Here is a 57671-nt window from a genome sequence, read left to right on the forward strand (position 1 = left end):
CTGGCATGCCAACGCTTTTGTACCTGAGTTTTCTTTGGATACGGATTGGGGTAAAGCAAGAAGTGCTGGGTAACATTCCAATTCGATTGCTTAACTAAACGCCACAGGTCGTTCACATCAGCGCGGATCACTTTGTAGTTATCCTGCGCTGCGCTGTAGTGTTCATGTTTATCAACGCGAAGCGCTGATTTATCCACACCAATCACGCGGGCATCGGGGTTTGCCCGCGCTATATGGGCCGTGCTTTCACCCACGCCGCAGCAAGAGTCCAAAATCACCTCACCGTCAAAGCCGTCAAGCCACCTACTCACCTCGTCAAACGCCGCTTGGGTATGAGCACTGATAGGCCGCTTATTTTCGCTAACCTGATACTTTTTCACCAAGTCGTCCAGCTTGTCGTGAACGCCTACCTGCGAGGTAGTGATTTCTCTTGAGTTGCCGCTAGCCATTAACTGCGAATACCTTTTCCAGTTTTAAGTAAGTAGTAAGCTACGCTAAATAGCAGCGCATTAAAGCCCACCAGCAAGCTTAAAGACAGGGTGATATCCACGTCGGATACACCCAAAAAGCCATAGCGGAAGCCATTCACCATATACACAACAGGGTTCGCTTTACTTACCCACTGCCAAAATTCGGGTAACAAAGTAAGAGAATAAAATACCCCGCCTAAATAAGTTAACGGTGTTAAAACAAACGTAGGCACAACGCTAATATCATCGAAGGTTTTCGCAAACACGGCGTTAATTAAACCTGCTGTAGCGAACAAGGTAGAGGTAAGCAATAAGGTTATCGCAATAATGCCAAGATGGTGAATTTGCACGTCGACAAAGAAAAGCGATACCAAGGTCACAATAATGCCAATGAGTATAGCCCGAGCGACACCGCCACCGACGTACCCTAAAATAATGACCGATGTTGGCACCGGAGAGACTAATAGCTCCTCAATATTGCGCTGAAACTTAGCGCTAAAAAACGATGAAGACACGTTCGCATATGAGTTTGTGATAACAGACATCATTATCAGCCCAGGAACAATAAACTTCATGTAGGTAAAGCCGCCCATTTCGCCTATACGGTTACCAATAAGGCTTCCAAATATGACGAAGTACAAGCTCATCGTAATGGCCGGCGGTACAAGGGTTTGTACCCATATGCGCAAAAAGCGCGTGCATTCTTTTATCCAGATAGTGGTTAGGGCCACGTAGTTTTGCTTAAACCACCCTACGTTTTGTTCTGTATTCATTTGTGTACTTTCAGTTTTCATTAATTCTCACCTTTCCCGTTTTTCGCTTAGCCGGCTTGCTTTGCCGATTCAACTAAACGTACAAACAACTCTTCAAGGCGATTTGATTTGTTGCGCATGCTCATAACCTGAACGCCTTTTTCACTTAACTGGGTGAACACTGGGTTTAGGCCTTCGGTTTTCTCTACGTCTACTTCAAGGGTGTGGTCGTCAATAAGCCGGTGTTCAAAACCGGCCAGTAAGCCACTGGCCTTTGCGGCGGTTTCAGGTATTTTGATGTCCAGCACAAAGGTTTCTACGTTCAGCTTCGAAAGCAGCGCTTTCATACTGGTATTTTCTACGATGGTGCCTTTGTTAATAATAGCGATGTTACGGCACAGCATTTCTGCTTCTTCAAGGTAGTGGGTAGTGAGGATAATAGTGATGCCTTGACGATTGATCTCTTCTAAAAAGCCCCACATAGAGCGGCGAATTTCAATATCAACACCCGCGGTTGGCTCGTCGAGAATAAGCAATTTAGGTTCATGCATAAGCGCGCGAGCTATCATTAGCCTGCGCTTCATACCGCCAGATAATTCGCGAGCCCGTGCATCGCGCTTTTCCCATAAGTCTAGTTGGGCCAAGTACTTTTTAGCGCGCTCCTTGGCTACGCTACGCGGAACGCCATAATAGCCCGCTTGGTTGAGCACAATTTGCAATACGGTTTCAAACTGATTGAAATTGAACTCTTGCGGCACTAACCCTATACAGGCTTTAGCTTGTTCTTTCTGCGTTGTGAGGTCGTAACCAAACACAGAAACGCTTCCGTTTGTTTGGTTAACCAATGAACTGATGATACCAATAGTGGTAGATTTACCCGCCCCATTCGGACCAAGTAGTGCGAAGAAGTCCCCTTCTTGCACGGTGAGATCTACGCCTTTTAGCGCTTGCACACCGCCTTTATAGGTTTTCGTTAACCCCTGAATATCCAACGCTTTCATGATTTACCTGTGTTGAGAGTGTGACATCTAACCCGCGTAGGTAAGATTTGGTTATCTTAATTGACAAAGTGTAACCTAGTTCATGCTATTAAATGAATACACTCGCGCTTAGTGGTTGCTTTAAACGGTTTAAGGAGTAGTAAGTGATAGCAAAAGCGCCAATTTCAACCTTAACTGTAGATACAGTTTTAAAAGCGAAGCGACACTTTTTTAAAGGTGAGGCTTAAACAAAAACGCGCTGTGTACCGTTGGGGTAGCACACAGTGCAAAGGGTAGTTTTTTAGCGTAGAAGTTCAGCCTTACCGCTTCTACGGTAGAATCAGTTAGCTTATTGACTACAGGGCTTTGCGGCCATGATGTCTAGCGAGCTAACCTTCATCAGGCACAAGATATTTAACCCCACATTCATGGCATAAAAAGCCGTCAATTATGGAAATGTTGTGTTGCTTTTTAAAGGCCGCTAATCTGTGGCGGGGTCTAGCCTAGCACGCCGTACAGCCTACAACGCTTAGGGGGAGACTGGGGTGAGGGCGTCTAAATACGTATCTCAAATATGGCATAAATGAGGCGGGCTTATGGATTTTATGTCGAACTTAAGCAAACCGCCGTTTTCACAGGTATAGTGTGCGCTCTATAACATTTTAAATTGCGGATTAATGTATGCCAAAGACAATCGCATTAGTAGAAGATGACGCAGCCATTCGAGAAAACTACATTATGGCGCTAAAAGCGCAGGGCTATAGCGTTAACGCATATGAAGATAGGCCATCTGCTGCTGAGGCGTTTAACCATACGCTGCCTGATTTGGCCATTATAGATATTGGCTTAAAAGATGAAATAGAAGGTGGTTTCATGCTGTGTCAGCAGCTTAGAGGGCTATCGCAAACGCTGCCTATTATCTTTTTTACCGCCCGAGATAACGATGTGGATACTATAAGTGGCCTTAGAATGGGTGCAGACGACTACCTGACTAAAGACATTAGTATGGCCCACTTATTGGCGCGTATCGCTGCGTTATTTAGAAGAACAGACTTACTTGCTGCCCCCTCTGAGCAAAAAGATGAGCTTAAAGTAGGCGATTTGAAAGTGGATGTGTCGCGAATGACCGTAAGTTGGCAGAACCAAGCGGTTTTGCTTACTGTTACCGAGTTTTGGATGTTGCACGCCCTTATTAAGCGACCGGGGCATGTAAAAAGCCGCCAACAGTTAATGGACGAGTCTCGCATGGTGGTAGACGACACCACCATTACTTCCCATATAAAGCGTATGCGTAAAAAGTTTGTGCAGTTAGACCCTAACTTTGATCACATCGATACGGTGTACGGCATGGGTTATCGCTGGCAGCTTTAAGGGGCTAGTGGCACAGCGTAATACAAAATAACGGTATCTAGGGGGCAATATGATAGGGCGAGTAAACGAGTTTGTGTACCAGGGCTAAATAACAAGGCTGTGTATTAAAATCATGGGATTTCGCTTTTCTATTCGCCTTCAGCTTATGGTGCTGTCGCTGTTTTTGTTCACCATCCCCTACCTGGGTTACAACTACGTGTGGGAGCTTGAGCAGTACCTGCGTAACGGCCAAGAACAAACCATGATTGGCACCGCCCGCGCTGTTGCCACCGCACTTCATGAACGTCCTGCGCTTTTTGATAGCCAATCGGCATACCTTCAAGACGTACGCCCCGGCACTGATCTTTACGCCCTGCCTATTCCGTCGCCCATTCGCCTTGATGGCGAACTCAACGACTGGCAGCAAGTCAGTGAGTTAATAAGTGAATATGATGGTGATGAGGTTATCGAGTATTACAACGGGTACGACGGCAAGCCGACCAGCTTGTCTTTTACACACATGGTAGGCCGCTATGGGCAGTTTCTTTATGCCATGTTTGAAGTTAGCGATGACACTCTGTTATGGCGTCAGCCCAATAGTTTAAGCGTCGAAACCGGCGACCACCTGCTGATTGGCATGGAAACGCCACAAGGTGAATTGGCAAGATATGTTGTTGCGCCGTATGAAAGCGGTTGGGTTAACGCCTATAAGTTAGCGAAAAACACTACAACGACGCGAGCGGTAGAGAACGCGCTATCGATACAAGGCCGCTGGCAAGAAACCGCGACAGGTTACAACATTGAGCTACGCTTTCCGCTGTCGATGACCACTGGCGGTTTAGCTTTTACCCTCGTCGATGTAGATAATAGTACGAACCGGCTTAAGCAGTACGCGTTAGGTAGCGCTAACACTAAGGTGCTTAGTGAGCTTGGCACGGTTATCACCCCCTCCCCCGAAATAGAGCGCATACTGGCTGGGCTAAAATATGCCGACTCTCGCGTATGGGTGGTAGATAAACACAAGCGAGTACTCGCCCGCGCTGGCGATATTCAGTCAGCAACGGGTATTGAAGTGGATAAAAAAGAATCACCGTCTAACCCCGTTTGGCACTGGGTTGAAAGTAAGTGGTTACTTCCTCTTTATTACCAAATTCTTACACGCCCACCGGCTGACTTTATTGACGAGCTTGACGACGCATACGCCCTTGTAGGGCAAGACTTAGGCACCGTACTGAACGGTCAGCCCGAGTCATTATGGCGCTTGTCACCTGATAACAAAGCCATAGTACTTTCCGCCGCCTACCCTATTTTTATTGAAGGTAACGTAATGGGCGCGGTTATCGTTGAGCAAACGACAAACGGCATACGCACGTTAAGAAACCGTGCATTAGAACAGTTATTTCACGTGATATTAGCGGTGATGAGTATAGGTACCTTAGGCCTGCTGCTGTTTGCTACGCGCATTTCCAATCGCATTCGCTCGCTGAGAGATGATACTGAAGCCGTTATTGACGATAACGGAAAAATTATTGGCACCTTGCCGGCATCTAATCAGCGAGATGAAATTGGCGACCTATCCCGCTCTTTCGCCGATGTTCTTTCACGCTTGCAGCAATATAACTCCTATTTGGAAAATATGGCGTCACGTTTATCTCACGAGCTAAGAACGCCTATTGCAGTGGTAAAATCGTCACTAGATATGCTTTCTCATGTTAACGACACGTCGCAACAAGCGGTATTCGTAGAGCGCGCTCAGTCTGGTGTGAATCGCTTAAGCACTATCTTAAACAGCATGAGTGAAGCGACCCGCCTTGAACAAGCCATTGCTCAAGAAGATATGGCCCAGTTTAATATTGTTGAAGTAATACAGGGGTGCGTTGAAGGTTATAAACACGCTTATGCGCAAAGGATTTGGCGCTTTTCAACGTCAGATAATACGCTACCCGTTTATGGCTCTGCTGAGTTAGTGGCTCAACTCTTTGATAAGGTTATTTCAAACGCGGTAGATTTCAGCCAAGACAACGACGAAATTGTGATTTCTCTTGAAAAAAAAGACAAGCAGGTGTTTTTGAGCGTAAGCAACCCTGGTCCGTTATTGCCACAAGGTATGAAAAGCCAGCTAACCCAGTCTATGGTATCGGTTAGAAAAGAAAACGAGATGCAAAATACCACTCACTCCCCCCATTTAGGTCTCGGCCTGTACATCGCTAATATGATTGCAAATTTTCATAAGGGCCAGCTTTTACTGAACGACAAGACAGATGGCACTGGGGTTATTGTCACTATTACTTTCCCATTATGATCATTGATGCTTGGCACGAGACCAACCACAGTGACTTGCAAATAGCATCCCTTTTGTTAGTTAGCCCCCTTATTAAAGCCTTTAAAAAAACTGGAAAATCAGCAACTTGTGTTATAGCACCCGAGTCTACTAACCCTTCAGTTTAGCAATATTAAAATCTCCTTTTAAAATGCAATAATGAGAATGTTTATCATTTATATTTACATTAGCCGTCTGATTACATAAACTTCGTCGTCCTTACACACACTCAAGGGAAACAGAATGAAAAACACTAAATTAACGATGGGTGCACAAACCATCGCCGCGGCGCTGGCATTTGGCGGCGGTGCAGTTATGGCACAGGAAAGTGTAGAGAAGTGCGAAGATGCGACATCTGCTGAATGTAAAGCAGCATCTGATGAAGCCATAGAGCTCATTCGCATTCATGGCGTTCAGCAATCTATCTACCGCTACAACAAGTCTGGCGATCCTCGACGCTTAGCGGACTTAGTCGATACACCACAAACCATTAGTGTTCTTACTCAAGACCAAATTCAAGAAAGCGGAAGAACCGACCTTAAAGACATTTTACAAGCGCAAGCTGGTGTAACGTTAGGTACTGGTGAGAATGGTAATGCTTTTGGTGACCGCTACATCATTCGTGGCCACGAAGCGCGCAGTGACGTATTTGTTGATGGTCTGCGCGACCCGGGTATGACAACACGTGAAAGTTTCGCAACCGAGCGTGTTGAAATTACTAAAGGCCCGAGCTCTACTTTCGCAGGCCGTGGCTCTTCAGGTGGTGCGGTTAACTCTATCACCAAAAAGGCGTCTACCGCTTATAACTTCGGCCGTGTTGATGCCGCAGTTGGTACCGATGAGCACATGCGTTTAACCGTTGATTTAAACAAAACGCTTAGTGAAACCAGCGCAGTGCGATTAAATGGCCTTTATTCTTCTGAAGATAAGCCAGGACGTGAAGGCATTGAGCGTGACCGTGAAGGTGTGCAGCTTTCTTATGTGAATCAGCCTACTGACCGCTTGTCGTTCACTGGCGACTTGTATTACCTCAATGCAGAAGACATTCCTGACCTAGGTAGCTATTACGATCGTGATGCAGGCTACCCGCTTGAAGATATACCTGTGTATGCACAAGACGAGGACTTCCAGAACTCGGAAGTGACCACATTCACCTTGCGTACTGAGTATGACATTAGCGATAACGTGCGTTTTTATAACGCAACCCGTGTAGGTAAAACGGAAAACGAATATATTACGACAGGTATGCGCGGCACGAACCGTGACGCAACAGACCCTACTGCACCAGGGGCGTATACGCTTTCATTGAGCAACCACCAAGGTTGGCAGGAAGTTGACTATGTAACTACACAGTTTAACCTTTTTTGGGATACGGCTTTCGCAGGCGTTGACCACCGCTTTGTATTCGGTTTTGAATATACCGATGAGTCGGTAGACAACGGCGTGTTCAATATGGATTACACCAATCCATCAAACTGTTTAACCAGCGGCCGCCGCGGTGTATCTGAAAGCTATTGCTTGTTAGATGGCAGTGGCAACGAAGTTGAAAACATCAGTGGATTAATGGGCAAAGCCTTCACACGTGGTGATGCAGATGCGCTGTTTGATATTGAAACCTACTCACTCTATGTTATGGACACCTTTGAACTTACCGATGACCTTAACGTTTTCGCCGGTCTTCGTGTAGATAGCTACGATTACACCAATGCAACGTCAGGACGCAGTGGTGATCAGCTTTATGCCTTCGAGGATGAACTGTACAACGGTCATTTAGGCTTAGTTTACGACGTAACTGAAAACGGCAATATCTACGCCTCGTATAGCACGGCAACCAACATAAACGGCGGTGAGTCAGATCTTGGTGCTAACTGTGGTTATGGCGGTATTTGTGGTACACCAGAACAAGCATCTCAAGCAGACCCAGAACAAGTAGAAAACATTGAGTTAGGTACCAAATGGTCACTGTTCGATGAAAAGCTAGTCGCCAATGCAGCACTTTTCCGTATCACCAAAAGTGATGTACATGAAAGTGTAGGTGATGCCTACTCAACGCTTGGCACATTGAATACCGGTGAAAACCGCGTAGAAGGTATTGAGTTTGGTTTAAGCGGTGACATTACCGATAAGCTTAGCATTCAGGCGTCTGCTGCGTTCATGGACTCAGAAGTGCTTAAATCATACAGTGAAGATAACCTTGGCTTAGCACTAAGTAACTTTGCTGATGAGAGTTTCTATATTCAAATGCGTTATCAGCCTAACGAGAAATTTGCCTTTGGTGGAGACTACAGCTATCAGTCAGAAATGTATGGTGGTCAACCAGATACTGCAGCTGGCTATAGCGCTGAAACCGGAGAGTACTCTATCGTAGTTCCTGATTATCAAGTGGTTAATCTATTTGCTAACTACTATCACTCAGAGTCACTAACTTTCCGTGTTAACATTGGAAACTTGTTTGACGAAGAATACTGGACGGCAGCCTACCGTTCTGGCGCCTTCATGTATATCGGTGATGGTCGCAACATTACAGGTACCGTTAGCTACGAATTTTAATGCTAGTATGACCTAGGCAGGCAACTGCCTAGGTCTTTTTATATTAAAAACACCCTTAAAAGCGTTGAAAACATGATTATTATTGATGACCTACTGACAAAAGACGAAGTGACTCAGTTTCGCCAGCAGTTAGCGAGTGTTCCCTTTAATGACGGGAAGAGCACGGCAATGGGTATGGCGGCAGGTGTTAAAAATAATGGTCAGGCAGACGCCCAAGACAGTCGCGTTCAGCAGCTTGCTAACGCGTTACTAAGTAAGCTGGGCAATAACCCTACCGTCATCTCAGGCGCGTTGCCTCAACGTATATTTCCACCTTGCTTTAACCGCTACAGCGAGTCGCAAACCTACGGCTATCACGTAGACGCCGCCATTATGCGTATTCCGAACACGCCAGATGTATTAAGAAGCGATATGTCGATGACCGTTTTCTTAACGCCTAAAGAAGACTATGAAGGCGGAGAATTAGTTATTCAAACCGGGTTCGGGGAACAAAAAGTTAAGTGCGATGCCGGAAGCGCCATTTTATATCCCTCATCGAGCCTCCATAAAGTCACGCCCGTCACGAAAGGCGAGCGCATCGCGGCCATTACATGGATACAAAGCATGGTGAGCGACCAGCAAATGCGTGAAACCCTTTTCCAGCTTGATCAAAGCATTCAATCATTGGTTAACGTAGGCACCGCAGAGCGAGAGCAGCTTGATGGACTTCATCATGTTTACCATAACTTGGTCAGAAAGTTTTCTCAGGTTTAACCGCGATTAAACTCAAGCACAATCTGACACAAGTACTATCGCAAAAGTTTTCTTGAGAGCGAACGAAATAAACACCTAGTCAACAAGGTCTTATACTAAAGGTGTAGCGAGTTGTATATTACTGAGTTTATTCTATGACTAATACCAATCCGCATAGATAAGTGCCCACTCAGAAGGCGCTGGCAAGTTTCCTAGCAAAGCGTGGGAATGCAGGAATGGCTGCTCCCTTTCAAATTCCCAGAATGAAGCTAGGAAGCTTGCCAGACCTTCCCGAAGGGCGAGTTTAAAATGTCCGTACTCTTTGTTGTGTCACCTTGATGTAGAGCCACTATACCTGCGGTAACACGCCGCGATTACGAACATTTTAACTCTCGCTGAGTGGGTAATTATCTATACGGACTGGTATAATTCAATCGATGCTCTCTTTTAACCCTAACCTTTGTGGTACTTGGATGAAATATAAGACACTTTTTACCGCCCTTCTTCTTATGGCTTGTTCAGGTATGGCCTTAGGACAAAATGCCCAAACCGCTAGCTTTTCTATCACGCTGAATGATAGCGATGGTGAGCCTGTCGATAACGGCGTATTTCTATTTGAGCCGCAGTTTGAGGTGGATGAGCATCAAATGCCACACCAAAAGCCAGCCGTAATGAATCAAATAGATAAACAGTTTGAACCTCACGTGCTTGTGGTAAAAGCGGGTACTGAAGTGACTTTCCCTAATGCGGATAATTTGTTTCACCACGTCTATTCATTTTCACCTACGAAACAATTCGAACTAAAGCTTTATAAAGAGTTTACGGCAGAGCCTTTACGCTTTGAAAATGCAGGTATTGTGGATATTGGCTGTAATATTCATGATTGGATGTTAGGGTACATTGTTGTATCCGACTCGCCGTATTTTGGAAAAACCAATACAGAGGGGCAATCTTTAGTCTCGCTACCCCACGGTGAATACACCGTCCGTTTTTGGCATCCCGAAGTGGAAGGTGAAAAAGCGCTCCCTCCACAGTCCATTTCTGTGTCTACCGATACTCAAGTAACATGGGCGCTTAATACAACCATAAGCCTTGACGATGAGTTTGATTCAGCTTTCGGCGACTATTAAATGCGACTTGCCACTGGCGCATTCACATCACTTTAAGCTAAAAAAGCCGAAGCTTAACCTTTGGCAACCTCGACTAGATCAAATTTTGTTTCACTGTCACCTTTAACCATAACCTGGCATTGCCCCCAGCTCTGTGGAATATGCCAAACATGAGCCTCGGCTACGGTGAACTTTTCTCGGTGAGAGTCACAGCGCACTTCTACAGTATCAAGTTCGCCCTGTATGTTATTAAAAGCAAACTTGTTTCTTACCAGCGTGTGAAACCAACGTCCATTGTCCCCTATGCTCACAGGTACCTTTAGGTTATTTTCAGAGGCAATTGATGTTTCGATCTTTTTTATAATTGCAGCGATCTCGTCAACGCGCGCTTGTTGCTCTTCCATTTCTTGAAGTGTGCTGTACGACTTTAACGCCTCCGCATAGTGCCCGCGCTGAGCATCCAGAAGGATTTTTCTTTGAAGCGCGTAAGCCACGTAGTCGTCATCAAACACGGCATTGTTAAAGCGCTTTTGTCCATTGCTAGCAAGCAACCGCGATAAGCTTTTCGCTTCCCTTTCGATGTCGCCTTTAGCACCTGCAATCTGTGATTCCAAGCTCAGCAACCAAGCATTCTCGTAACGATTTAACGTATCCCAACTTGATAGCTCTTTAAAAGCTTCGTCTGCCGCTTCAACATTACCCGCTTTAAATATCTCATCTACGTTTTTATACGCTTTAATAAATTTACGTGTGGCGCCCGTTTTTCCGACTAAGGCGAAATCCATTTGAACAGCTTGGTGACATTGCTGAGTAGGTTCACCGTCCTTTATTGCTGGATTATACTGCCACTTCTTAACGGCTGATAGCGCACTGCGCTTAAAAGAGGGGCTTCCGAAAAAGTCTTCTACCACAGGGTCTTTCACTCTGCCTTCCTCATCAATAACGTAGCTCAGCCTAACCCAGCCTTCACGGCCTTTTCTCGCTGCAGAAGAAGGATATCTAGGGTCAACGCGCTCTAACGGGGTCGCAGGTTTAAATGCACTTATCCGCTCCACTTCGTTAGTCTTGGCTTCTGCTAGTGCTTTTTCTTCAACTTCATCACAGGGAATGCTGAGTTCTTGGGCTACTGCGCTGGTTGCTAAAAGCGACGTAAACAGTGTTGCCAAAACGAAAACCCGCTTGTTTTGCTTAGCAGTATATATTTGCGTATGAGAGAAGGAATTGCGTTTACTTTTCCATTGTACTGCTTTCATATAAATCATCCTTAATCATGGGTTTGTACATCATTACGCCTATTCCACTAGCTTAGTTTTTTTTCGATGAGTTCTCAAGAGACGCATCGGGCACATTTTTAATCATCATCTGCTCTTTGCGTTTCGTCATCATCTTGGCCAGCCGGCGCATGCTTACTGTGGTGTCTTTCTCGTCAATAATATCTACGCCTAACAAACGCTCAAGCAAATCTTCAAGGGTTAGCACCCCTTCCAAGCCGCCGTACTCATCCACTACCAGCAGCATGTGTACGTGCTTATTGATAAAGTGTTCGAACGTTACCGACAAGGGCATAGTGTTAAGTACCGTGACCATATCTTTAGCATATTCAGAAAGCGGCTTCTCGGTATTGCCCCGCGCCTGTGCCACCAGTAAATCTGAGCGCATAACAAAGCCCGTAATGTTCTCTGAATCTTTGTCTTCAAAAACGGGAATACGGGAAAACTCTATATTGGCGTGCTTATGAAAAAACTCCTCTACTGTCATGGTCTCGCAGACTTTGAACAAGGCGGTTCGGTGGGTGATTGCATCCTTTATTTTAAGCTCATGCAGGCTCAGCAAGCTTTGTAAGAACGCCGCTTCATGGTTAGCAAGTTGGCCTTCTTGCCCTGATAATTCAGCCATAGCATGTAGCTCGCTGCGACTTAAGCCTCGAAATGGGCTGTCTTCCTTAAACCCTTTAGTCATAAGCTCTGACATTTTCACAAACGGCATGAGAATAAGCGAAAGGTACTTAAGAAAATAAGCCGTAACCGGAGCCAACGTACGCCAGTATGTTGCCCCTAGTGTTTTAGGAATAATTTCCGAGAAAATAAGGATAAGCAGCGTCAGTACAGCTGAGATCACGCCTAAATATGCATCGCCGAACACCGCTGCTGCCTGGGCGCCAGCCCCCGCCGCACCCATGGTATGAGCGATAGTGTTCAGCGTTAATATAGCCGATAGCGGCGTATTTATATTATCAGTTTGACTGCGCAATAGCGCGCCGCTTGGTTTGCCGTCTTTCTCCAATACCGAGATATACGCTGACGAAACACTCAGAATTACAGCCTCTGCAATGGAGCACAAAAAAGAAAAGCCCAGTGCAATGAAGACGTACACAATAAGTAAAAGCATGTAGTTGTTCCAAGCGTCCTTGTAGGTTAAAACGCATTTTAGTTTTAATAAGTTGAGCGACTATTATGGATAATAGAGCGGGATATACAAGCGCTCTGTTCACGACAAGTGAGCGCCTGTATCGAAAATGGGAAAGCGCACAGTATAGCCTAGCTGCAACACGCCGAGTGATGCGAGTGATTTTGGCGATAATTCTGCAGTTTTTTAACTCCTAGTCTTAGCATTAAACCAGCGAGTAAAACGGCACAAATGCCGTAAATAACTTGCACATTAGCACCGTGCTCGTGCATGTGACTTTGGGTTTTTATCATCGATGCTAAAGAGAATGACGAAACAAGCTGGTTTAGGGCGTAGCCAAACCCAATGCTGGCAGACATAACGCTAAACAAATAAAGTATTAAGGTTCGTGCGCCCATTTCCTGCTTTATCATGCCCATTGTCGATACGTTTGTTGCTGGGCCTGCCATTAAAAATACCAACACGGCGCCTGGCGATAGCCCTGCGGCAAGAAAGCCAACCGCGAGCGGTGTTGAAGCCGTCGCGCATATGTACATTGGAATACCTATCAGCGCCATTACCAACATGGCAACAAGTCCATCTCCCCATTGCGTTAAGAAGTCGGTAGGTACCCAAGTTTTAATGGCTGCCGCTAGCGCTAAGCCAATTAACAACCAAACGACGATGTCTTCGAGTAGCTTTCCACTTGCGTACGAGAGCACCTTTGTCACTTTTGAACTATTTGTACCCAGAGCCCCTTGCGTGGTGTTTACATCATTGTGGCTATGCCCTTTGTCACTCGCACAGCAACTCGCTTCAAGCTGAGGCTCTGGTTCTCGCGCTGTTTTTGAAGAACAACATGATGAGGTTTCATTCGTCGACAGCGGTTTCGTTACTTGCTGTGCGGTTACATCGCGCTCTGCAAAAAAACGTACCATCAAGCCTGCGTAGATTGCGCTGATAATAGCCGCGATTGGCCTTACGATGGCGTAAAGCGGGCCGAGTAACGCATAAGACACTGAAACACTGTCTACGCCAGTTTCTGGTGTAGACACAAGAAATGAAATGGTAGAGGACTTTGATGCGCCACTGCGGCGCAAACCGAGGGCAGCAGGAATAACGCCACATGAACATAGCGGTAAAGGCGCACCGATCACCGCCGCCTTACTAATAGAGCTAAACGAGGCGCTTCCCATGTGCTTTTCTAAAAAAGAGACAGGCACAAGTTCGTGCATAACCCCGGCCACCAACAAACCTAAAAGCAGCCATGGCGCAGATTCAACGAAAAGCGCTAGGAAATTTTGCCCAAGTAAAATGATATCTGACACTGTGCCTCGCTTGCTATTTTAACCTAAGGTAGCTTTACCCCTACGACAAAATAACGATGTTTAAATTCATAGTGAATAATAACAGATATGACGTATGACAGAAAATCAACTAAACCGATTAGTCTGATTAAACGTGCGTAAAAATGGCCAGTACAAATGTACTGGCCGAATGTTGACTGTCTCGTGAGTGTGCTTTTAAACCCCGAGGTCAACCATGAAAAATAATATCGGTGCCCATTTAATTATTGGGCTTGTTATTCTTGTGTGGCCTTGTTCTGCGACTCCTTTTTAAGCTTAGAGACTACAGAGAACGCTTCTAGCATTACAAGTACTGAGACAACGAGCACAACTGCGTCTAAGAACACCAACAAGTAGTTACCTTCTACGTAGTACTCTTTAAGCTTTATCAGTCCAGCGAAGAAAGCCATGATCAACACAAATACCATGGGTATAAGCGTATACCTTGCAGGACGTCCTAACTTAATCAACATCACTGATATAACCAATAGGGTAAGACTAGCTAGAATCTGGTTGGTCGAACCGAAAAGAGGCCAGATGATCATACCGCCGCTTCCTGAAGCACCGCCTGCACCAAATGCGAGTAACAAACAGCATCCCACTGCAAGTAGCGTTGCTACCACACCGTTTCTAAGCGCTTTGATTGAGTAGATATCGCCCCACTCTTGTATAATGTAACGCTGAAGACGTACACCAGAGTCCATGGTGGTACCGGCAAATAGCACGACCATTACCGCAAGTATCGTTGAAGAGAAATCTACCGGTAGCCCCCAGCCTTGCTGTATAAGGTTCGCGCCACCTGTGATAAACGCGCCAACGCTGCCAGCGCCTAAGTGACTGTATACTTCATGCCACTCTTCTGGTGAAGCAGCAAAGGCGACGCCACTTACCGCAACAATAGTAATAAGCGCAAGTGAGCCTTCGCCTACTGCGCCTAAATACCCGACAAAACGTGCGTCTGTTTCTTTATCAAGCTGCTTCGAGCTGGTACCTGATGACACTATGCCGTGGAAGCCAGACACAGCACCACAGGCAATGGTAACGAACAACAAGGGAATAATACTTGGTGAGTCAACTGCAGTTTGCATGTTAAACGCAGGGGCCGTGATATCCGGCATAGCAAAAAATACGGCGCCGTAAAGTAAGAATAAGCCAACAAGCAATTGCATACCGTTAATGAAATCACGAGGCTGCAGTAGCATCCAAACAGGAAGCAAAGATGCAATGGCCGCATAAACAAAGAGAATAATTATCCAGTTTGCTTTATCGGCTAAGCCAAACATGGTTTCCGGCAAGCTGAGTGGAATATAACTCCCTGCATACACAGAAGCGTATAAAACAAAGATTCCCACAATACACAGTGGAATGAGGCTGAAGTTACGCTTAAGTAACTGACCTATAATGAGTGCTACAACAATTGCGGTCCAAGCTGGAAACACCGCGTTTGGTTGGGAAACAAAAGAGTTAGCAATAACAACACCGAAAACGGCATTTACCATTAAAAGAACAAGGAAAATCACTATCATAAACAGTGCCCGAGAGCGTTTTCCTATGACACTTTCAGACAGCGCCCCCATGGACTTTCCTTTGTGCCGGGCACTTGCCCATAAGGCGCCCATATCGTGAACACCCGCGAACAAGATAGTACCGAAGACCACCCAAAGCACTGCGGGAACCCAGCCCCAATAAACGGCGATGGCAGGCCCAACAATGGGGGCCGCTCCAGCAACAGAAGTGAAATGGTGCCCCCACAGCACCACTTTGTTAGTGGGCACAAAGTCCACCCCATCTTGCATTGTGTGGGCAGGTGTTACAAAACTATCATCCAGCTTGAATATACGGTTCGCTATGAATTTCGAATAGACGAACCAACCAAACATCATTCCAATGATGCCCAGTATTACAATGGCAATAGACTGCATCTTATTATCCTACTGTCGTTTTTCGTTATTTAGTCTGTCGTTCTTAATTAAACCATTTGTCGCTATGGCTTGCCTTCATTGTAAGACTAAAGTCTAAGCAAGGAGCAGTGTTTTATTACTCTTCCTACCACTTTGCGCTTTTCGATTAGAGATTGAGGTTTTAACAAGTGTGAAAATTGCTCTTCATCTCAATTTTTGATCAATTAAGAACACAACTCTTTAAATAAGATGCATTCTCGTTTATAAATACGCTTCCTTTTTTCTAGTAGACAAAACAATGGCATCACCTAAATTTCACATGGCTTTTCGTAAATATCACCGTTGGCTGGGCTTTTTTCTTGCCGGTATTATGGGTGTGTATGCAGTAAGCGGCATTCTTCTTATTTTTCGACCTACTGATATTTTGAAGTATGAACAAACGCAAACACGGCAATACGAAGCCAATCTTTCAGGTGTAGAGTTACTGCCCTTACTCAAGATGCGAGGCAGTAAAGTCACCAGTGAAAATGCCGATAAAGTTGTGCTTAATTATGGGGAGTATGACAAAGATACGGGACTGGCGGTAATAACTAAGAAAGACTACCCCATAGTGCTTTCAAAAATGGTGAAGCTTCACAAAGCCACTAACAACAGCCCTTTGTTTTGGCTAAATATTAGCTTCGGCTTGGGCTTGCTGTTTTTTGTGATTTCAGCTTTTCTCATGTTCATACCTAAGCTTCCAATGTATAAAAACGGGCTTAAAATTGCCGGTATTGGCGCTGTCGTTACCGTATTAACCGTGATCTTTGGCTCTTAATTGAAAAATGTATAGCGTACGCATATCTACATATATGCGTACTTAGCTAGTCACAAGTAGGAAAGAAAAAACGACTTCATTAAATGATAGGTCGTTTCCGACTCAGGTGTCTTATAAAAAATCAGATATTCAGCGTGAGACAAACCTTCGAAAACTTCTAGCTGCGTAACGCCTTTACTATCCCTTATAGCGCGATTAACCCTAACCGTATCACTTAAAAACAGGTCTCTGGTGCCGGTAACCAGGAAAGTGGGAGGGAAATGTCCGAATGAACCGTAAAGTGGCGATATAGCAGGGTCAGTCAATGCTTTTTTGCCCGCGTATAACTTAGCGGCAGCTTCTAACTGCCCATCATAAGTCACCAGCACATTGTCTATACCCTCGTTTGTGTAAAGAGAATCGCTGGTTTTGGTAAGATCGGCCCAAGGGGTACCTGCATAAACCGCGTTCGGTAAAGGTGTTTCACTTTTAATGAGCGACTGTACCAGTGACAGCACCAAGCCACCTCCAGCAGAGGTTCCCCCTACGAATATATTCCCCTCACCAGCTTGGTCGAGTAAAGCATTGTAAACTGCCACTACGTCATTCAGTGCAGCTGGAAAAGGAAACGTTGGAGGCATTCTATAATCAACGCTGTACACCACGATGCCTAACCTTTCAGCAACGAGCAGCCCTTCTTCGATACTAGGCAAACCGCCAAACAGGACAAAAGCACCGCCATGAATATCTAAATAAACTTTATCTTTAAACTCCGGCGTAATCACTTTAGGCGTCAGCTTGCGCACGACTACATCATTTAAGTTCATAAGCTCAATATCTACATTAAGCGCTTTCTTCATCTTTTTGATTTTTTTCTTTTGCTCGCTATTTCTAGCGTGAACATAGTTTCTCCACGCTTCATTAGTACCAGGCGTACTTGCTTTTACCTCTTCTTTCGTGAAGTGCGAGAACGCTGAGATGCTGTTTATCAGTGCCTCACTGGCTGCTTGGGGTAATGGCGGCTTGTTATCGTGCATAGGGTCTGTAGTCGCTAATGTAATAGGAGCAAAAGAGAATGTAAGTACGTACATTAGCATGTGTATATACTTCATAATGCACTAGCTCCTAAGATTGGTGAGTAATTATCTATGAGACGTTAAGGTACGTGAAGAGTGCTGTAGGCGCAAAGCTTAGTATAAGTAGCAACTTCAATTACTCGCATTCATCCGCTTTTCGAAGGTAGATTCATCTTATCTGGTGTTTTTGAAAGTTCCCGCATTAAGTACAGGTTATATCTAGATTGCATTTTGCTATGCTAGATTATAATTTAGTCACTACCGCTCGAATTATTACGATTTTTTTCACAAGCGAAGGGATACTACATCGCTTGCGTTAACTAATAATAAGTACATAACCTTAGGGATTAAGATGAAAAACTTTTCTATACACAAACTCCTGTTCTCATTAGGACTCGCTGTATCTTCGGTAACCACTGTTGTTGCCGACACTGATAGCCAAACGTCCGTTTGGAAAGTGTCTAATGGTGAAGATGCCGTATATGTAGGCGGCACTATCCATATTTTACCTATTTCTGAATTCCCCCTGCCGAGTGAATTTACCGATATTTATGAGCAAGCAGACACATTAGTTTTCGAAGCCAAAATGCCAGACCCATCAGATATCGAAGGTCAGAAGAAAATGATGGCCGGGCTCGCGTACGCAGAAGGCAAGTCTCTCAAGGATGATGTTTCAGAAGAAACCTATCAGGCGCTTAATGCTTATTTAAGTAACTTCGGCGCTACTGCGGATCAGTTAGCTCGATTTAAGCCAGGTATGGTTGCATCAATGCTAGTTGCTATGGAAGCACAACGCTCACAGATGGCAGGGCAAGGTGTAGATGCCTATTTTATGCAGTTAGCTGCACGTGATGGTAAGGCAAGCGAATACCTAGAGTCACTAGATTTTCAAATCAACATGCTCGCGAACATGGGTGCCGGTGAGGAAGATCGCCTTATATCTGAAACATTGGAAACCTTACCAGAGCTAGAAGACATGCTTAAAAGTACCATAAAAGCTTGGAGAGAAGGCGACACTGAACAAATTGATGAGTTGGTGGTAGATACATTCAAACGTGAATCTCCTACCTCTTATGATGATGTGTTTACCAAGCGTAACCAAAATTGGCTTCCTCAAATCGAAGCGATGTTCGGCGATGAAGACCAAGAGTTTGTTTTAGTAGGCGCTGGACATTTAGTGGGTGATGACAGCGTAATTGCCCTATTAGAAGCTAAAGGTTACAAAGTAGAGCAAATGTAACTCGACCTTGGCTCAGAAACAATAAAACTAAAGCTAGGCAAATGCCTAGCTTTTTTATGGCGAGTAAAGGGAGTGAGTGTATGCCCTCTGAATCCCTACACCGCAGGGATGCGGAGTAGGAGCTCTTACTTAAAAGCTGGGATGGCTTTACGGCGTGTTATTCCCTTCCCCTAAAACTTCTTGCTATGCCGATTAAGGAGGGAGTGAAGCCCCATCAAAAACTGATCGCTGCATGGATGCAGCTGCGAAGCCCCCATTGATGGCTTTACGGCGTGTTCCTTCCTTCTCCGTATAGGCTCAATAGATGCAAAAGGGGGCGCTTGTTCACTCTAGAACTCTCAGCTGCATGGAAGCAGCTGCGAAGCCGCTAATACAAAAGCACGGATGGGTCCACGGCGTGTTACTTCTTCTCCCCCTCAAATGTTTTGATATGCTTCGAGAAGGGAGTGATTGTTGTGCCCTCTGAAACCCTACACCGCAGGGACGCGGTNTCGGAGCCCCCATGGATGGGTTTACGGCGTGTTTCAGAGGGCACAACAATCACGAACTAAATCGCAGGCATAAAAAAAGCGCACCTGAGTGCGCTTTTTTTGGCTTATGTTGCTAAGTCTAGATTAGTCTAGGATCTTAGATACAACACCAGCACCTACTGTACGACCACCTTCACGGATTGCGAAACGAAGACCTTCTTCCATCGCGATCGGAGCAATTAGCTCAACTTTGAATTTAAGGTTGTCACCAGGCATTACCATTTCTACGCCTTCTGGAAGCTCTACAGCACCAGTTACGTCAGTTGTACGGAAGTAGAACTGTGGACGGTAGCCTTTGAAGAATGGAGTATGACGACCACCTTCATCTTTAGACAGTACGTATACTTCTGCTTCGAAGTTAACGTGTGGAGTGATTGAACCAGGCTTAGCTAGTACTTGACCACGTTCAACTTCATCACGCTTAGTACCACGTAGAAGAACACCAACGTTCTCACCTGCACGGCCTTCGTCAAGAAGCTTACGGAACATCTCAACACCAGTACAAGTAGTCTTAGTCGTATCTTTGATACCTACGATTTCTACTTCTTCACCAACCTTGATGATACCTTGCTCAACACGACCCGTTACAACAGTACCACGGCCTGAGATTGAGAATACGTCTTCAATTGGAAGGATGAACGGCTTGTCGATTGCACGCTCTGGCTCTGGGATGTATGAATCAAGCGCTTCACCAAGCTCGATGATTTTCTTTTCCCACTCTGCGTCGCCTTCAAGCGCTTTAAGAGCTGAACCTTGGATAACTGGTAGGTCATCACCTGGGAATTCGTATTCGTTAAGAAGTTCACGAACTTCCATTTCTACTAGCTCTAGAAGCTCTTCATCATCAACCATGTCACACTTGTTCATGAATACAATGATGTAAGGGATACCAACCTGACGACCAAGTAGGATGTGCTCACGAGTCTGTGGCATAGGGCCATCAGTCGCAGCTACTACTAGGATACCACCGTCCATCTGAGCAGCACCAGTGATCATGTTTTTAACGTAATCAGCGTGTCCTGGGCAGTCTACGTGTGCGTAGTGACGAGTAGGAGTATCGTACTCTACGTGTGAAGTAGAGATGGTGATACCACGCGCTTTCTCTTCAGGTGCGTTATCGATTTGATCGAACGCCTGAGCAGAACCGCCGTAAGTTTTAGATAGAACTGTAGTGATAGCTGCAGTTAGCGTAGTTTTACCATGGTCAACGTGGCCGATTGTACCCACGTTTACGTGGGGTTTCGTACGTTCAAACTTTTCTTTTGCCATTTTTCTCGTTTCCTAAGTTAAAAGTCCGACCCACCAATAGACCGGACCGAACCTTCATTTAGATTAAATTCTAGATTCAATAATAGCCTGCGCCACATTGTTAGGCGCCTCAGAATAATTGAAGAACTCCATTGAGTATGAAGCACGACCTTGTGTTTGTGAACGCAAATCAGTTGCGTAGCCAAACATTTCTGAAAGCGGCACTTTTGCACGTATTATTTTAACACCTGCTACGCCATCTTCCATACCTTCGATCATGCCGCGACGACGATTTAAGTCACCGACTACATCACCCATCCAGTCTTCTGGAGTAGTCACTTCAACTTTCATTGTGGGTTCAAGTAACACCGGATTTGCTTCTGCGGCGCCTTTTTTGAAACCCATAGAGCCGGCGATCTTAAACGCCATTTCAGAAGAGTCAACATCGTGGTATGAACCATCAAACAAAGTAACCTTCACGTCAAGTACCGGATACCCTGCAAGAACACCACTTCGCATCTGCTCCTGAATTCCTTTATCGACCGCTGGGATGAACTCTTTTGGTACAACTCCACCGACGATTTCGTTCACAAATTCGTAGCCTGAACCTTCTTCCTGAGGCTCAATGCGCAACCATACATGACCAAATTGGCCACGGCCGCCTGACTGACGAACGAACTTCCCTTCAACTTCAACAGATTTACGAAGGGTTTCGCGATAAGCAACCTGTGGGTTACCTACGTTACATTCAACTTTGAATTCACGCTTCATGCGGTCGACAATGATATCTAGGTGAAGTTCACCCATACCTGAGATTATCGTCTGCCCTGTCTCATCGTCAGTTTTCACTTTGAACGACGGGTCTTCCGCTGCAAGTTTACCTAGGGCAATGCCCATTTTTTCTTGGTCAGCCTGAGACTTTGGCTCTACCGCAATTGAAATAACTGGGTCAGGAAACTCCATGCGCTCCAACGTAATAACGTTATTAGGGTCGCAAAGGGTATCACCCGTGGTTACATCTTTAAGGCCGATGGCCGCTGCAATATCACCTGCGCGTACTTCTTTAAGCTCTTCACGGTCTTTTGCGTGCATCTGCACGATACGACCGAAGCGCTCGCGTTTACCTTTCACCGGGTTGTATACAGTATCACCCGTATTTACGACACCTGAATAGCAACGGAAGAAGGTTAACGTACCTACAAATGGGTCAGTCGCTATTTTAAATGCTAGTGCTGAGAATGGCTCGTCGTCGCTTGAATGACGCTCTGCTTCTGTCTCGTCTTTATCGTCAAGTACACCGGTAATGGCCTTAACTTCAGTAGGAGACGGAAGATATTGAATAACAGAGTCGAGTACTGCCTGAACACCTTTGTTTTTGAAGGCGCTGCCACAAGTGGCAAGAACAATTTCGTTGTTCAGTGTACGCGTACGAAGGCCTAAACGGATTTCTTCTTCGGTCAGTTCTTCACCTTCCAAGTACTTATCCATCAGCTCATCAGATGCTTCTGCTGCCGCTTCGATCATCTCGGTGCGGTACTGCTCAGCCGTATCTAAATATTCAGCCGGAATGTCTTCATAGGTAAATGTCATACCCATGTCTTCTTCATTCCAGTTTATGGCTTTCATCTTCACAAGGTCGATGACGCCATGGAAATTCTCTTCAGCGCCCATGTTGATTTGAATCGGAACACAGTTTGCGCCTAAACGTTTGCGGATTTGACCCACAACACGTTCAAAATCAGCGCCAGCCCGATCCATTTTATTAACGAACACAAGGCGTGGCACTTCATATTTGTCAGCCTGTCGCCAGACTGTCTCTGATTGAGGTTCTACCCCAGAAGACCCACAGAAAACTACAACTGCACCGTCTAGCACACGCAATGAACGCTCTACTTCGATAGTAAAGTCTACGTGCCCAGGGGTGTCGATGATGTTAATTCTGTGCTGATCGAACTGTTGCTCCATACCAGACCAGAAACAAGTTGTCGCAGCAGACGTGATAGTAATACCACGCTCCTGCTCTTGCTCCATCCAGTCCATGGTAGCAGCACCATCGTGCACTTCACCGATTTTGTGAGACAGTCCTGTATAAAACAGAACACGCTCTGTGGTCGTGGTTTTACCCGCGTCCACGTGAGCCACAATACCAATATTGCGATAACGCTCAATCGAGGTCTTACGAGGCATAAATCTCTCTCAGTTAAATAACGTTGATTACCAACGGTAGTGAGCAAACGCTTTGTTTGCTTCGGCCATGCGGTGAACGTCTTCACGTTTCTTAACCGCTGAACCTTTGTTGTCTGCTGCGTCTAACATCTCAGCCGCTAGGCGTTGTGCCATAGACTTTTCGCCACGTTTACGTGCAGCTTCTACCATCCAACGCATACCTAGCGCGTTACGACGAACTGGACGTACTTCAACTGGAACCTGATAAGTTGAACCACCAACACGACGAGACTTAACCTCTACTGTTGGGCGGATGTTATCAAGCGCTTCCTCGAAGATATCTAGGTGTGCTTTGCCGGTTTTTTCAGCAACAATATCAAGCGCACCGTAAACGATTCTTTCAGCGACTGACTTTTTGCCGTCGAGCATTACGACATTCATGAATTTCGCAAGCAGTTGTGAACCAAATTTTGGCTCTGGTAGGATTTTACGTTGACCTACGACTCTTCTTCTTGGCATTTTCTATTCTCCGTATGAATTCAGGGAAAACCCAAAACTCTTAAACTTCAGTTTGGCCTTACTAACGGAGAACCGTTATGACTTAGGCTTCTTCGCGCCGTACTTAGAACGGGCTTGTTTACGATCGTTTACACCTGCGCAGTCAAGAGTACCGCGAACTGTGTGATAACGAACACCTGGTAGATCTTTAACACGACCACCACGGATAAGTACTACACTGTGCTCTTGTAGGTTGTGACCTTCACCACCGATGTATGAAGAAACTTCAAAACCGTTAGTTAGACGTACACGACATACTTTACGTAGTGCAGAGTTTGGTTTCTTAGGCGTAGTAGTATATACACGAGTACATACACCACGTCTTTGTGGACAAGCTTGTAGAGCAGCTACGTTGCTTTTTTCAACGGGCTTTCTACGCGGCTTGCGCACTAACTGGTTAACTGTTGCCATTAACTAGCTCCTGATTAAAAACTACGAAAACCCAATCACTGCGACTGGGTCCATATTAATGCGATTAATCTATTAATCGCTCTTCTTTGTGAACATTGTGCTCGTCAATATTCACTGAGCGCTGATACGAAAAACCGCGACCGTTTATCGAGCCATTTGATGGCTATCCAAAATCGGGTCGCGGAATATTAAAGATCATCGCTCTGACTGTCAAGGTGTACAAAGCTTAAGCAGTTAATTTATCTGCAATCTGTCAGCCTGACATGCCAATTTGTTAGGAGTACGTTAACGTACTCCTATGATCTTGCCTTATTCGGCAGTATCTTCGTCTGCACCGGCATTAAGCGCTTCGGTTAGTGCCTGTTCTGCATCAGCGGCAGATACCGACATTTCTTCGATTTGCTCTTTGCGACGTTGTGCGCGGCGTTCGTGGTAAGCGAAACCGGTACCCGCTGGAATGAGTCGACCAACGATTACGTTTTCTTTCAGACCGCGTAGGTCATCTTCTTTACCTTGAACCGCAGCTTCAGTTAGCACACGGGTTGTTTCTTGGAACGATGCTGCTGAGATAAATGACTCAGTAGACAGTGACGCTTTAGTGATACCAAGCAGCTGTGTTTCGTACTGCGCTGGAATCTTACCGAGTTTTTCAATTTCACGGTTCGCCACTTTAACGTTCGATACTTCAACCTGTTCGCCTTCAAGGAACTGCGTATCGCCAGGACTAGTGATAACACACTTACGTAGCATCTGACGGATAACTACTTCGATGTGTTTATCGTTAATCTTAACACCCTGTAGACGGTATACTTCCTGAACTTCGTTCACGATGTAGTTTGCTACTGCTGAGATACCACGTAGACGCAGGATATCGTGTGGAGACTCTGGACCGTCGGCGATAACTTCGCCTTTTTCCACTTTCTCACCTTCGAACACGTTAAGCTGACGCCACTTAGGAATCATCTCTTCGTATGCATCACCTTCAGCTGGTGTAATTACAAGACGCTTCTTACCTTTGGTCTCTTTACCGAAGCCGATAGTACCTGAGATTTCTGCAAGAATTGCAGGCTCTTTAGGCTTACGTGCTTCAAATAGGTCCGCAACGCGCGGTAGACCACCGGTGATATCACGAGTCTTCGAGCTTTCCTGAGGAATACGTGCAAGCACGTCACCTTCGTTAGCTACTTTGCCTTCTTTCGCTTCAATCGTTGTGAAGCTTGGAAGACGAATTTCTTGAAGACCGAACTCGTCGCTTTCAAGAATTAGCTTAGGCTCTTTAGAGTTAACTTTAGCCAGGTCTTTAACTACGATACGGGTTAGACCAGTAAGCTCGTCTTGCTGCATCTCTGTGTTAGAGTCATCAATGTCTGCGAAGCTAATCTTAGCTGCACGTTCAGTGATGATTGGGTGACTATGCGGATCCCAGTTAGCAACAACGTCGCCAGCTGCAATAGTTGCACCGTCATCCACGCTAAGTACTGCACCGTAAGGTACTTTATAGCGCTCTTTCTCGCGGCCTTGCTCATCGATAACAGTAAGTTCTGTTGAGCGAGAAACGATAACCACTTTGCCGTCAGAATTACGTACGAATTTCGCGTTGTGTAGCTTAAGGCTACCCGCAGTTTTAACTTGTACGCTGTTTTCTGCTGATGCTCTTGATGCCGCACCACCGATGTGGAACGTACGCATGGTAAGCTGTGTACCTGGCTCACCGATTGATTGTGCTGCAATAACACCAACCGATTCACCGCTACCGACCATGTGACCGCGTGCAAGGTCACGACCGTAACACTTAGCACAAACACCGAAGTCGTTGTCACACGTGATAACAGAGCGTACTTGGATTTGGTCAACAGAGTTGGCTTCAAGCATGTCTACTAGCGCTTCGTCTAGTAGTACATTACGCTCTACCAATACTTCATCAGTACCAGGCTTAATAACATCTTCAGCAACTACACGACCTAGTACACGCTCGCGAAGTGGTTCAACAACGTCACCACCTTCGATTAGTGGTGTCATTTGAACACCTTCGAATGTGCCACAGTCGTCGTTAGTGATTACCAAGTCCTGTGCAACGTCTACTAGACGACGTGTTAGGTAACCCGAGTTAGCTGTCTTAAGTGCGGTATCCGCTAGACCTTTACGCGCACCGTGAGTTGAGATGAAGTACTGTAGTACGTTCAGACCTTCACGGAAGTTCGCCGTAATTGGGGTTTCGATGATTGAGCCATCTGGCTTAGCCATCAGACCACGCATACCTGCTAGCTGACGAATCTGAGCGGCACTACCACGAGCACCCGAGTCGGCCATCATGTAAACAGAGTTAAATGATTGCTGCTCTTCTTCTTCGCCATCGCGGTTAATTACGATGTCAGTCTTAAGGTTATCCATCATGGCCTTAGCAACTTTTTCGTTGGCATTTGACCAGATATCGATAACTTTGTTGTAACGCTCACCCGCGGTAACAAGACCGTTTTGGAACTGTTCCTGAATTTCGATAACTTCTGCTTCTGCCGCGTCGATGATTTCTTTCTTAGCAGCAGGGATTACCATATCGTCGATACCAACTGACGCACCCGCGATCATCGCGTAGTGGAAACCGGTATACATGATTTGGTCAGCAGCAATTACTGTATCTTTCAAGCCTAGCGTACGGTAGCAAGCATTCAATAGTCTTGAAATCTGCTTTTTACCCATGGCTTGGTTGATGATTTCAAACGGTAGACCCTTTGGAAGGATCAATGAGAAAATTGCACGACCAACAGTAGTGTCAGTAAGCGTTACTTTCTCAGTTTTGTTGCCATCTTCATCGATGTCGTACTCAGTAATACGTACTTTAACGCGTGAGTGAAGCTCCGCATTACCTGTACGGTATGCTTTTTCTGCTTCATTCGGGCTGGTAAATACCATGCCTTCGCCTAAGCCGTTTACTTTGTCACGCGTCAGGTAATAAAGACCTAATACAACGTCCTGTGAAGGTACGATGATTGGCTCACCGTTCGCTGGCGACAGGATGTTGTTCGTTGACATCATAAGTGCACGTGCTTCTAGCTGTGCTTCGATCGTCAACGGTACGTGTACCGCCATTTGGTCACCATCGAAGTCGGCGTTATACGCCGCACACACTAGCGGGTGAAGCTGAATCGCTTTACCTTCGATTAGTGTAGGTTCGAATGCTTGGATACCCAAACGGTGAAGTGTAGGTGCACGGTTAAGTAGTACCGGGTGTTCGCGGATAACGTCATCTAGTACGTCCCAAACCTCTGGTGCTTCGCGCTCTACAAGCTTCTTAGCTGCTTTAATTGTTGTCGCAAGACCACGACCTTCTAGCTTACCGTAGATAAACGGCTTAAATAGCTCAAGTGCCATCTTCTTAGGAAGACCACACTGGTGAAGACGTAGCGTTGGACCAACGGTAATTACAGAACGGCCAGAATAGTCAACACGCTTACCAAGAAGGTTTTGACGGAAACGACCTTGCTTACCCTTGATCATGTCTGCAAGCGACTTAAGTGGACGCTTGTTAGAACCAGTGATCGCACGGCCACGACGTCCGTTATCTAGAAGCGCATCAACAGACTCTTGAAGCATACGCTTTTCGTTGCGTACGATAATGTCTGGAGCAGCTAGGTCTAGAAGACGCTTAAGACGGTTGTTACGGTTAATTACACGACGGTATAGGTCGTTAAGGTCAGACGTTGCAAAACGGCCGCCATCTAGTGGAACTAGAGGACGAAGGTCCGGTGGAAGTACCGGAAGTACCGTCATAATCATCCACTCTGGCTTGTTGCCAGACTGCTGGAATGACTCAAGCAACTTAAGACGCTTAGTAATTTTCTTACGCTTCGTTTCAGAGTTGATTGAAGGCAGCTCTTCACGCATAGCCGCAACGTCTGCGTCTACGTCAAGTACTGTTAGAAGATCGAATACTGCTTCAGCACCCATCTTCGCATCAAACTCATCACCGTGCTCTTCAAGTGCATCCAAGTACTCTTCTTCGTTAAGAAGTTGGCTGCGCTCAAGGGTCGTCATACCTGGCTCTGTTACCACGTATGATTCAAAGTAAAGTACGCGTTCGATATCACGAAGTGTCATATCAAGCATTAAGCCGATACGAGACGGAAGTGATTTAAGGAACCAGATGTGTGCAACCGGGCTAGCTAGCTCGATGTGACCCATACGCTCACGACGTACTTTAGTCAGTGTAACTTCAACGCCACACTTCTCACAGATAACACCACGGTGCTTAAGGCGCTTGTACTTGCCGCAAAGACATTCATAGTCTTTTACCGGACCGAAGATACGCGCACAGAACAGACCGTCACGCTCAGGCTTGAACGTACGGTAGTTAATTGTTTCAGGCTTTTTAACTTCACCGAATGACCATGAACGAATCATGTCAGGTGAAGACAGACCGATTCGAATATTATCGAATTCTTCAGTCTTGTTTTGTTGCTTTAGAAACTTTAATAAGTCTTTCACATTACTCTCCCAGCGGAGTCAGTCTCTAGAACCCGGCGCAAGCGCCGGGCCATCTCATAACATTACGCGGCGATTGCCGTATTACTTTTCTTCAAGCTCGATGTTGATACCCAACGAGCGAATTTCTTTAAGTAGTACGTTGAATGATTCTGGCATGCCAGGTTCCATTCTGTGGTCGCCATCGACGATGTTCTTGTACATCTTGGTACGGCCGTTAACGTCATCTGACTTAACAGTAAGCATTTCCTGAAGGGTATATGCTGCACCGTATGCTTCAAGTGCCCACACTTCCATCTCACCGAAGCGCTGACCACCAAACTGTGCTTTACCACCAAGAGGCTGCTGTGTAACAAGGCTGTAAGAACCCGTAGAACGCGCGTGCATCTTGTCGTCTACTAAGTGGTTCAGTTTCAGCATGTACATGTAACCAACCGTAACTGGACGCTCAAACTCGCGACCGGTACGACCGTCGAACAATGAAATCTGACCGCTTTCTGGAATATCAGCAAGCTTCAGCATTTCTTTGATTTCAGATTCACGAGCACCATCAAATACTGGTGTTGCAATTGGAACACCCTTACGAAGGTTTTCCGCTAAGCGACGTACTTCGTGGTCTGTGAAGTTATCGATGTCAACTTCTTGGTGATTTTCACCAAGCTCGTACACCTTCTTCAAGAACTCACGCAGTTCAGCCAGCTCACGCTGCTCTTTAATCATGCGATCAATCTTCACACCAAGACCGTGTGCAGCCATACCCAAGTGCGTTTCTAGGATCTGACCGATGTTCATACGAGACGGTACACCTAGTGGGTTAAGAACGATATCTACCGGCGTACCGTTAGCATCGTATGGCATGTCTTCTACAGGCTGGATAGTCGAGATAACACCTTTGTTACCGTGACGACCGGCCATCTTGTCACCCGGTTGGATGTGACGCTTAACCGCAAGGTAAACCTTAACAATCTTAAGTACGCCAGGTGCTAGGTCATCGCCTTGTGTGATCTTACGACGCTTAGTTTCAAACTTCTTATCGAAGTCCGCTTTAATTTCAGCGTGTTGATCAGCGATTTGGTCTAGCTCTAGCTGTGCATCTTCGCTGTTAAGTGCAATTTCAAACCACTTTTCACGCGGTAGGCTGTCAAGCTTAGCTTGGTCAACACCAGCACGTAGAAGCGCAGTTTGTGCACGAGCAAAAATACCGTCTGCAAGAATTTCGAACTCGTCAGTAAGGTCTTTCTTAACCTGACGTAGCTGCATGTCTTCAATTTCAAGCGCGCGCTTATCTTTCTCTACACCGTCACGGGTAAATACTTGAACGTCAATTACGGTACCGTGAACAGAGTTAGGTACACGTAGCGACGTATCTTTAACGTCAGACGCTTTTTCACCGAAGATTGCACGTAGTAGTTTCTCTTCTGGCGTAAGCTGAGTTTCACCTTTAGGCGTTACTTTACCTACTAGGATGTCACCGCCTTTCACTTCCGCACCAATGTAAACAACACCTGATTCATCAAGCTTGCTTAGTGCAGATTCACCCACGTTCGGGATATCAGAAGAAATTTCTTCTGGCCCAAGCTTAGTATCACGAGCGATACAGCTAAGCTCTTGAATGTGGATTGTAGTGAAACGGTCTTCCTGTGCTACACGCTCAGAAATAAGGATTGAATCCTCAAAGTTGTAACCATTCCAAGGCATGAACGCAATACGCATGTTCTGACCAAGTGCAAGGTCACCTAGGTCTGTTGAAGGACCGTCAGCTAGCACGTCACCAGTAACAATCGGGTCGCCAACGCTACAGGTAGGCTTCTGATTGATACAAGTGTTCTGGTTAGAACGCGTGTATTTAGTCAGGTTGTAGATATCGATACCTGCTTCACCTGGAAGCATTTCATCTTCGTCTACTTTAATTACGATACGGCTGGCATCAACATAGTCAACCACACCACCGCGCTTAGCAACTACAGTAACACCTGAGTCAACCGCGATAGTTCTTTCCATACCGGTACCAACTAGCGGCTTATCAGCGCGTAGTGTAGGTACTGCCTGACGTTGCATGTTCGCACCCATAAGTGCACGGTTTGCGTCATCGTGCTCTAGGAACGGAATAATGCTTGCCGCAATTGAAACGATTTGCTGTGGTGAAACGTCCATGTATTTGATGTCTTCAGTCGGCATCAAAGTAGTTTCACCGCGGTGACGACAAGGAATTAGGTCGTCAACCAACTCGCCATTCTCAGTCANCGCAATGTTAGCCTGAGCGATTGCAAATTGACNTTCTTCAATTGCAGATAAATAATCGATTTCGTCTGTTACCACACCGTCAACAATACGACGGAAAGGCGTTTCTAAGAAACCGAAGTCATTGGTACGCGCGAAGCTTGCCAATGAGTTAATTAGACCGATGTTCGGGCCTTCCGGCGTTTCGATTGGACATAGACGACCATAGTGAGTCGGGTGTACGTCTCGAACCTCGAAGCCTGCACGTTCACGTGTAAGACCACCCGGGCCTAATGCAGAAATACGACGCTTGTGCGTTACTTCTGACAACGGGTTGTTTTGGTCCATGAACTGAGAAAGCTGAGATGAACCGAAGAACTCTTTAACCGCAGCCGAGATAGGCTTAGCGTTGATTAGGTCCTGTGGCATTACGTTGTCTAGATCGCCTAAGCTTAGACGCTCTTTAACTGCACGCTCTACACGTACAAGACCAACGCGGAATTGGTTCTCTGCCATTTCACCAACAGAACGGATACGACGGTTACCTAGGTGATCGATATCATCGACTTCGTCTTTACCGTCACGAATCATTATTAGCTGCTTCATTACAGAAATAATGTCTTCTTTATCTAGTGTGCCTGAACCAATAAGTTCTTCACGACCTAAACGGCGGTTGAACTTCATGCGGCCAACAGAAGATAGGTCGTAACGTTCATCTGAGAAGAACAAGTTATCGAACAAGGTTTCTGCTGCGTCTTTTGTTGGTGGCTCACCAGGACGCATCATACGGTAGATTTCAACTAGCGCTTCTAAGCGATTAGTTGAAGAGTCGATACGCAGTGTATCTGAGATATATGAACCGTGATCGAGTTCGTTAATGTAAAGCGTTTCGAACTCTTTGATGCCCGCTTGGCTAAGTGCCGCTAGGTTTTCAAGGGTAAGTTCTTCGTTCGCGCTTACAATAACTTCGCCAGTGTCTTCATTTACGTAAGTAGCGGCGTATACGCGGCCAATTAGGTAATCAGCTGGAACTTCAAGCTCATTAAGACCCGCTTTCTCTAGCGCACGTGTATGACGCGCTGAGATACGACGACCGGTTTCAACAACCACGTTGCCTTCGCCATCGATAATGTCAAATGCAGCCGTTTCACCACGTAGGCGATCTGGCACCACTTCCATCATCAACTTGTCTTTATCAATACGTACATTAACTTTGTCGAAGAAAGTATCTAGGATTTCTTCAGACGTCATTTCAAGTGCGCGTAAAATAATCGTTGCAGGCAACTTACGACGACGGTCGATACGTACAAATAGGTTATCTTTCGGGTCAAACTCAAAGTCTAACCACGAACCACGGTAAGGAATTACACGTGCGTTATATAGCACTTTACCTGACGAGTGGGTTTTACCTTTGTCGTGATCAAAGAATACACCAGGTGAACGGTGTAGCTGTGACACGATAACACGCTCAGTACCATTGATAACGAACGTACCGTTCTCTGTCATCAATGGGATCTCGCCCATGTACACTTCTTGTTCTTTAATATCTTTTACGGTACCTGGGGCAGCGTCTTTATCGAACAACACTAACCGTAGTTTTACTCTTAATGGAGCAGAGAAAGTTACGCCACGAATTTGACATTCTTTAACGTCGAAAACTGGCTCTCCCAGGCGGTAGCTTACATACTGAAGCTCTGAACTACCTGAGTAGCTTTTAATTGGAAAAACGGAACGAAATGCTGCTTCCAAACCGTATTGAGCTTCCGGATCGGTCTCAATAAACTTTTTGAAAGAATCAAGCTGAATTGAAAGAAGGTATGGAATTTCCAATACCTGTGGGCGTTTGCCAAAATCCTTACGGATACGTTTCTTTTCGCTATAAGAGTAAACCATGGGTTCCTCAGCCTGCTGATTTATGACCCAACCTGCTGCAAAATGCTTTAAAACGCGTGCTATGGGCTAAAAGCTGCGTTTCAAATGGCGCACTAAGCAACAAACTTCCACAACCCTTTTTCGGGCAGATACACCAGCATACAACAAAATTTAACCAATTATTAGTTAACTTGTTGGATTTTTATGCTTTTTATGGGTATTTCCGAATGGCGCTTTAAGTAGTGTAACCAAGGGTTAGTTTCTACACACTATACAGCGCAAAAAGGCTGGTGGTTCAAAAAACCACCAGCCTTGCCGTCTCAGGCAATAATCTGACTACGTCAGATTACTTGATTTCTACTTCTGCACCAGCTTCTTCAAGCTCTTTCTTAAGTGCTTCAGCTTCATCTTTGCTTACGCCTTCTTTGATAGCTTTAGGAGCAGACTCAACTACTTCTTTAGCTTCTTTAAGACCTAGGCCAGTCGCGCCGCGAACTGCTTTGATAACTGCAACTTTGTTGCCACCGAATGAAGTCATTACAACGTCGAATTCAGTCTTTTCTTCTGCAGCAGCAGCGTCGCCGCCAGCAGCTGGACCAGCAACAGCAACAGCAGCTGCAGCAGATACGTTGAATTTCTCTTCAGCCGCTTCAATTAGTTCTACCAGTTCCATTACCGGCATTTCAGCGATTGCGTTTAAGATATCTTCTTTAGTTAGAGCCATGTTCTCTAAACTCCTGGGTATAAAATGTTAAAAAAATCAATATGCCAAAAACGCCAATTACTTGGTGTCTTTGACCGCCGCCAATACGCGCACAAACTTGCCAGGAACTTCGTTGATTGTTTGAACGAATTTCCCAACTGGTGCTTTGAAGGTTGCAAGTAGTTTCGCAAGCGCTTCGTCGCGGGTAGGTAGAGCTGCAACTGCGTCCAANTTCTCTNGACCAAGAAGACCACTACCAATTGAAAGTGCAGTAACTTTAAGCTTATCGTTAGTCTTACCGAAGTCTTTGAAAAGACGTGCCGCACCGCCTGGTGCGTCGATAGAGAAACCATAGATAAGCGGACCAGTTAAGGCGCTGTCTAAGTCTGCAAATTGACTGTCTGCTAGAGCACGCTTCGCAAGAGTATTACGTACAACCTTTAGGTATACGCCTTGCTCACGAGCTTTAACACGTAGCTCAGTCAGATCGCTAACTTCCATCCCACGGTATTCAGCAACGGCTACGGATAGAGCGCGAGACGCAACTTCAGAAACTTCTGCTACGATCTCTTTTTTTGCTGCTAAACCTAGTGCCACTGAGTTCACCTCTTTGTATCTGACCTTGTTCGTAGTTACCTACTTACGCGGTCAGGGTTCACAGATTGATACCAACCCTCATGGTCGATACCGCTCTACGGTGTTTGTTACCCCAGAGAGTCTGAGTCAAACCACCGTCTGCGCAGGTTGTTCTATTAAGCAGTGTGTTGACTGTGAAAGTTCTCTTACCTCTTTCACCACACCGCACCTGCGGTCTAGGACGGGAGCTGCTTATTAGCACCGCTAATTTACACAGCTCCAACCCATAACCTTTAAGAGATTTCGATGAGCATTCGCTCAGCGAAATTAAAGACCTACAGAAGCCTTATCAAGAGCAACACCAGCACCCATTGTTGTGCTTAGGCTGATCTTCTTGATGTATGTACCTTTAGCAGAAGAAGGCTTAGCTTTCTTCAATGCTTCAAGTAGCGCTTCAAGGTTTTCTTGAATTTGGTTCGCTTCGAACGCAATCTTACCGATGCTAGCGTGGATGATACCGTTCTTATCGTTACGGTAGCGTACCTGACCAGCTTTAGCGTTCTTAACTGCCGTTGCAACGTCAGGCGTTACAGTGCCAGTTTTAGGGTTAGGCATAAGGCCACGTGGACCTAAGATTTGACCTAGTTGACCAACAACACGCATCGCGTCTGGGCTAGCAACTACTACGTCAAAGTTCATTTCGCCTTTCTTAACTTGCTCAGCTAAGTCGTCCATACCAACGATGTCCGCACCCGCTTCTTTCGCTGCTTCAGCATTTGCACCTTGAGTGAATACTGCAACGCGAACGTCTTTACCAGTACCGTTTGGTAGTACAGTTGCACCACGAACGTTTTGATCAGATTTCTTCGCATCGATACCAAGGTTAACAGATACGTCTACGCTTTCTGCGAACTTAGCTGTTGCTAGTTCTTTAAGAAGCGCTACTGCTTCGTTGATTTCGTATTCTTTAGTAGAGTCAACTTTGTCGCGTACTAGGCGAGCACGTTTAGTTAATTTAGCCATTCGATTAGTCCTCTACGTTCAAGCCCATTGAGCGAGCAGAACCCGCGATAGTGCGTACCGCTGCATCTAGATCAGCTGCAGTAAGGTCTGGCTCTTTAGTTTTAGCGATCTCTTCCAACTGAGCGCGAGTAACAGTACCCACTTTTTCAGTGTTAGGACGGCCAGAACCACTCTTGATGCCCGCTGCTTTCTTAAGCAGGTAAGACGCAGGAGGAGTCTTAGTTTCGAATGTGAAAGAGCGATCTTCGTATACCGTAATTTCTACTGGTACCGGAGCGCCTTTCTCAAGACTTTCTGTTTTCGCGTTGAAAGCCTTACAGAATTCCATGATGTTCACACCGTGCTGACCTAGTGCAGGACCAACCGGTGGACTCGGGTTAGCAGCGCCAGCTGCAACCTGAAGCTTAATAATACCGCTTACTTTTTTAGCCATTTTACATGCTCTCTTGTTTGGGTCTAACGCCTCGCAAATACAGAGATTATTTGCTCAATCGGCTTCCCGTTTCCGTTTAAAAGGGCGCGCATTATATAAGGTGATTAATTACTATGCAAGGGCTATTTAGAATAAAAAACCATCGAAAGGTCAGTATTTTTCATCATGAAAGTGATTCAAAGTTTGGATAGCTTCACACAGGCCGTGCGGAGTCATCTATATTTATCTAAATAAGGATTAATTAACAATGGAAAAACTAACTGAGTTAAACAAAGATGAGATCTCGCAAGTTTCTGGTGCTCTTTGGGCCAATGCTCTAGGCGCACTTGCCGGTGGAATAGGTGGATTCTACGGTGCAATTATAGGTGGTGGACGGAGCGCGACGTTTAGTAGTATCGCTACAGGAACACTTGCCGGAATGGGTGCTGGCGCTTTGAGTCCTGTTAAAGGTTTTAGCTCTCTCGCAACATCTGTAGGCGGAGGTTTGATTTCGGGGGCGATAACAAGTATGGCATCGGAAGTTGAGGATTTAATGACAACAGATGAATGAAGGTCGAGTTTATAATGGTAGATATCCAAGCTGTTTTAATTTGGACCCTATTAGTTTGTGGGACGAACCTAATATTAAAACGTGCGCTAGGTGTAGGGTTTTGGGACTCTTTTAATGAGAGCGATAAGATTTCAGAGAAGACTGCTACAGTGCTACATTTTCTGTTCATATTTCTTTCGCTCATCAGTTGTTACTTCTGGCTTATTTAATTCGAACGAGCCCCTTTGGGGCTTTTTCAAAATTATTGTTCCGGTCAAAGTGCTCTAACACTTATTATTAAATAATAGGTAAAACAAAATTGGGGAATAAATGGGTTTATCACCTTTATCAAGGCTTAACATGGCTTGTGCTATGCTAAGCCTGTTTTCCTTTAGTGCGTTTATTGCAAGTAATAGCCTTTTACTTTTAATCAATTACTCAGGGATTGCAGCGATACTTTGGATCCGGCTATTTAGTTCAAGAGCTCATATAGACCAGTTCGAGCGCTTTAAAATTGCGCGTATAATTGTTACAACTTTCCTATTCGTAACCGCTTTAACTATTGGTTTATTAGTTAGTGAAGATTATAAATGGTGGGTAGTACTGACCGCTTTCATCATATCTTCCCTAAGTTATAGCTTTCCTATCCACCTGAAAAGGCCTAATTAAAACATTAACAGTTATTAGCGAAATGTCGTTCTTAGAGGAAATGGGTTTGCCATAGCTTACACGGCCTGCCTATTTCTATTGCTTTGCTAGTAATCTTTTAAAGAAGAAACTCTATTTGGGTGTTCTGCAAATAAAAGAGCCCCTATGTAGTAGGGGCTCTTTCGAAACTCTTAGGCAGAAAAGGCTTAGCCTTTTTCTACCTGACCAAATTCTAGGTCTACTGGTGTAGAACGACCGAAGATAAGTACCGATACTTTTACGCGGCTCTTTTCGTAGTCTACTTCTTCTACCACACCATTGAAGTCGGCAAATGGACCATCGGTAACGCGAACCACTTCGCCTGGCTCGAACAATGTTTTCGGTCTTGGCTTATCAACGTTTTCTTCAAGACGATTTAGGATAGCGTCTGCTTCTTTCTGCGTAATTGGCATAGGACGGTCAGAGGTGCCGCCGATGAAACCTAGTACGCGAGGTACGCTTTTCACTAAGTGCCATGACTCTTCGGTCATCGCCATTTCTACCAATACATAACCCGGGTAGAACTTACGCTCAGATTTACGCTTTTGACCTGCACGCATTTCAACAACTTCCTCTGTTGGTACTAGTACCTGACCGAAGTAGTCTTCCATGTTGTGCATTTTAATGTATTCAAGCAACGTCTTTTTAACGCGAGCTTCGTATTGCGAATAGGCTTGAACTACGTACCATCTTTTCTTTACTGCTTCTTCTTCAGACATACGTTTATGCTCCTATTCCAGTAATAAAGCCAACTACACGAACGATGATGCCGTCTAGTCCCCATAAAATTAGTGCCATAACTAACGTCGCTGCAAGTACGATAAGGGTAGTTTGGTTCGCTTCTTGACGCGTTGGCCATACTACCTTGCGAACTTCTGTGCGAGACTCTTTAGCAAAGCTCAAGAAGGTACTACCTTTTTCAGTCGTTGCCGCGATAAAACCAGCTATACCAACAACTACAACAATCGCGATGGCACGGTATAGTACCGAAATCTCACCGTACATTGTATTAGCGGTTACTAAACCGGCAAGTAGTGCAAAAACCACTACCCATTTAAACATGTCCAACGCATTGGACTGATTTTCCGTCTTTTCGCTCATGTTACGATCCTAGCACTACAGCGTCGTTGTTTTACGCGCTTTTTGAAGGCGCAATTTAAAATTCGTAGATTAAGTAAATTTGGCAGGGGTGGAGGGACTCGAACCCCCAACCATCGGTTTTGGAGACCGCTGTTCTACCAATTCGAACTACACCCCTGTGGTGTCTAAAAGACAAAATTTACTTACACTGCCCTTGGGAGTTGTGCGTCTTTTCTAAGGAAAGTGCGGTATCGCAAGGGAGGGACGCGTATTATACTTAACCACTTTCAAGATACAAGCGGTTTATCTCTCCCATCTGCGATTGCTTTCCATTTAGAATGCCACCTATTCAACGCCAATAAAACCGCCCGTTTGATGTGCCCATAGCTTGGCATAAATACCGTTGTGTGCGATAAGCTCCGCGTGCGTCCCCTGCTCTACAATACTGCCTTTATCTAGCACCAGAAGCCTGTCCATTTGGGCTATGGTCGATAAACGGTGGGCAATGGCGAGAACCGTTTTGCCTTCCATTACTTTATCTAAGCACGCTTGAATGGCTGCCTCTACCTCTGAATCGAGCGCCGAGGTCGCCTCGTCAAGTACCAACACTGGCGCATCTTTTAACAACACGCGGGCGATAGCAATACGCTGACGTTGACCCCCTGAAAGCTTCACGCCGCGTTCCCCCACATGGGCGTCGTACCCTGTTCTTCCGTAGCTATCGGTAAGGGTAAGAATAAAGTCGTGTGCTTCAGCCTGTTTGGCTGCGCGAATCATATCCTCTTCCGTCGCATCAGTACGGCCATATAAAATATTATCTCTTACCGAACGGTGCATTAGGGAGGTGTCTTGGGTCACCATGCTAATTTTGGCGCGTAGGGTTTCTTGCCCGACGTCGGTAATGTCTTGCCCATCAATAATAATACGGCCGCTTTGGGTGTCGTAAAAACGCATAAGCAAATTAACCAAGGTCGATTTACCCGCCCCAGAGCGCCCTACTAAGCCCACTTTTTCGCCTGGCTTAATGGTCAAGTCTAAATTGGTAAAAACATCAATTGGCTTATCGTCTGCGCCCGAGTATGAGAAGTCCACATCATCAAACTTGATACCACCACCGTTGACTTGTAACGCGTCGGCCTTAGGCTTGTCTTTTACGGCGATAGGTTGTGCTAAGGTATTCATGCCGTCCTGCACTGTGCCTAAGTTTTCAAATAGCCCAGAGACTTCCCACATCACCCAATGCGACATACCGTTCAGTCGTAAACAAAGGCTAATAGCAATAGCAATGTCACCAGGGCTTGCGATATTTTCCATCCATAGATACACAGATAATGCACCTATGGTAAAAATGAGAATAGCGTTAGCCATTTCCACACAGAATTCTAATACCGTCACTAAACGCATTTGCGGGTAAACGGTTTGCAGAAAACCATCCATGCTTTCTTTGGCATAGTCGGCCTCTCGGCGGCTATGAGAAAACAGTTTGACGGTAGTGATATTGGTGTAGCTATCCACAATACGCCCTGTCATTAGCGAGCGTGCATCGGCCTGCTTTTGAGACACTTCTTTTAGTTTGGGTACCAATACCTTCAAAATACCAATATAGACAAAAAACCATACAATAAGCGGCATGGCTAAACGCCAGTCTGTACTAAAAATGAGTACCACCATCGAGATAAAGTACACGCTGATATACACCAACAGGTCGAGTACCTTGGTCACGGTTTCTCGCACCGATAGCGCGGTTTGCATGACTTTGGTGGCCACACGCCCTGCAAATTCATCGTGAAAGAAGGTTAAGCTTTGCCCCAGTAAATACCGATGGGCTTGCCATCTAATTCGCATGGGGTAGTTACCCATTAAAGACTGACGGGAAAATAGGGAGCGAAGCAATATAAACAGGGGAATAAGAACAAGTACCGTAACCCCCATCCCAATAAGCGTAAACTTTTGGTCAGCCAAAAATGTCTCGCGATTTTGCTCGGAAAACCAGTCTACCAGCTGCCCTAGAAAGCCAAACAGTGCCACTTCTAGCATGGCAACGATTGCACTGAGCACGGAAACAGTAAGGATCACGCCCCACATGCCTTGAGTATAATACTTACAAAAAGCCACTAAGCCCTTCGGCGGTTGACTAGGAGACGTATCAGGAAAAGGCTGGGTAAGCTTTTCGAAAAATGAAAACATGTAGAACTCGATTTTAATTCAATGACAGAGCACGTTTACGTATGCCCAAAAATGCTGGGGCACAATTCTACACGATATAAGAGAAGGTGTTGAACTTTGCGGCGTATTTTCACCGCAAAGCCGGTTTAAAATCGCTTAATATTTATCGATATTGCAAGAACTCCGCGATAAAAAAGTTTTGCATCGGCCCATTTTACGCTGCACGCCCCATACGGATAAAGGCGGACAACGTGGCAAAAGGCTAACTAGGGTTTAATTCAGTCTTCATAACCCAGCTTAGCAAGAATACTTTCTACTTTTTCTGAATGTTCGGCTTGCCATTGTTCAAGAGACATTGCGCTATCTTTGTCTGCGCGTTGTCTTGCTATTTCAAACGCGCCAAGTGCTTCTGCCTGCGGTATAACCGCAATCCCCTCTTCATCTGCAACAATAATATCTCCCCCTTCCACGGTTACGCCACCGCAAGATATTGTCTGATTAAGTGGCGAGATACATTTTTTCGCTCCCGGCTTAGGCACAACACCACGCGCAAAAACTGGAAACGCATTGTCCCGTGTTTCAGCAATATCGCGAATGACGCCATCGATAACAAAACCTTTTATTCCGCGAGATTGCGCAATAGCACATACATTACCACCGGCCACAGCAAACTCATCGTCGGCTTCCACCACAATAATATCACCAGGACTTGCGCGATAGATGGCCGCATGCAGCATAAGGTGATCACCGGGCTCACACTTTACAGTGAATGCCGGCCCTGCAATGCGAGGCATATCTTCCCACAAAGGTTTTATCGCGTAATGCATGAACTGATTCCTTGGCAGCGCGTCGGCGTACTCGCAAGGTGATACGCTATCAAAAGGGGTATTGTGTAACTCCATAGCCGTTCCTTGAATGTTGTGATGAGGTCAGAACAAAAACACTATAGCGAATTTAGCCTTACAAGTTGTTACAAGCTGTGTATTTTCACTATAAACACTTTTTCTATTACCACCGCCATGCTAAAAGTTAGCGAGAAAAAACAAAAAGCGTGTCCGTATCACTTTTGCTTTTCAGCAGAAGAAATAAAACGGGTTTCATCACACGCTAAGAACAATAAGCAGCGTTAATAACTGCTTAATAGAATTAAAAAAGGAAGCCCCATATGTTACGTAGCGTTTTAAGCTTAAGCGTGGCACTGGCCTTAACAGCTTGTAGCCCACAAAATTCATCAACAGAACAACAGTCACAAAGCGCGGCCACTGAAGAAGCCCAACAACAGCTTTCATCAGGTGTCATAAAAGAGAATATGGACCTGTCTGTTGACCCAGGTGATGACTTTTTCCGCTACGTAAACGGTAACTGGTTTGATAATTTTGAAATACCAGCAGATAAATCTAGCTATGGCGCGTTCGTTATTCTTCGCGACGAAGCGCAAGATCACGTTATGGATATCATTAAGTCCTCAGCCGAAGGCGACTTTAAAGCCGGAAGCGATGAGCAAAAAGTGGGTGACTTTTACCGTGCTTATATGGACATGGAAACGCGTAATGAGCTGGGTACCACGCCCCTTAAGCCAGAGCTTGCAAAAATAGACACCATTGAAGACTACACAGATTTGGCTGAATATTTTGCCTATGCGGCACGCTATGGATATGGTACACCCTTTAGCCTTACCCAGTACCCAGACCTTAAATCGCCAAAAGAATATCTAATGTATACATGGCAATCGGGCTTAGGGCTGCCCGAACGTGAGTACTATTTTGACGATGATGAATCATCACAAACTATCCGTGATGCCTACGTTAAACATATCCAAACCATGTTTGAATTAGCCGGTTTCGAAGCGCCTAAAGAAAGCGCTGATATGCTTTTCGCACTTGAGACTAAAATAGCTCAACTGCACATGAAAAAAGAGCAAGCCCGTAACTTTGCCGCCAACTACAATAAGCTAACCATTGAAGAGCTAAAAGCATTAATGCCTAAGTTCGACTGGGACGCTTATCTTGCCGAAGCTGACGTTAGCGACATTCCTTCATTAGGTATCTTGCAAAAAGACTATATGCAAAACATTGATGGTGTTATTGCAGAAACGTCGCTAAAAGATTGGAAGACCTTCCTTAAATGGGGCCTATTGAATGCTTCGGCCGGTCGCCTAAGCGCTGAATTAGATGAAGCAAACTTCAACTTTTACAGCAAAGTACTTCGCGGCGTAGAAGAACAGCAGCCACAGTGGCGCCGAGCGGTGAGTCTATCAAATGCCCACGTGGGCGAGCTTATTGGTAAGGTTTATGTGAAGCAGCATTTTCCACCAGCCGCGAAAGAACGCATGATGGAAATGGTAAATAACCTGATCTTGGCGTACAAAGAAAGTATTGAAAACCTTGACTGGATGACGGATGAAACCCGTGCCCAAGCCTTAGATAAGCTATCTAAGTTTACCGTAAAAATTGGTTACCCAGACCAGTGGAGAGATTATTCAGCCCTTACGGTTAAAGCCGGCGACTTGTTCGGAAACCTTAAGCGTTCTTCAGATGTACTTTACGAAGAAATGCTTAAGAAACAAGGCGGCCCAGTGTGGACCCATGAATGGGGAATGACACCGCAAACGGTTAATGCTTACTACAACCCGCCGCTAAACGAGATTGTATTTCCAGCCGCTATCCTTCAACCTCCGTTTTTCGATATGAACGCCGAAGATGCCGTTAACTACGGCGGTATTGGCGCGGTTATTGGTCACGAAATTGGTCACGGCTTCGACGATTCAGGCTCAACGTTCGACGGTGATGGCGTACTTAGAAACTGGTGGACTGATGAAGATCGCGGCGAGTTTGAAGCACGTACAGCAAACTTGGTTGAACAGTACAACCAATTTGAAGTTTTGCCTGATTTACACGTAAACGGTGAATATACGCTCGGTGAAAACATTGGCGACCTTGGCGGTATCAGTATCGCTTTAAAAGCTTATCATTTGTCGCTTGATGGTGAAAAAGCCCCTGAACTAGACGGCTTCACTGGCGACCAGCGTGTTTTCATTGGTTATGGACAAGTGTGGGCCAGCAAATACCGTGAGGAAGCCTTGCGCAGCCAAGTACAAACCGATACCCATTCACCTACGAAGTTCCGCACTAACGGTGCTGTTCGCAACGTACCTGAATTCTACGAAGCGTTTAACGTGACCGAAGACGATGCGTTGTATTTACCACCCGAAGAACGCGTGAAAATTTGGTAAGTCGAGCTGATTGAGTAGCGCACATAAAACACAATAGCTAAAGCCCCACGTTTGGTTCACCAAACTGGGGCTTTTTTTGTTGGGTAACGATAATAAAGTAGTAATAATTTACTGCGGCGCACGATACTGCTCAATGCCAACGCTTATTCATGCATTTTCACTGGCCAAGAGCCTGCGGCATTAATGAGACAATGAGGCTAAGACCTCAAGCGCTAAATCAACGTTTTCGAAAGGCACAAAAATGTGGTCGTGGTAATAAGCGGCTACCACATTGGCACTAATCCCCGCTTTTCCCAACGCCGAAGACATCGCTGCTGTCATCCCTACGGCTTCTAAACTTGAGTGCACTTCACAGGTTATACACCAATAACACCCTTCAAATTGCAGTTCCGCTTGCTTAGCTGCAGCTAACGGCAAGATAAGCGTAGTGCCCTCTCGTTCTTGAAACATGCCCTTCGCCGCTGAAACAAGCGTATTGGTCAACTTGTTAGCTGGTAAGGTCGTGAAAACATAATTTTCACTACTCGCTACAGGGTTTAAGTTTTTCAATAACACAGTCAAGTCTGTTTCAGCGACCATAAGCACCTTGCCTTTTTAAAGTTGTCTTGCAGTCTTTAAAGCTTTCTTGCTCTAATACGCTTTCCTTTAATTTTGCCCTCTCTGAACTGCGTCATGGCTTTTTTCACGCTTCGCGTTTTCACCGCTACAAAACTCATGCTGTTCTGAACTTTAATTTTACCTAGGTCATCGCCGGGAATACCCGCATCTTTGGTCAACGCTCCGACTAAGTCACCAGGACGAAGCTTTTCTTTTTTACCGGCACTCAATGAAATACAAGTAAACTCGGGCTGGGTAATTTTGTTTTTATGAAAGCGTAGGCTTTGCGCCCCTTTTAGCGGAATATCACTTTCCTGTAGCACTTCTATTTTTCTTAGGAAATGCTCCTCTTCCTCACTTACCAGCGTTATGGCCATGCCTTTCGCCCCAGCTCGCGCTGTACGTCCTATACGGTGAATATGGGTTTCGGGCTCTTCGCTTACAGTGTAATTGATAACACAGGCAACATCGTCGATATCTAGTCCGCGAGCGGCTACATCGGTGGCAACTAGCACTTGCAGTGAGTCGCTGGCAAACTGCATTAACACTGAGGTTCTTTGGTGCTGCTCCATATCTCCCTGAAGCCCTTTAGCGCTAAAACCGTCTTCTATCAGTTCATCAACTACGTCATTTACCTGCGTTTTACGATTACAGAAAACAATGGCATTTTTAGGCTGATATTCCGTTAACACCGCTTTTAGTGCCTGCGTGCGGGTATGAGGCAGTACGTTGTATCCCAGCTGAGTGATGGCAGGCTTATTCTCTTGAGACTCAACTTTGCAGGTTACCGGATTGTGCAGATATTGCTTAGCCACACGCTCTATTTGTTCAGTGAAAGTGGCAGAAAACAGCAGGGTTTGCACCTGCTTTGGCGTTTGACCAAAGATAATGCGTAGGTCATCCTCAAAGCCCATATCTAACATGCGATCGGCTTCATCTAACACACGCAGTTTTACATTACGCAAATCTATACGGCGTTTTTCAACGTGATCCATTACGCGACCCGGCGTACCTACAATAATATGAGGACTATGTTTGAGAGACTGAATCTGCGGCCCCATCGGCTGACCACCACACAAGGTTGTCACCTTGATGTTACCTATATCTTTCGCCGCAGAGCGACACTGCTGCGCGACTTGTTCTGCAAGCTCACGAGTTGGGCACAACATTATCGCCTGAGTTGAGAAGTCATTAACTTCAATTTTTTCAAGCGCGGGAATTACGAAACAAAGCGTTTTACCACTCCCGGTTTGCGCTTGACCAATCACATCTTTGCCCTGTAGAGCGTCGGGAAGCGATTGGGCTTGAATAGGAGAAAGCTGGTGAATGCCTTGTGAGTCCAATGCCTTTGTGATGGCGGGATTTATATCTAATTGCTTTACTGTTTCAACTGTCATTAATTTGGGTTCCAAAGGTGCACTTCATCCTGTTCGGTATGATGAACCTAGCGGTGTGGGTATAAAAGAGGGTTTATGCCCTAGTGGAGAGGTTCCCTAAGGCACGTGAAAAGACCAGAACTATGCTTGAAATGCCTTTTCTAATTTCCACTGTAGGGTTTGCCCCGCAAAAAATGGAACCATATCGGTGCCATCAGCTAAGGTTACTTGTTCAGGCACTGTCCACGATTCTTTAACTAACGTCATTGTAGTCGTATTTCGCGCTAAACCATAAAAATCTGCGCCATAATGGCTCGCAAAACCTTCTAGCTTATCTATTGCGCCTAGTTGCTCAAACACTTCGGCATAAAGCTCAATGGCCGACCATGCGCTGTAACAGCCTGCACATCCGCAAGCATTCTCTTTTTTGTGCTTCGCGTGCGGCGCTGAATCTGTACCTAAAAAGAATTTTTTATTGCCGCTTGCCACCATGTCGCGCAGCGCTTGTTGATGGGTATTGCGCTTAAGCACAGGTAAGCAGTAATTGTGCGGGCGTACGCCGCCAACTAATAAGTCGTTGCGATTTAAAAGCAAATGCTGCGGTGTAATGGTTGCCCCCACATATTCGCTCGCACCCGCCACAAAGCTTGCTGCATCAGCCGTTGTAATATGCTCAAACACCACTTTCAGCTTCGGGAATGCCTCAACAATAGGCGCTAAATGCGTATCGATAAACACTTTCTCACGGTCAAAAATATCAATGTGATGTTCGGTCACTTCACCGTGAATAAGTAACAACAAGCCTTGTTCTTGCATGGCTTGAAACACAGGGTATAAAGCCTGAATACCTTTTACAGCGGCATCTGAGTTTGTGGTGGCGCCTGCTGGATAAAGCTTACACGCGGTAACGCCTGCCTGTTTTGCATCAATAATATCCTGCGGCGTGGTTTGATTCGTAAGAAACAGCGTCATAAGTGGCTCAAAGCTGCTCCCGTTTGGACGAGCCGCTTCAATACGCGACTTATAAGCCATTGCCATTTCGGCATTGACCACCGGCGGTACAAGGTTTGGCATAACAATAGCGCGCTGAAAACAACGCGCAGTCGCAGGGACCGTCTCTGCCAGCATTTCGTTATCGCGAAAGTGAAGGTGCCAGTCATCTGGCGTAGTAATGGTGAGGGTTTGCATGCCGAGTCTCTCTTAGTACCTAATCAAACAGCGTCTATGCGCGCAATAATAACACAATTAACTTATTGCGCGCAGAACAACTCGACTGAAAAAGCGCTATGCGTCTACTTGCCCATGCTCTACCCATATCAGCTTGCTTACGTCATATCCAGCCGCCGTGGCTTTCTCTAGTAGCTGAGCGCGAACGTTCTTCGATATTGAAGGCGTGCGCGCTAAAATCCACAAGTAATCTTTGTCAGGCCCAGTTATCAGTGCGTACTGATAGTCTTCTTTGTCTAGTTCCATAATGACGTAACTGGCGTAAAAGGGGCCAAAAAACGACACTTTAAGGTGCCCCGTTGAAGCTGACTCTACAAAGTATGCTTTGCCCTCGGCTTCATCCCATGTGCCGGCTTCTTTTGAATACCCACGATTGATAACCTTAACGCCCCCGTCGTCGCGCATGCTATAGGTTGCAGTGACTTCTGTTAATCCTTCTTCAAAGCTATGGTCAAACCGGGCTATTTCATACCATTCCCCCAGATACCGAGGTAGTTCGAAGCCTTGAATGGGTTTAACTTTATCAGGTACGCCTGTGCACCCCGATAAGCCGGCAAGCAAAACGCTCATTAAGAACCCGACACCGATTTTCTTAAACATACACACTCTCCACTGCGATATAATACGGTTATAAACTGATAACGCTAAATTACCTGTTGTGATCTAAAACAATTTTACTGCACCATAAACACTTAGGTTAGCTGTCGAAGTACGAAATAAACTCATCTAATCTCGCTTCTATTATGGGATAGCCCATATTACATTGCCTAATATATTGGCAATGAGTGAATACGGGTACTAAGTGAGCTTAACGTCTTATCCATTTGCTGCCGTCTTACAAGGAGGAGAACAAATGAATGAACATTTCCCACATGCAAGCCGCTTGATTTATGGATGCATGGGCTTAGGGGGCGGTTGGAATAATTCGCCAGTTACTGAAGCCGATATTACACAAGCACGCTCGGTCATAGACACGGTTTTAGACCTCAACATCAACGTTTTTGACCACGCTGACATTTATACATTTGGAAAAGCAGAAATCGCTTTTGGCGAAGCGTTAAAAGCTGCACCTAGTTTAAGAGATAACATGATTATCCAATCTAAGTGTGCAATACGTTTTGACGATGATTTGGGACCAAAGCGCTACGATTTTTCGGCCAACCATATCCATAACTCTGTAGAGGGTATTCTTACCCGGCTTGGCATTGAGCAATTAGATACGTTGCTACTTCACCGTCCAGACCCTCTTATGGAGTTAGAAGAGGTGGCGGGCACACTTCAGCTACTTCAACAACAAGGGAAGATTAAGCACGTGGGCGTTTCGAACATGCACGGACACCAGATTAACTACCTTCAGTCTGCGCTCTCTACTCCTATTGTTGCCAATCAATTAGAGATGAGCCTTGGCTTTAGAGATTGGCTTGAGGATGGCATTACTACCAACAGCGCTGCTAACCGTAATACGGGTTATGCGCCAGGGACGCTTGAGTACTGCATGCTGAACAACGTACAACTTCAAGCATGGGGTAGCTTAGCCCAAGGAAAGTACACAGGTGCAAAGACAGAAAACAGCGAAGAACGTGCAACCGCTGACCTTGTTGCTCAACTTGCAAGTGAATACCAAACGACGGCCGAAGCGATTGTCTTATCGTGGCTTATGCGACACCCTGCTAACATTGCGCCGGTTTTAGGCAGTACCAATATCGAAAGAATTAAGGCGAGTCAAAAAGCCGTAGATGTTCATCTTAGCCGCGAACACTGGTACAAATTATTTGAAGTAGCGCGCGGACAAGAGATGCCGTAAACCTAAATACGCATATTAAAGGATAAAAAATATGTTAAAAGGCTTTCACCATGTGGCCGTAATATGTAGCGACTATCCCCGCTCGAAAGCGTTTTACACCGACGTACTTGGCTTTACGGTAATTGATGAAAATTATCGAGAAGCCAGGCAGTCTTATAAGTGCGACCTTGCATTACCTGACGGTAGTCAGATTGAACTATTTTCGTTCCCTGATGCGCCTAAAAGACCATCTCGCCCTGAGGCTCAGGGCTTAAGACACCTCGCGTTTAAAGTCGATGCGCTTGATGAAGTGATTCATCAACTAACGAGTAAAGGGGTGGAATGTGAGCCCGTACGCACGGACGAATATACCCAAAAGCGCTTTACGTTTTTCCAGGACCCGGACGGTCTGCCATTAGAGCTTTACGAACTTTAAGTGGCTACAGGTAGAGGTAATAAAATGCCGAAAAACATCAACTGTTCATTCGGCACTTTATTAATGATTGAACGCGTTTAACGCGCGGTTAATACGAAACTAGTCGAGCATTCTCACTTCTCGCTGCGGGAATGGAATATCTATACCGTGCTGTTGCAGCGCATTAAAGACGGCCCGATTTAACGCATAACGGACTTCAAAATGTCTCACTGCGGGCGCCCATACCCGCACTCCGAAGTTAATACTGCTATCGCCAAAATTATCTACGCCTATTGCCGGTGACTTTTCTGCACTAATGCCTTCTACTTGTTCAACAGCGGCGCGAATTACCTTTATGACATCATCTACATTGCTTGAATATGCTACGCCAATCTCAAGCTCTATCAGCATGTTTTCTGCCGAGTTGTGAAGAATCTCTCCCACAATTAATTTGTTGGGAATTTGAATGTGCACGTTATCTTCATCGATAAGGATGGTATAGGGCAGCATGACTTGGTCGACCACGCCTGCAACACCGCGAACCCGAATGGTATCTCCAATAACGAAGGGACGGGTAATAATAATGGTAAAGCCCGCAGCGTAGTTTGCTAGCATGCCTTGAATGGCTAATCCCGCGCCTAAACCGATAGCACCTAATGCGGCGATGAGCGGCGTTACGCTGATCCCCACATTGCCAAGTGCAATTATGATAACGATACCCAATACCGCCAACTTGCACACCCCGCCGGTAAAACGGCTTAGCGTGACGTCGATATTTCTATTGACCATCAGGTTTTCAACCACATGGCCTATTTTATTAGCTACCCACCAGCCAATAAGAAAAATGATGATGGCACCCACAATTTGAAAACTGTAGGTCACGGCAAATTCTACCAGGGTGTCGTAGAGTGCCTGCGCTTGTTTTAATTCATCCATTGAGCGTTATTACGAATGTGAGATGTGAATATTTGAAGCTTAAACAACAACGTGGGGAAAAACCAGTGCCGGTAGCAAGACCGGCACGTGTGAATGTAGGGCTGATAAGCCGATTAAGAAAGGTGTTAGCTAATAGTGAATTTAATTAGCGTATTCGCTTGCTTCAATCTCAGCCAGACGCTCTTTCGTCGGGTTTTTAACATAGTTGTATACCAACCCAACAAATAGCAGCGCAGCAAAGCCTGTCGCCACCATGAATCCGTATTTAGCATCTCCGCCATTCGCGTCACTTACCAAGCCCATGATGAAGGGCCCTGCCGCTGCGCCCGCAGCAGTAAAGAACAAAATTACGCCTGCGACACTACCGTGTTGATGCTTAGGGAAACAGCTTATTCCTTTGGAATTAAAGGTGGGGTAAATAACCGACATAAAGATACCCGTTAGTGGGAATAAGAATAACGCTAGCTGTTTGCCGCCCCATAGCCCTAAACCAAAGCACAATACTATCGCCCCAGTAAATAACATAAGAACCAGTGACCAGTTAAAGTGAGACATCATCCAAATGCCCACAAATCGCCCCGCCGCTCTAAGAATAAAAAAGGCAGTGACTGAATATATTGCCAAGGTTTGTGAGAAACCTTCTGTGTAACAATCGTAAGTTGCTTTCAATGTGGTGGCATCACACACCAGATAGCTTGGCATCCACACATAAATTGCACTTTCCGCCGCAACATATAAAAACGCCCCTATCGAAAAGCCTAATGCATAGGGGTTTTTTACTAACTTAAGGCTTTGGGCAATCGATACTTTTTTCTCGCCCGACTCTGTGTGTCGAGAATAGTCGGGGTACTTAACAAGTAAAGCGCCAATAATAAGTACCGTACAAACGCCACCTGCAATCACATAAAGCCACTGCCACGCTACGCCTTGGTGGATAAGATAAGCAACGATAAGTGGACCAATAATCGCACCCACACCAAAAAATGCCTCGGCTCCATTCATTGTTGCAGTATGTTGTTTAGTGGATGAAGATATATCACCAATTAATGCAAGGGCGCCGGTTTTAAATATGCCAACGGCAACGCCAGAAAGGCTCATTAAACTAACAATCAGCATGAAATCGTTAGCAATTAGGAAGCTATAACAAGCAAGCCCAAAGAGCGCGAGGCCGATAATAATGGTCGGTTTACGTCCTAACTTGTCAGCTAGAAAGCCTAGGAACAACCCAGATAATGCTATACCCAGCATTGGTAAAGAGTGCATTAAGCTGGCCTGTGCATTGGTGACAGAAAAAGCCACTTTCACTTCTTTAATAATCTCACCTACAGAATCTGACGTCATGGCAAACATCATAAACATTAGGTAGGTCAACCATCTGATAATTCTGCTACTAGGATCATGATTGGGCATAGTCTGTCTCACAAATGCTGTGTTAGAGGTTTTACTTAACCTCGCTAAACTTCTTAAAAATACATCAGCTACCGCTAGTATTCATTAGGCTTAAGATGTAAACAGCTTGATAATTAATCTCATGGTTAATGTTGACAAGCAATCTTAAACGATTAAGATAAAAGTTAACAGAATTTAAATACCCTGTAAACCCGTTAATTTGGATAGGTTGATTTGACGTACATTTTCGTCACACTTTGGAGTTATCTATGAGCTATGCTGCTGACAGTGGTGTATGTTTAGACCGCATCTTGGCATCGACCGATTTATCTGCGCTGACAAAGAAAGATGCGGCTACGTTTACGCGACGTTTGAAGGCCCACTTCCCTCGCCTTTTCGAGAAGTATACTTTTGTTTATGGCCATCAGTACGACTGCTATTTTCATTTACAAAAGCTTGTCGAATTATTAAGAGACGGGCTAAAAAGTCGAAAGCCTGCGCTTAAGGCGCTAGACAGTCAGCGTTTAAAAACGCCCTTGTGGTATCGCGATGAAGAGCAAGTAGGCATGGCCTGTTATGTCGACTTAATGGGCCCCACGCTAAACGACCTGCATGAGAAAATTCCATACTTCAAAGCGCTCGGTGTAACCTACGTACATCTAATGCCTTTGTACGATGCGCCTAAAGGTGACAGTGATGGCGGCTATGCGGTGTCGGATTATCGCAAAGTAAACCCAAGTCTCGGTACGGTTAAAGATTTAGAGAAGCTTACCGCGGCCCTTCAAAAAGAAGGGATTAACGTGGTACTAGATTTTGTGTTTAACCACACGTCAGACGAACACGCCTGGGCGAAAGCAGCACTATCTGGCGATAAGCAGTATCAAGACTACTACTACCTGTTCGACGACAGAAGCATCCCCGACCAGTACGAACACACCTTAAGAGAAATTTTCCCTCAGGTGAGAAGAGGCAGCTTTACTTTCAATGAGGCAATGGAAAAGTGGGTGTGGACAACGTTTAACAGCTTTCAATGGGACTTAAATTACAGTAATCCTGAAGTGTTCAATGCCATCACATCGGAAATGCTTTTTCTTGCGAATTTAGGGTGTGCCGCCTTACGTTTAGATGCTTTGGCGTTTATTTGGAAAGAGATGGGCACTAACTGTGAAAACCAAGAAAAAGCGCACGTGCTTATTCAAGCGTTTAACTGCTGTTTGCAAATTGTAGCACCGGCCGTGGTATTTAAGTCGGAAGCCATTGTTCATCCCGACGAGGTACTTAAGTACATTGATAAAGACGAGTGTCAACTGTCCTATAACCCGTTATTAATGGCTTTGCTTTGGAACTCGCTGGCAACGCGTAAAACGCGTTTGCTTACAAATTCAATGAAGAAGAGTTTTGCTATTTCAGATGACTGCACCTGGGTTAACTATGTGCGTTGTCATGACGATATTGGATGGACATTCGATGACGCAGTGGCTAGCGAATTAGGTATAAACTCCTTTGACCACCGCTACTTCCTCAATCAGTTTTACACAGGCCGGTTTGAAGGCAGCTTTGCTAACGGTGTGCCTTTCGCAGAAAACCCGTCAAACGGCGACTGCCGGGTTTGTGGCTCGTTAGCATCGCTATGTGGTTTAGAAGGGGCGATAGAAGCCAACGACCCACAGGCTATTGACGAGGCAGTAAAGCGGATGCTGTTACTTTACGGTATTACGTTCAGTATTGGTGGTATTCCATTGCTTTACTCAAGTGATGAAATTGCAAAGCTTAACGATTACAGCTACCGACTCGACGAGACGAAAAGTCACGATGACAGATGGGTAAATCGCATTGCCGTTCATAGCGAAGATACAGCCTTAGCTTTAGGCACAACGACGCCTGAGAACGAAGCTCAAACTGCTAGCCTTCAAGTGTTTGAAGGGCTGAAGCAAATGATTGCTATACGCAAGCAACATGCTATTTTCGGCCAGTCAAAAACGCACATATTAGATACGGATAATCAACATTGTTTTGCGTTTTTACGAGAAAATACAGAAGGACAAAAGCTACTTGTCATCTGTAATTTCAGTGAACATCCACAATCGTTGCACCGCAGCCTTTTGGCAACACTTAAACAATCAGCAAGTAAAGACTTGCTAACTGACGAGACCGTTGATATGGAGTCTTCACCGCTCGAACTCGCACCTTATCAACAAATGTGGTTGCAGCCTGTCTAATATTCTTAATAATACGCTCAGTTGATTGCTGGCATTATCCAGTAATTGACTGAGTTATCCCATTGCAGACACATTTTATTTCCCCTTCCATCAATAACTTAACGAATACCCCTTTTTTTTCACAGGCAATAGAAGAAATTCACACTATACTTTTGGATAATAGAAGTAAGTTTTCGCACGCTGAATAGGTGATGCTTAGATTGAAACCCGCTTAAAGCAAAAGGAGCAACAAAGCAGCGAAAAAAGGAGTAATACCGTTTGCTCTGGTTTGGTTCTTGCAGTCTTCTGTTTTTGCTATTTATGACAACGAAAGACTAAGACTACCGCTAGTGGAAGACGCAACGGCGTTCGGATTATGTCATATGGATATGTTTATCATGGTAACGGATAAAACAATGGAAAGTGATCGCACTTTGGAATATATGTGCCCCTACTGTGGCGCTATTAATAGTTTTCAATTAAATTGCGTTCGAGATATGTATCACGAGCAGCATGAATCATGTAGCTGCTGCAAAAAAATGCTAAGTCTCACCCCAGCCGATGGAATTGGAGGCAGCATTAATCTTATCGTCGATGAGTCGGATATTGAGAATGTAATAAAGTGAACGTCTCTTCTTATGGGGCTTAGAAATAAAAAAACCGCTGAATCCAGCGGTTTTTTTTAATGTTAGCAACAAATGTTTGTTAACGGAAAAACTCTCGTTTAAGTTCACTTTCCGTTAAGAAGCGGCCACCTAATGCAGACGTTTTGGTATATGAATTGGTATCACGGATCCCTCTCGCTTTCACGCAATAGTGGGTCGCATTAATACTTACGGCCACATCGTCGGTATTCGTCAATGTCTGCAATGCTACTAACACTTGCTGTGTTAAGCGTTCTTGCACCTGAGGACGCTGAGCAAAGAAACCCACTAACCGATTTATTTTCGAAAGGCCAATAACCGTGTTTTTCGGAATATAAGATACCGTGGCCGTACCATCGATAGTTACAAAGTGATGCTCGCACGTGCTTGTAAGGCTAATGTCAGAGACCTGTACAGGCTGGTCGATCTGCATTTTGTTTTCAATTGCCGTGATCTTAGGAAATCTGCGATAATCCAACCCGCCAAAGATCTCATTAACGTACATTTTCGCTATGCGCGTTGGTGTATCACATAAGCTGTCGTCCGTTAAATCAAGGCCAAGCGTGTCCATTACATCACGCATAGCACTTTCTATGCGCTTACGTTTTTGCTCGTCTGAAAGGCCGTTGGCAACCATTGGGGTTTCTAAACCTTTGGCTTCTAATGCTTCTCGTACACGTTGCGCTGGCTCTGATATAGAGGGGTCTAGTGCATCGCGCACAATTACCGCTTCTTTTGCTAACATTGCTTTATCCGTTGTTACTGCTTTTTTTGAACTGATACGCCTTAATATTCGTAAAAGTTCGGTTATACGACAACATGACTTTTATTTAATGTTGTTGCTACCTTACGTGCTTCTAGCACAGAATAATAAAACTGATACCTTTTAAAAAAGAAGGACATTATCTTGAACTCACCTGTCTTAATCACAGGCGCTAGTCAACGTCTTGGCCTAGCCATGGCCGACTGTTTACTTGAACAAGGCCATCACGTTGTGGTGACGTACAGAACTCCCCGCTCAAGTATTACGATGCTTGAGGATAAAGGCGCTACAGTTTTACAGGCTGATTTTAGCACTGAGGCGGCTATTGATCGAGCAATTGATAAGATTAAGGCAATCAGTAAAACCTATCGAGGCGTTATACACAACGCGTCAGATTGGGCCCAAGAAAAAGACAGTTGCGATAAACACAGTTTAATAGAGCGTATGATGATGGTTCATGCTATTGCGCCCTATCGAATAAATCTGGCTTTAGAAGCCGCATTATGTTCATGCGAAGGCCAAGCCGACATTATTCATATGACCGACTATGTGCAAGAAACCGGCAGCGAAAAGCATATGGCCTATGCCGCTAGCAAAGCCGCACTGCATAACCTTACCCTTTCATTTGCGAAAAAATTAGCACCGCAGGTGAAAGTTAACAGTATCGCTCCCGCTCTGCTCATGTTCAATGAAGGCGATGACGACGCCTACAAGGAAAAAGCGCTGAAAAAATCACTGCTTGAAATAGTACCCGGCGCGAAAGAGGCGGTGAAAGCCATGAACTACTTGTTCGACAGTGACTATATAACGGGGCAGACGCTACACCTAAACGGTGGCAGGCATTTAAAATAAAATTGTCGATGCCCTTACGCGCAACAAGCGCTATCACTAATCGTCACCGCCAATTAATTTCATCACCATTTGCCTTGGTCTCGTGCTTGCCCATAGCTATAATCCGCACTCTATTTTGACGTGAATTGGAATTTTACTATGCAGGGTAACCGCACTATGGCGCCTGAATGGCATGATATCGACGCTGTTATGTTGGCATGGCCACATGCGCACACCGACTGGGCGCCGTGGTTAGAAGAAGCACGGGCTACCTACCTTAACGTGATTGCGGCGGTAAATCGCAGTAGCGCTGGCGTGATATTGTTGTGTGCACCTGATGATGTAGACAGCCTTGTATCTCGTTTACCTGAAAATGCACAAGTGCTTATTGTTCCTGCGTCGTACAACGACACGTGGATGCGCGACTACGGCTTTATTACTTGCAAAGACCGTGATGGTAATGGCTCGCCAGTAGAGTTTCGCTTTAATGGCTGGGGTAATAAGTTCAATGCATCAGAAGATAACCTAGCCAATCAACGTTATTTGGCCGCCATGTGTAAATCTGTGCTTCGCAGCAGCCCTGTCGTGGCCGAAGGTGGCGCTTTGGAAATTGACGAAGATGGCCATTTGCTGAGTACCGCACAGTGCTTACTTAACCCTGAACGAAATGGCGATATGTCGTTAGGTGCCTATGAAGATGCGTTTAAAGATATGCTAGGCTGCAGCAAAGTAACTGTTTTACAAAATGGACATTTAGAAGGGGATGACACCGACGGCCATATAGACACCATCGTGCGTTTTACCCCTAACAAAGGCTTAGTCATTCAGGCGTGTAACAATCGCCCTAACGATAGTCACTTTGAAGGGTTAAAGGCTTTATGTGATGAGTGTGCGCTTGAACTGCCTGAGCATAAGCAGTTTCATTTACCGCTGCCTTATATCGTAAATGATGAAGGTGATCGCCTGCCGGCATCGTATGCTAATTACTTAATTTGCAATAAATCTATTTTGTTACCGGTATACGGTGAAGAAGAAGACGCCGAAGCGATTGAAACGGTGCAGCAAGCGCACCCTGACCATATTGTTGAACCAATTGATTGCAGCGTACTCGTAAGACAATACGGTAGCTTGCATTGTATTTCCATGCAGGTACCCACAAATACGTTAAAAGATTCGATTATCACTACCCTAAAGAAAGGAGTGTCATTACATGCGCCCAGCTAAGCTAAAAGTTGGACTGGTACAACAGTCTGTTGCTGATAACGACAAAGCAACGAACTGGAATAAAAGTGCCGAGCAAATTGCCAAATTAGCGGCTGAAGGCTGCGAGTGTATTCTTCTTCAAGAGCTGCACAGCACCCTGTATTTTTGCCAACAAGAAGATACCGACGCCTTTGATTTGGCTGAGCCAATTCCAGGCCCAGCGACAGATTTTTTCGGTGAACTAGCTGAAAAACACAATATTGTGTTGGTGACGTCGCTTTTTGAAAAACGCGGTTCTGGTTTGTATCACAATACCGCTGTGGTGTTCGACCGCAGCAAAGAAATTGCGGGCAAATACCGTAAAATGCATATTCCTGATGACCCGGGCTTTTACGAGAAGTTTTACTTCACACCGGGCGATATGGGCTTCACGCCTATTGAGACCAGCGTAGGTAAACTTGGCGTATTGGTGTGTTGGGACCAGTGGTATCCAGAAGCGGCACGCCTGATGGCGATGGCAGGCGCAGATTTATTGTTCTACCCTACCGCTATTGGCTGGGATTTAACTGACACAGAAGAAGAGCGTACCCGTCAACACGGTGCATGGGAAACCATTCAGCGTTCTCACGCTGTGGCAAACTCAGTGCCGGTTATCGTGGCAAACCGCACTGGTTTTGAAGCATCGCCTGTTGAAGGTGACCCGGGCATTCAATTCTGGGGGCAAAGCTTTGTCGCAGGTCCACAAGGCGAGATTTTGGCAAAAGCCGAAGCTGAAGGTGAAACCACGCTAACCGTAGAGCTTGATATGGAACGTACCGAGCAAGTTAAGCGCATTTGGCCTTACTTCCGCGACCGCCGTATAGACGCCTACGACGAACTAACCAAGCGCTGGCGCGACTAACCTAAATTCTGGGGGGCAGAGTACTTTTTAGGCTCAATCTAGACAGTACGCTCTCCCCCGCAAGCGCGCCCGGACTGTTGCAGAAGGTGTCGGTTCATTTTCTTGAACTCAAGCTGTCGTGGCTGAAATGTACTCTGACCCCGTAATTTGCGGTGGGCTTACACTTTGAAGATGATGTTGTCGTAAAGCATAAAAACGTGACGCAAACGCTTGGGCAATAGCGTTAGCATGACGTCTTCGTCGATGTCTAAGCCCCCAGTGAATTGACCGAAGGCTGGCATCACAAATAAGCTCTCACTATTGGTAAAGCATTTGCCTGAATAACGACGGCGAGCAATGGTTGTTCGTTTTTTGGGGTGGTAGTGGCCGATTACCTGTGCGCGCTGTTCACCCTCGTCCGGTTCGTGCCTAAACACCATGCCATCTAGCACTATTTCAAAACATGACGTCCCCGGAATGCCCTCTGGCAAATCCGGGTCGTGATTACC

45 protein-coding genes and 1 tRNA gene (2 of these 46 running past the window's edge) are annotated in these 57671 nt (G+C 45.5%); 15 read left to right on the plus strand and 31 right to left on the minus strand.

Features of this window, described 5'->3' with window-relative positions; translation table 11 throughout:
* The 3 genes in view from trmB to MADE_RS17900 are tightly spaced (at most 26 nt apart) and all read right to left on the minus strand, a layout consistent with a single transcriptional unit that may run on beyond the window.
* Window positions 1–449, minus strand: partial view of a tRNA (guanine(46)-N(7))-methyltransferase TrmB gene (gene trmB, locus MADE_RS17890; protein ID WP_012519841.1) — the 5' portion only. 220 nt of this gene lie to the left of the window's left edge; only the first 449 of its 669 coding nucleotides appear in the window; its start codon is at window positions 447–449; its stop codon lies beyond the left edge, outside the window.
* Window positions 449–1264 carry an ABC transporter permease gene (locus MADE_RS17895; protein ID WP_012519840.1) on the minus strand — a complete coding sequence of 272 codons (816 nt, stop codon included), beginning with the start codon at window positions 1262–1264 and terminating at the stop codon, window positions 449–451. Before MADE_RS17895 ends, trmB begins: the two co-directional genes overlap by 1 nt.
* A gap of 26 nt (window positions 1265–1290) precedes the next feature.
* Window positions 1291–2223 carry an ABC transporter ATP-binding protein gene (locus tag MADE_RS17900; RefSeq protein WP_012519839.1) on the minus strand — a complete coding sequence of 311 codons (933 nt, stop codon included), beginning with the start codon at window positions 2221–2223 and terminating at the stop codon, window positions 1291–1293.
* Between the two features lie 660 nt (window positions 2224–2883).
* On the opposite strand from MADE_RS17900, the gene pdsR reads away from it, so the two are divergent.
* The 5 genes from pdsR to MADE_RS17925 all read left to right on the plus strand — a co-directional run bounded on the left by pdsR (window position 2884) and on the right by MADE_RS17925 (window position 10284).
* Window positions 2884–3573: a proteobacterial dedicated sortase system response regulator gene (gene pdsR, locus MADE_RS17905; protein WP_012519838.1), complete on the plus strand. Its 690-nt coding sequence runs from the start codon at window positions 2884–2886 to the stop codon at window positions 3571–3573.
* Between the two features lie 112 nt (window positions 3574–3685).
* A complete protein-coding gene (gene pdsS / locus MADE_RS17910; RefSeq protein WP_012519837.1) occupies window positions 3686–5854 on the plus strand; it encodes a proteobacterial dedicated sortase system histidine kinase in 2169 nt (722 codons plus the stop codon).
* A gap of 261 nt (window positions 5855–6115) precedes the next feature.
* Window positions 6116–8422 (plus strand): TonB-dependent receptor, encoded by a 2307-nt coding sequence (locus tag MADE_RS17915; protein ID WP_012519836.1) that lies wholly within the window; start codon window positions 6116–6118, stop codon window positions 8420–8422.
* Between the two features lie 72 nt (window positions 8423–8494).
* A complete protein-coding gene (locus tag MADE_RS17920; RefSeq protein WP_012519835.1) occupies window positions 8495–9175 on the plus strand; it encodes a Fe2+-dependent dioxygenase in 681 nt (226 codons plus the stop codon).
* A gap of 452 nt (window positions 9176–9627) precedes the next feature.
* Window positions 9628–10284, plus strand: a complete 657-nt coding sequence (locus MADE_RS17925) for a methylamine utilization protein (protein ID WP_012519834.1) — start codon at window positions 9628–9630, stop codon at window positions 10282–10284.
* A gap of 53 nt (window positions 10285–10337) precedes the next feature.
* Here the strand turns inward: MADE_RS17925 and MADE_RS17930 are convergent, their stop codons facing one another.
* The 4 genes from MADE_RS17930 to MADE_RS17945 all read right to left on the minus strand — a co-directional run bounded on the left by MADE_RS17930 (window position 10338) and on the right by MADE_RS17945 (window position 15916).
* Window positions 10338–11516: an energy transducer TonB gene (locus MADE_RS17930; protein WP_012519833.1), complete on the minus strand. Its 1179-nt coding sequence runs from the start codon at window positions 11514–11516 to the stop codon at window positions 10338–10340.
* Between the two features lie 52 nt (window positions 11517–11568).
* Window positions 11569–12651 (minus strand): CNNM domain-containing protein, encoded by a 1083-nt coding sequence (locus MADE_RS17935; RefSeq protein ID WP_012519832.1) that lies wholly within the window; start codon window positions 12649–12651, stop codon window positions 11569–11571.
* A 149-nt stretch (window positions 12652–12800) separates the two neighbouring features.
* The gene (locus tag MADE_RS17940) at window positions 12801–13976 is read right to left on the minus strand and encodes an SO_0444 family Cu/Zn efflux transporter (protein ID WP_012519831.1); all 1176 of its coding nucleotides are present in this window, start codon (window positions 13974–13976) and stop codon (window positions 12801–12803) included.
* Window positions 13977–14230: 254 nt separating this feature from the next.
* Window positions 14231–15916, minus strand: a complete 1686-nt coding sequence (locus MADE_RS17945) for a carbon starvation CstA family protein (protein WP_012519830.1) — start codon at window positions 15914–15916, stop codon at window positions 14231–14233.
* 277 nt (window positions 15917–16193) lie between these two features.
* Between MADE_RS17945 and MADE_RS17950 the strand changes: the two genes are divergently transcribed.
* A complete protein-coding gene (locus tag MADE_RS17950; RefSeq protein WP_012519829.1) occupies window positions 16194–16712 on the plus strand; it encodes a membrane protein in 519 nt (172 codons plus the stop codon).
* A gap of 50 nt (window positions 16713–16762) precedes the next feature.
* On the opposite strand, the gene MADE_RS17955 is transcribed toward MADE_RS17950, so the two are convergent.
* Entirely contained in the window at window positions 16763–17803 is a 1041-nt protein-coding gene (locus tag MADE_RS17955) for an alpha/beta hydrolase (RefSeq protein ID WP_012519828.1), read from the minus strand.
* Between the two features lie 316 nt (window positions 17804–18119).
* Here MADE_RS17955 and MADE_RS17960 point away from each other — a divergent pair, with 316 nt between their 5' ends.
* On the plus strand, window positions 18120–19007 hold the full coding sequence (locus MADE_RS17960; protein ID WP_012519827.1) for a TraB/GumN family protein: 888 nt from the start codon (window positions 18120–18122) through the stop codon (window positions 19005–19007).
* A 614-nt stretch (window positions 19008–19621) separates the two neighbouring features.
* On the opposite strand, the gene tuf is transcribed toward MADE_RS17960, so the two are convergent.
* From tuf to rplK, 10 genes are all read right to left on the minus strand, one after another.
* Complete coding sequence (gene tuf, locus MADE_RS17965) at window positions 19622–20806, minus strand: elongation factor Tu (RefSeq protein WP_012519826.1); 1185 nt, start codon at window positions 20804–20806, stop codon at window positions 19622–19624.
* Between the two features lie 63 nt (window positions 20807–20869).
* Window positions 20870–22972, minus strand: a complete 2103-nt coding sequence (gene fusA / locus MADE_RS17970; RefSeq protein WP_015068300.1) for an elongation factor G — start codon at window positions 22970–22972, stop codon at window positions 20870–20872.
* Between the two features lie 27 nt (window positions 22973–22999).
* On the minus strand, window positions 23000–23470 hold the full coding sequence (gene rpsG, locus MADE_RS17975; protein WP_014980519.1) for a 30S ribosomal protein S7: 471 nt from the start codon (window positions 23468–23470) through the stop codon (window positions 23000–23002).
* Window positions 23471–23545: 75 nt separating this feature from the next.
* Window positions 23546–23920 carry a 30S ribosomal protein S12 gene (rpsL, locus tag MADE_RS17980; protein ID WP_014951037.1) on the minus strand — a complete coding sequence of 125 codons (375 nt, stop codon included), beginning with the start codon at window positions 23918–23920 and terminating at the stop codon, window positions 23546–23548.
* A gap of 309 nt (window positions 23921–24229) precedes the next feature.
* Window positions 24230–28402 carry a DNA-directed RNA polymerase subunit beta' gene (gene rpoC / locus MADE_RS17985; RefSeq protein ID WP_020744432.1) on the minus strand — a complete coding sequence of 1391 codons (4173 nt, stop codon included), beginning with the start codon at window positions 28400–28402 and terminating at the stop codon, window positions 24230–24232.
* An 81-nt stretch (window positions 28403–28483) separates the two neighbouring features.
* The gene (gene rpoB / locus MADE_RS17990; RefSeq protein WP_023559944.1) at window positions 28484–32512 is read right to left on the minus strand and encodes a DNA-directed RNA polymerase subunit beta; all 4029 of its coding nucleotides are present in this window, start codon (window positions 32510–32512) and stop codon (window positions 28484–28486) included.
* 325 nt (window positions 32513–32837) lie between these two features.
* A complete protein-coding gene (gene rplL / locus MADE_RS17995; protein ID WP_015068303.1) occupies window positions 32838–33215 on the minus strand; it encodes a 50S ribosomal protein L7/L12 in 378 nt (125 codons plus the stop codon).
* A 57-nt stretch (window positions 33216–33272) separates the two neighbouring features.
* Entirely contained in the window at window positions 33273–33791 is a 519-nt protein-coding gene (rplJ, locus tag MADE_RS18000) for a 50S ribosomal protein L10 (RefSeq protein WP_023559945.1), read from the minus strand.
* 306 nt (window positions 33792–34097) lie between these two features.
* Window positions 34098–34793, minus strand: coding sequence for a 50S ribosomal protein L1 (rplA, locus tag MADE_RS18005; protein ID WP_020744434.1), 696 nt, complete (start codon window positions 34791–34793; stop codon window positions 34098–34100).
* Between the two features lie 4 nt (window positions 34794–34797).
* Complete coding sequence (gene rplK, locus MADE_RS18010) at window positions 34798–35226, minus strand: 50S ribosomal protein L11 (RefSeq protein ID WP_015068306.1); 429 nt, start codon at window positions 35224–35226, stop codon at window positions 34798–34800.
* Window positions 35227–35473: 247 nt separating this feature from the next.
* On the opposite strand from rplK, the gene MADE_RS18015 reads away from it, so the two are divergent.
* Window positions 35474–35776: a hypothetical protein gene (locus MADE_RS18015; RefSeq protein WP_020744435.1), complete on the plus strand. Its 303-nt coding sequence runs from the start codon at window positions 35474–35476 to the stop codon at window positions 35774–35776.
* An 833-nt stretch (window positions 35777–36609) separates the two neighbouring features.
* On the opposite strand, the gene nusG is transcribed toward MADE_RS18015, so the two are convergent.
* The 5 genes from nusG to MADE_RS18050 form a co-directional block, all read right to left on the minus strand.
* The gene (gene nusG / locus MADE_RS18030; protein WP_015068310.1) at window positions 36610–37161 is read right to left on the minus strand and encodes a transcription termination/antitermination protein NusG; all 552 of its coding nucleotides are present in this window, start codon (window positions 37159–37161) and stop codon (window positions 36610–36612) included.
* Between the two features lie 4 nt (window positions 37162–37165).
* Complete coding sequence (gene secE, locus MADE_RS18035; RefSeq protein ID WP_020744440.1) at window positions 37166–37543, minus strand: preprotein translocase subunit SecE; 378 nt, start codon at window positions 37541–37543, stop codon at window positions 37166–37168.
* Window positions 37544–37623: 80 nt separating this feature from the next.
* Window positions 37624–37700 (minus strand) — tRNA-Trp (locus MADE_RS18040).
* A gap of 167 nt (window positions 37701–37867) precedes the next feature.
* Window positions 37868–39709, minus strand: a complete 1842-nt coding sequence (locus tag MADE_RS18045; RefSeq protein WP_020744441.1) for an ABC transporter ATP-binding protein — start codon at window positions 39707–39709, stop codon at window positions 37868–37870.
* 257 nt (window positions 39710–39966) lie between these two features.
* Complete coding sequence (locus MADE_RS18050; protein ID WP_020746731.1) at window positions 39967–40590, minus strand: RraA family protein; 624 nt, start codon at window positions 40588–40590, stop codon at window positions 39967–39969.
* A gap of 263 nt (window positions 40591–40853) precedes the next feature.
* Here MADE_RS18050 and MADE_RS18055 point away from each other — a divergent pair, with 263 nt between their 5' ends.
* Complete coding sequence (locus MADE_RS18055; protein WP_023559947.1) at window positions 40854–42920, plus strand: M13 family metallopeptidase; 2067 nt, start codon at window positions 40854–40856, stop codon at window positions 42918–42920.
* Window positions 42921–43100: 180 nt separating this feature from the next.
* On the opposite strand, the gene MADE_RS18060 is transcribed toward MADE_RS18055, so the two are convergent.
* The 4 genes from MADE_RS18060 to MADE_RS18075 all read right to left on the minus strand — a co-directional run bounded on the left by MADE_RS18060 (window position 43101) and on the right by MADE_RS18075 (window position 46720).
* On the minus strand, window positions 43101–43499 hold the full coding sequence (locus MADE_RS18060) for an ACT domain-containing protein (protein WP_023559948.1): 399 nt from the start codon (window positions 43497–43499) through the stop codon (window positions 43101–43103).
* A gap of 35 nt (window positions 43500–43534) precedes the next feature.
* Complete coding sequence (gene dbpA / locus MADE_RS18065) at window positions 43535–44914, minus strand: ATP-dependent RNA helicase DbpA (protein WP_023559949.1); 1380 nt, start codon at window positions 44912–44914, stop codon at window positions 43535–43537.
* Window positions 44915–45034: 120 nt separating this feature from the next.
* Window positions 45035–46081, minus strand: a complete 1047-nt coding sequence (gene pyrC / locus MADE_RS18070; protein WP_020746733.1) for a dihydroorotase — start codon at window positions 46079–46081, stop codon at window positions 45035–45037.
* A gap of 96 nt (window positions 46082–46177) precedes the next feature.
* Window positions 46178–46720 carry a lipocalin family protein gene (locus tag MADE_RS18075; protein ID WP_020744445.1) on the minus strand — a complete coding sequence of 181 codons (543 nt, stop codon included), beginning with the start codon at window positions 46718–46720 and terminating at the stop codon, window positions 46178–46180.
* A 253-nt stretch (window positions 46721–46973) separates the two neighbouring features.
* On the opposite strand from MADE_RS18075, the gene MADE_RS18080 reads away from it, so the two are divergent.
* Window positions 46974–47924 carry an aldo/keto reductase gene (locus MADE_RS18080; RefSeq protein WP_020744446.1) on the plus strand — a complete coding sequence of 317 codons (951 nt, stop codon included), beginning with the start codon at window positions 46974–46976 and terminating at the stop codon, window positions 47922–47924.
* Between the two features lie 31 nt (window positions 47925–47955).
* Entirely contained in the window at window positions 47956–48339 is a 384-nt protein-coding gene (gene gloA2, locus MADE_RS18085) for an SMU1112c/YaeR family gloxylase I-like metalloprotein (protein ID WP_015068319.1), read from the plus strand.
* Between the two features lie 99 nt (window positions 48340–48438).
* Here gloA2 and MADE_RS18090 read toward each other — a convergent pair whose 3' ends face one another.
* Window positions 48439–49254: a mechanosensitive ion channel family protein gene (locus MADE_RS18090; protein WP_020744447.1), complete on the minus strand. Its 816-nt coding sequence runs from the start codon at window positions 49252–49254 to the stop codon at window positions 48439–48441.
* Between the two features lie 141 nt (window positions 49255–49395).
* Window positions 49396–50613: an MFS transporter gene (locus tag MADE_RS18095; protein ID WP_020744448.1), complete on the minus strand. Its 1218-nt coding sequence runs from the start codon at window positions 50611–50613 to the stop codon at window positions 49396–49398.
* Window positions 50614–50912: 299 nt separating this feature from the next.
* Here MADE_RS18095 and MADE_RS18100 point away from each other — a divergent pair, with 299 nt between their 5' ends.
* Window positions 50913–52862 (plus strand): alpha-amylase family glycosyl hydrolase, encoded by a 1950-nt coding sequence (locus MADE_RS18100; RefSeq protein WP_023559950.1) that lies wholly within the window; start codon window positions 50913–50915, stop codon window positions 52860–52862.
* A gap of 684 nt (window positions 52863–53546) precedes the next feature.
* Here the strand turns inward: MADE_RS18100 and folE are convergent.
* The gene (gene folE, locus MADE_RS18110) at window positions 53547–54230 is read right to left on the minus strand and encodes a GTP cyclohydrolase I FolE (protein ID WP_015068324.1); all 684 of its coding nucleotides are present in this window, start codon (window positions 54228–54230) and stop codon (window positions 53547–53549) included.
* 162 nt (window positions 54231–54392) lie between these two features.
* Here folE and folM point away from each other — a divergent pair, with 162 nt between their 5' ends.
* The 3 genes from folM (at window position 54393) to MADE_RS18125 (ending at window position 57183) form a co-directional block, all read left to right on the plus strand.
* Window positions 54393–55100 carry a dihydromonapterin reductase gene (folM, locus tag MADE_RS18115; RefSeq protein ID WP_023559952.1) on the plus strand — a complete coding sequence of 236 codons (708 nt, stop codon included), beginning with the start codon at window positions 54393–54395 and terminating at the stop codon, window positions 55098–55100.
* A gap of 138 nt (window positions 55101–55238) precedes the next feature.
* Window positions 55239–56303, plus strand: coding sequence for an agmatine deiminase family protein (locus tag MADE_RS18120; RefSeq protein WP_020744452.1), 1065 nt, complete (start codon window positions 55239–55241; stop codon window positions 56301–56303).
* Entirely contained in the window at window positions 56290–57183 is an 894-nt protein-coding gene (locus MADE_RS18125; protein ID WP_015068327.1) for a carbon-nitrogen hydrolase, read from the plus strand. The genes MADE_RS18120 and MADE_RS18125 overlap by 14 nt, the downstream gene beginning before the upstream one ends.
* 158 nt (window positions 57184–57341) lie before the next feature.
* On the opposite strand, the gene pdeM is transcribed toward MADE_RS18125, so the two are convergent.
* On the minus strand, window positions 57342–57671 hold the final stretch of the coding sequence (gene pdeM / locus MADE_RS18130; protein WP_023559953.1) for a ligase-associated DNA damage response endonuclease PdeM. The gene runs 375 nt beyond the window's last position; only the last 330 of its 705 coding nucleotides appear in the window; its start codon lies beyond the right edge, outside the window — the gene reads right to left on this strand; the stop codon is at window positions 57342–57344.

Origin of the sequence: Alteromonas mediterranea DE, assembly GCF_000020585.3 — a bacterium.
Classification (GTDB): Bacteria; Pseudomonadota; Gammaproteobacteria; order Enterobacterales; family Alteromonadaceae; genus Alteromonas; species Alteromonas mediterranea.

Excerpts from the sequence above, each read along its gene's own strand:
- fusA (WP_015068300.1), bottom strand. The coding sequence starts at position 22,972 with ATGCCTCGTAAGACCTCGATTGAGCGTTATCGCAATATTGGTATTGTG.
- MADE_RS18050 (WP_020746731.1), bottom strand. The coding sequence starts at position 40,590 with ATGGAGTTACACAATACCCCTTTTGATAGCGTATCACCTTGCGAGTAC.
- dbpA (WP_023559949.1), bottom strand. The coding sequence starts at position 44,914 with ATGACAGTTGAAACAGTAAAGCAATTAGATATAAATCCCGCCATCACA.
- secE (WP_020744440.1), bottom strand. The coding sequence starts at position 37,543 with ATGAGCGAAAAGACGGAAAATCAGTCCAATGCGTTGGACATGTTTAAA.
- MADE_RS17930 (WP_012519833.1), bottom strand. The coding sequence starts at position 11,516 with ATGAAAGCAGTACAATGGAAAAGTAAACGCAATTCCTTCTCTCATACG.
- MADE_RS18080 (WP_020744446.1), top strand. The coding sequence starts at position 46,974 with ATGAATGAACATTTCCCACATGCAAGCCGCTTGATTTATGGATGCATG.
- rplL (WP_015068303.1), bottom strand. The coding sequence starts at position 33,215 with ATGGCTCTAACTAAAGAAGATATCTTAAACGCAATCGCTGAAATGCCG.
- MADE_RS17945 (WP_012519830.1), bottom strand. The coding sequence starts at position 15,916 with ATGCAGTCTATTGCCATTGTAATACTGGGCATCATTGGAATGATGTTT.
- MADE_RS18015 (WP_020744435.1), top strand. The coding sequence starts at position 35,474 with ATGGAAAAACTAACTGAGTTAAACAAAGATGAGATCTCGCAAGTTTCT.
- MADE_RS18100 (WP_023559950.1), top strand. The coding sequence starts at position 50,913 with ATGAGCTATGCTGCTGACAGTGGTGTATGTTTAGACCGCATCTTGGCA.
- pdsR (WP_012519838.1), top strand. The coding sequence starts at position 2,884 with ATGCCAAAGACAATCGCATTAGTAGAAGATGACGCAGCCATTCGAGAA.
- MADE_RS18045 (WP_020744441.1), bottom strand. The coding sequence starts at position 39,709 with ATGTTTTCATTTTTCGAAAAGCTTACCCAGCCTTTTCCTGATACGTCT.
- MADE_RS17920 (WP_012519835.1), top strand. The coding sequence starts at position 8,495 with ATGATTATTATTGATGACCTACTGACAAAAGACGAAGTGACTCAGTTT.
- MADE_RS17895 (WP_012519840.1), bottom strand. The coding sequence starts at position 1,264 with ATGAAAACTGAAAGTACACAAATGAATACAGAACAAAACGTAGGGTGG.
- MADE_RS17950 (WP_012519829.1), top strand. The coding sequence starts at position 16,194 with ATGGCATCACCTAAATTTCACATGGCTTTTCGTAAATATCACCGTTGG.
- MADE_RS17900 (WP_012519839.1), bottom strand. The coding sequence starts at position 2,223 with ATGAAAGCGTTGGATATTCAGGGGTTAACGAAAACCTATAAAGGCGGT.
- tuf (WP_012519826.1), bottom strand. The coding sequence starts at position 20,806 with ATGGCAAAAGAAAAGTTTGAACGTACGAAACCCCACGTAAACGTGGGT.
- MADE_RS17935 (WP_012519832.1), bottom strand. The coding sequence starts at position 12,651 with ATGCTTTTACTTATTGTGTACGTCTTCATTGCACTGGGCTTTTCTTTT.
- MADE_RS18075 (WP_020744445.1), bottom strand. The coding sequence starts at position 46,720 with ATGTTTAAGAAAATCGGTGTCGGGTTCTTAATGAGCGTTTTGCTTGCC.
- pdsS (WP_012519837.1), top strand. The coding sequence starts at position 3,686 with ATGGGATTTCGCTTTTCTATTCGCCTTCAGCTTATGGTGCTGTCGCTG.
- MADE_RS18125 (WP_015068327.1), top strand. The coding sequence starts at position 56,290 with ATGCGCCCAGCTAAGCTAAAAGTTGGACTGGTACAACAGTCTGTTGCT.
- rpsL (WP_014951037.1), bottom strand. The coding sequence starts at position 23,920 with ATGGCAACAGTTAACCAGTTAGTGCGCAAGCCGCGTAGAAAGCCCGTT.
- MADE_RS17925 (WP_012519834.1), top strand. The coding sequence starts at position 9,628 with ATGAAATATAAGACACTTTTTACCGCCCTTCTTCTTATGGCTTGTTCA.
- rpsG (WP_014980519.1), bottom strand. The coding sequence starts at position 23,470 with ATGCCAAGAAGAAGAGTCGTAGGTCAACGTAAAATCCTACCAGAGCCA.
- rplA (WP_020744434.1), bottom strand. The coding sequence starts at position 34,793 with ATGGCTAAATTAACTAAACGTGCTCGCCTAGTACGCGACAAAGTTGAC.
- MADE_RS17960 (WP_012519827.1), top strand. The coding sequence starts at position 18,120 with ATGAAAAACTTTTCTATACACAAACTCCTGTTCTCATTAGGACTCGCT.
- pyrC (WP_020746733.1), bottom strand. The coding sequence starts at position 46,081 with ATGCAAACCCTCACCATTACTACGCCAGATGACTGGCACCTTCACTTT.
- rplK (WP_015068306.1), bottom strand. The coding sequence starts at position 35,226 with ATGGCTAAAAAAGTAAGCGGTATTATTAAGCTTCAGGTTGCAGCTGGC.
- MADE_RS17915 (WP_012519836.1), top strand. The coding sequence starts at position 6,116 with ATGAAAAACACTAAATTAACGATGGGTGCACAAACCATCGCCGCGGCG.
- MADE_RS18090 (WP_020744447.1), bottom strand. The coding sequence starts at position 49,254 with ATGGATGAATTAAAACAAGCGCAGGCACTCTACGACACCCTGGTAGAA.
- MADE_RS18120 (WP_020744452.1), top strand. The coding sequence starts at position 55,239 with ATGCAGGGTAACCGCACTATGGCGCCTGAATGGCATGATATCGACGCT.
- MADE_RS18095 (WP_020744448.1), bottom strand. The coding sequence starts at position 50,613 with ATGTTTATGATGTTTGCCATGACGTCAGATTCTGTAGGTGAGATTATT.
- MADE_RS18055 (WP_023559947.1), top strand. The coding sequence starts at position 40,854 with ATGTTACGTAGCGTTTTAAGCTTAAGCGTGGCACTGGCCTTAACAGCT.
- nusG (WP_015068310.1), bottom strand. The coding sequence starts at position 37,161 with ATGTCTGAAGAAGAAGCAGTAAAGAAAAGATGGTACGTAGTTCAAGCC.
- folE (WP_015068324.1), bottom strand. The coding sequence starts at position 54,230 with ATGTTAGCAAAAGAAGCGGTAATTGTGCGCGATGCACTAGACCCCTCT.
- gloA2 (WP_015068319.1), top strand. The coding sequence starts at position 47,956 with ATGTTAAAAGGCTTTCACCATGTGGCCGTAATATGTAGCGACTATCCC.
- MADE_RS18060 (WP_023559948.1), bottom strand. The coding sequence starts at position 43,499 with ATGGTCGCTGAAACAGACTTGACTGTGTTATTGAAAAACTTAAACCCT.
- MADE_RS17955 (WP_012519828.1), bottom strand. The coding sequence starts at position 17,803 with ATGAAGTATATACACATGCTAATGTACGTACTTACATTCTCTTTTGCT.